Source organism: Pseudomonas sp. Irchel 3E19, assembly GCF_900187585.1.
Classification (GTDB): domain Bacteria; phylum Pseudomonadota; class Gammaproteobacteria; order Pseudomonadales; family Pseudomonadaceae; genus Aquipseudomonas; species Aquipseudomonas baetica.
Genome location: NZ_FYDT01000009.1, coordinates 114787 through 156364, shown reverse-complemented (window position 1 = coordinate 156364; position 41578 = coordinate 114787). Strand labels below are relative to the sequence as shown.

General features: G+C 60.0%; 36 protein-coding genes and 3 pseudogenes (1 of these 39 cut by a window edge). 22 read left to right on the top strand and 17 right to left on the bottom strand.

The window, feature by feature from the left end; all coding sequences use genetic code 11:
* Positions 1-395 precede the first annotated feature (395 nt).
* Complete coding sequence (locus CKW18_RS08580; RefSeq protein WP_095188432.1) at positions 396-1211, bottom strand: VanW family protein; 816 nt, start codon at positions 1209-1211, stop codon at positions 396-398.
* Between the two features lie 168 nt (positions 1212-1379).
* Here CKW18_RS08580 and CKW18_RS08575 point away from each other — a divergent pair.
* A pseudogene (locus CKW18_RS08575) lies at positions 1380-2196 on the top strand (glycosyltransferase family 2 protein).
* Positions 2197-2539: 343 nt separating this feature from the next.
* Here the strand turns inward: CKW18_RS08575 and CKW18_RS08570 are convergent.
* The 6 genes from CKW18_RS08570 to CKW18_RS08545 form a co-directional block, all read right to left on the bottom strand.
* Complete coding sequence (locus CKW18_RS08570; protein ID WP_095188431.1) at positions 2540-3124, bottom strand: hypothetical protein; 585 nt, start codon at positions 3122-3124, stop codon at positions 2540-2542.
* 85 nt (positions 3125-3209) lie between these two features.
* Entirely contained in the window at positions 3210-3392 is a 183-nt protein-coding gene (locus CKW18_RS30965; protein WP_095188430.1) for a hypothetical protein, read from the bottom strand.
* A 115-nt stretch (positions 3393-3507) separates the two neighbouring features.
* Positions 3508-4575 (bottom strand): lipocalin-like domain-containing protein, encoded by a 1068-nt coding sequence (locus tag CKW18_RS08560; protein ID WP_095188429.1) that lies wholly within the window; start codon positions 4573-4575, stop codon positions 3508-3510.
* Positions 4565-7036, bottom strand: coding sequence for an FtsX-like permease family protein (locus CKW18_RS08555; RefSeq protein ID WP_095188428.1), 2472 nt, complete (start codon positions 7034-7036; stop codon positions 4565-4567). The genes CKW18_RS08560 and CKW18_RS08555 overlap by 11 nt, the downstream gene beginning before the upstream one ends.
* Positions 7033-7686 carry an ABC transporter ATP-binding protein gene (locus tag CKW18_RS08550; RefSeq protein ID WP_095188427.1) on the bottom strand — a complete coding sequence of 218 codons (654 nt, stop codon included), beginning with the start codon at positions 7684-7686 and terminating at the stop codon, positions 7033-7035. The genes CKW18_RS08555 and CKW18_RS08550 overlap by 4 nt, the downstream gene beginning before the upstream one ends.
* 174 nt (positions 7687-7860) lie before the next feature.
* A complete protein-coding gene (locus CKW18_RS08545; protein ID WP_095188426.1) occupies positions 7861-9558 on the bottom strand; it encodes a sulfatase-like hydrolase/transferase in 1698 nt (565 codons plus the stop codon).
* Between the two features lie 389 nt (positions 9559-9947).
* Between CKW18_RS08545 and CKW18_RS08540 the strand changes: the two genes are divergently transcribed.
* From CKW18_RS08540 to CKW18_RS08465, 16 genes are all read left to right on the top strand, one after another.
* The gene (locus tag CKW18_RS08540) at positions 9948-11300 is read left to right on the top strand and encodes a UDP-glucose/GDP-mannose dehydrogenase family protein (protein ID WP_095188425.1); all 1353 of its coding nucleotides are present in this window, start codon (positions 9948-9950) and stop codon (positions 11298-11300) included.
* Positions 11297-12334 (top strand): NAD-dependent epimerase, encoded by a 1038-nt coding sequence (locus tag CKW18_RS08535; RefSeq protein WP_095188424.1) that lies wholly within the window; start codon positions 11297-11299, stop codon positions 12332-12334. The genes CKW18_RS08540 and CKW18_RS08535 overlap by 4 nt, the downstream gene beginning before the upstream one ends.
* Before the next feature lie 18 nt (positions 12335-12352).
* Positions 12353-13099 carry a sugar transferase gene (locus CKW18_RS08530; protein ID WP_095188423.1) on the top strand — a complete coding sequence of 249 codons (747 nt, stop codon included), beginning with the start codon at positions 12353-12355 and terminating at the stop codon, positions 13097-13099.
* Positions 13099-13746 (top strand): CpsD/CapB family tyrosine-protein kinase, encoded by a 648-nt coding sequence (locus tag CKW18_RS08525; protein WP_095188422.1) that lies wholly within the window; start codon positions 13099-13101, stop codon positions 13744-13746. The genes CKW18_RS08530 and CKW18_RS08525 overlap by 1 nt, the downstream gene beginning before the upstream one ends.
* Before the next feature lie 21 nt (positions 13747-13767).
* Positions 13768-14790: a polysaccharide biosynthesis/export family protein gene (locus CKW18_RS08520; RefSeq protein ID WP_095188421.1), complete on the top strand. Its 1023-nt coding sequence runs from the start codon at positions 13768-13770 to the stop codon at positions 14788-14790.
* 16 nt (positions 14791-14806) lie between these two features.
* Positions 14807-16399 carry a Wzz/FepE/Etk N-terminal domain-containing protein gene (locus CKW18_RS08515; protein ID WP_095188420.1) on the top strand — a complete coding sequence of 531 codons (1593 nt, stop codon included), beginning with the start codon at positions 14807-14809 and terminating at the stop codon, positions 16397-16399.
* Positions 16384-17487: a glycosyltransferase family 4 protein gene (locus CKW18_RS08510; protein ID WP_371857619.1), complete on the top strand. Its 1104-nt coding sequence runs from the start codon at positions 16384-16386 to the stop codon at positions 17485-17487. The genes CKW18_RS08515 and CKW18_RS08510 overlap by 16 nt, the downstream gene beginning before the upstream one ends.
* Positions 17484-18851: an O-antigen ligase gene (locus CKW18_RS08505; protein WP_095188418.1), complete on the top strand. Its 1368-nt coding sequence runs from the start codon at positions 17484-17486 to the stop codon at positions 18849-18851. The genes CKW18_RS08510 and CKW18_RS08505 overlap by 4 nt, the downstream gene beginning before the upstream one ends.
* Positions 18848-19816 carry a glycosyltransferase gene (locus CKW18_RS08500; RefSeq protein WP_095188417.1) on the top strand — a complete coding sequence of 323 codons (969 nt, stop codon included), beginning with the start codon at positions 18848-18850 and terminating at the stop codon, positions 19814-19816. Before CKW18_RS08505 ends, CKW18_RS08500 begins: the two co-directional genes overlap by 4 nt.
* Positions 19809-20945 (top strand): glycosyltransferase, encoded by a 1137-nt coding sequence (locus CKW18_RS08495; protein WP_095188416.1) that lies wholly within the window; start codon positions 19809-19811, stop codon positions 20943-20945. The genes CKW18_RS08500 and CKW18_RS08495 overlap by 8 nt, the downstream gene beginning before the upstream one ends.
* 15 nt (positions 20946-20960) lie before the next feature.
* Positions 20961-21962, top strand: coding sequence for a polysaccharide deacetylase family protein (locus CKW18_RS08490; RefSeq protein ID WP_095188415.1), 1002 nt, complete (start codon positions 20961-20963; stop codon positions 21960-21962).
* Positions 21959-23266 carry an oligosaccharide flippase family protein gene (locus CKW18_RS08485; protein WP_095188414.1) on the top strand — a complete coding sequence of 436 codons (1308 nt, stop codon included), beginning with the start codon at positions 21959-21961 and terminating at the stop codon, positions 23264-23266. Before CKW18_RS08490 ends, CKW18_RS08485 begins: the two co-directional genes overlap by 4 nt.
* Positions 23263-25182: a hypothetical protein gene (locus tag CKW18_RS08480; RefSeq protein WP_095188413.1), complete on the top strand. Its 1920-nt coding sequence runs from the start codon at positions 23263-23265 to the stop codon at positions 25180-25182. Before CKW18_RS08485 ends, CKW18_RS08480 begins: the two co-directional genes overlap by 4 nt.
* A 62-nt stretch (positions 25183-25244) precedes the next feature.
* On the top strand, positions 25245-25934 hold the full coding sequence (locus CKW18_RS08475; protein ID WP_095188412.1) for an N-acetyltransferase: 690 nt from the start codon (positions 25245-25247) through the stop codon (positions 25932-25934).
* Between the two features lie 4 nt (positions 25935-25938).
* Positions 25939-27129, top strand: a complete 1191-nt coding sequence (locus CKW18_RS08470; RefSeq protein ID WP_095188411.1) for a GNAT family N-acetyltransferase — start codon at positions 25939-25941, stop codon at positions 27127-27129.
* Entirely contained in the window at positions 27126-27818 is a 693-nt protein-coding gene (locus CKW18_RS08465; protein WP_095188410.1) for an N-acetyltransferase, read from the top strand. Before CKW18_RS08470 ends, CKW18_RS08465 begins: the two co-directional genes overlap by 4 nt.
* Before the next feature lie 137 nt (positions 27819-27955).
* Here CKW18_RS08465 and CKW18_RS08460 read toward each other — a convergent pair whose 3' ends face one another.
* Together CKW18_RS08460 and CKW18_RS08455 are read right to left on the bottom strand one after the other, a co-directional pair.
* Entirely contained in the window at positions 27956-28762 is an 807-nt protein-coding gene (locus CKW18_RS08460; RefSeq protein WP_095188409.1) for a bifunctional 2-polyprenyl-6-hydroxyphenol methylase/3-demethylubiquinol 3-O-methyltransferase UbiG, read from the bottom strand.
* 165 nt (positions 28763-28927) lie between these two features.
* Positions 28928-29833, bottom strand: a complete 906-nt coding sequence (locus CKW18_RS08455; RefSeq protein ID WP_095188408.1) for a LysR family transcriptional regulator — start codon at positions 29831-29833, stop codon at positions 28928-28930.
* 121 nt (positions 29834-29954) lie between these two features.
* On the opposite strand from CKW18_RS08455, the gene CKW18_RS08450 reads away from it, so the two are divergent.
* Positions 29955-30977 carry an alpha/beta hydrolase gene (locus tag CKW18_RS08450; protein WP_095188407.1) on the top strand — a complete coding sequence of 341 codons (1023 nt, stop codon included), beginning with the start codon at positions 29955-29957 and terminating at the stop codon, positions 30975-30977.
* Positions 30978-31085: 108 nt separating this feature from the next.
* Positions 31086-32513, top strand: coding sequence for a mechanosensitive ion channel family protein (locus CKW18_RS08445; protein WP_095188406.1), 1428 nt, complete (start codon positions 31086-31088; stop codon positions 32511-32513).
* Positions 32514-32732: 219 nt separating this feature from the next.
* On the opposite strand, the gene ycaC is transcribed toward CKW18_RS08445, so the two are convergent.
* From ycaC to CKW18_RS08420, 5 genes are all read right to left on the bottom strand, one after another.
* Entirely contained in the window at positions 32733-33356 is a 624-nt protein-coding gene (gene ycaC, locus CKW18_RS08440; RefSeq protein WP_095188405.1) for an isochorismate family cysteine hydrolase YcaC, read from the bottom strand.
* 69 nt (positions 33357-33425) lie between these two features.
* Complete coding sequence (locus CKW18_RS08435) at positions 33426-35264, bottom strand: amidohydrolase (protein WP_095188404.1); 1839 nt, start codon at positions 35262-35264, stop codon at positions 33426-33428.
* A gap of 30 nt (positions 35265-35294) precedes the next feature.
* On the bottom strand, positions 35295-35921 hold the full coding sequence (locus tag CKW18_RS08430; RefSeq protein WP_095188403.1) for an antibiotic biosynthesis monooxygenase: 627 nt from the start codon (positions 35919-35921) through the stop codon (positions 35295-35297).
* Positions 35914-36330, bottom strand: a complete 417-nt coding sequence (locus CKW18_RS08425) for a DoxX family protein (protein ID WP_095188402.1) — start codon at positions 36328-36330, stop codon at positions 35914-35916. The genes CKW18_RS08430 and CKW18_RS08425 overlap by 8 nt, the downstream gene beginning before the upstream one ends.
* Positions 36331-36537: 207 nt before the next feature.
* The gene (locus CKW18_RS08420) at positions 36538-37461 is read right to left on the bottom strand and encodes a LysR family transcriptional regulator (protein ID WP_095188401.1); all 924 of its coding nucleotides are present in this window, start codon (positions 37459-37461) and stop codon (positions 36538-36540) included.
* Positions 37462-37517: 56 nt separating this feature from the next.
* Between CKW18_RS08420 and CKW18_RS30960 the strand changes: the two are divergent.
* A pseudogene (locus tag CKW18_RS30960) lies at positions 37518-37745 on the top strand (helix-turn-helix domain-containing protein); the annotation flags it as partial.
* Here the strand turns inward: CKW18_RS30960 and CKW18_RS08410 are convergent.
* Positions 37743-37997, bottom strand: a pseudogene (locus CKW18_RS08410) (DJ-1/PfpI family protein); the annotation flags it as partial. The pseudogenes CKW18_RS30960 and CKW18_RS08410 sit on opposite strands and share 3 nt — an antisense overlap.
* A gap of 221 nt (positions 37998-38218) precedes the next feature.
* Between CKW18_RS08410 and CKW18_RS08405 the strand changes: the two are divergent.
* The gene (locus CKW18_RS08405) at positions 38219-38941 is read left to right on the top strand and encodes a pirin family protein (RefSeq protein ID WP_095188400.1); all 723 of its coding nucleotides are present in this window, start codon (positions 38219-38221) and stop codon (positions 38939-38941) included.
* Positions 38942-38992: 51 nt separating this feature from the next.
* Here CKW18_RS08405 and CKW18_RS08400 read toward each other — a convergent pair whose 3' ends face one another.
* Both CKW18_RS08400 and CKW18_RS08395 read right to left on the bottom strand, forming a co-directional pair.
* Positions 38993-39469 carry a hypothetical protein gene (locus CKW18_RS08400; RefSeq protein WP_256586910.1) on the bottom strand — a complete coding sequence of 159 codons (477 nt, stop codon included), beginning with the start codon at positions 39467-39469 and terminating at the stop codon, positions 38993-38995.
* 181 nt (positions 39470-39650) lie between these two features.
* Entirely contained in the window at positions 39651-40526 is an 876-nt protein-coding gene (locus CKW18_RS08395; protein WP_095188399.1) for a LysR family transcriptional regulator, read from the bottom strand.
* 109 nt (positions 40527-40635) lie between these two features.
* Between CKW18_RS08395 and CKW18_RS08390 the strand changes: the two genes are divergently transcribed.
* Positions 40636-41578: the 5' portion of a YbfB/YjiJ family MFS transporter gene (locus CKW18_RS08390; RefSeq protein ID WP_095188398.1), read on the top strand. The gene runs 248 nt beyond the window's last position; the window shows 943 of its 1191 coding nt (coding positions 1-943); it begins with the start codon at positions 40636-40638; the stop codon falls past the right edge of the window.

Below are 41578 nucleotides of genomic sequence, written 5' to 3'. Positions count from 1 at the left end.
CTGGTCGATCAGCTCTTTTGGAATGGACGGAAGGTCACGCTTGGCCTCACGGGCCGGTTTCTTTTTGGTTGGCATACATGCACCTCTGCAGCATGTTATGCCCGAACACAAAATTAATGACACTCCCTGGGGCGGGGATCTTGTTTTTGTGTGGTGCAAACCAAGTTGCCGACTCATGCAGGCTTCTTCAATAATTCCAACTTCTTGATTTTTCGTAAGAAAAATCGGGGATCTCTCAGGGACAGACCACGTTTTCTTTCTTCTGGAAGTGGTCTCCCCCCTGAATAACCTGCCCCCCCTTACTCGTTAAAATAGCTAACCCGCATAAAAATCCGCGAAATGTTGAAGAGCAACAGTTAAGTCGTAGAAGTTGAAAACCCGCATTTACGATGCATCTATTCAACCAGTTCCCCCGCCACCTCATACTTCACAACGACCCGATTCCGATACAACCTCTCCCTTTCCACCAACGCCCCCACCTGCCCCTTTTCCCTCACTTCGCGCCAGATTTCATTCTCGCGAAACACACGGCCCGCCTCCCGCACAAACCGATGCCCTTCCTGAAACACGTGATACCGAAACGCCCGCACCTGGTCACACAACAACTCGCCCTCTAATTGCGTCTCCCCCACCTTCAACTTCAACTGAAAGCTTCTATCCGTTGGGTTATGCAGCACCAGATCAACGTAGTTATAGAAAATCGCCGCCCCGGACCCGAAGGGCAGCACCCGCCCTTCATCCGGAAACGGGTCGAAGCTGTGGTTGGAGCGCTCGACCACCACCAGCGGTGAATGAATCGCCATCCAGTGAATGAGGTTGCTCAGTTGGCAGATGCCGCCACCCACCCCGGTGCGAGCTTCGCCGAACGACAGTTCCATGCCTTCAACGTAGCCGCGCTTCAACGTCGGACGACCAACGAGGCGGCAGAAGGAGAAGTGTTCGCCAGGGCCAATGACGACGCCGTCGATGGCGGCGACAGCGAGTTTCAGGTTGATGACTTTATTGTGTTGCAGGGCGAGGTCGGAGTCGCCGAGTTTGCGGATCAGTTTTGAGGTGTGTTTGAGGTAGCGGAAGGGCAGCCGTTCGGCCAAAGCAAATGGTCGTGTGTAGCGTTTGCCGGAGCAACGCCAGGCAATTTGGCGGAACAGTCTTTTTTGCCACACGCGCAGCCAATACAGGGCCGGGTGGTAGAGGGAAAGTGGTTTTTTCATCCGTGACGCACCGGCGCTGGCCGTGTCTTCCTTGAGACGTAAATGGGCGCGCAGTTTAGCGTGTAAGCCGTGCGAATCCGCAAATTAAGCTTCGCCTAAGGTTGCCTCGTTAGCATCCCGGGCCATGAAACCACTGTCGCCAATGAACCGCGGATGGGTCCTTATGATATGAAAGCGCTTGATTTACCAGCCAAACAACAGTCGAACTTCAGTCTGGTTTTGGTCAATTACAAAACCCCGGACATCACCAGAATGTGCCTGGAGTTGTTGCATAAGCACGTCAAGGAACAGCGCATTCCGGTGTGGGTGGTAGACAACGACTCTGCAGACGCAAGTCTGGATTACTTGCGTTCACTTGACTGGATCAATCTGATCGAGCGGCCTTCGCCTGGTAAAGAACCAGGCCACATTGCTCACGGTAAGGCACTGGATCTGGCGCTGGAAAAAGTTGACACCGATTATCTTTTCCTGCTGCACACCGACACCTTTGTCTACGACAACGAAGTGTTCGCGATGATGATGCGCGAGTGTACGAAAAGTGCGGATATGGCGGCGGTGGGTTGTGTCGAGCAAATCAATCGGGGGGGGGGTGCGCGATACCTGGCGTTTAACTTCGCGATTGTGCAAGCATTATATCCGACGTGCAAAAATCAGCCTGGGCTGGAAATCCAAAGAGCCGAAGCCCTATAAGGAAACTCACCTGAAAAGCTTTTGCACCTTGTGGAATGCGCGATTGATGAAGTCGCAGGGTCTGCACTTTTGCATGGATGATCGGGTGCCGGGTTATACCCTGCAGGATCGGATGGTGAACCTGGGCTACGGCATCAAGTGTCTGTCGCCGCGCAAGATTTTCCGCTATCTGGATCACATCCAGGCAGGAACCGTCGCGGCGGCGGGTACCTACGGGGAAAATCACCGGCGGACAAAAATGTATCAGGCCACGCTCAAGCGTTTCCAAGGGCAGCAGGCAAAGCCTCTGGTTTAAGCACCGAATTAATTGCAAGCAACAAAAAAGGGCGACTGAACAGTCGCCCTTTTTTGTTCTGGAAATTGTATACAATCACTCCGAAGAGGTGTTCGCCCAGTGTAATGGCCTGGCAATCCATGCACCGGTAAAGAGCCCTGACACTGGGCGAACGGGAAGGATTTTAATAGAAGTTGGCGGATATGTCGTCATTGACGTACATGAAATTTATGTACGAATGAGTTAATAGATATTTATCGACGAATCTGTTTAGAAACTATCCGTCACATCGAAGCGCACACTTTTAAATGATTGTTCTCATACAATAGCCTGTACAAGAACAATCATTCTGTAGAGTTAATGCTCAACTTTCGTGTTGAGTGGTCACTTTTAAGATATCGGTGTAAGTGACAACAACACTCTGTCCGACTTTGAGATCTTTGAGCTTGGCTTGGTTTTCAGGCGATTTGACGTCCAGGGTTTTCGACTGACCCGCCGGGTTTTTCAGGGTTACCTGATTTTTCTTTAAATCAATTTTGGTGATTTCCAACTGCACCCGGATCTGGCGATAAGCTTCGCCGCCGGGATTTTCGCTGCCGGGAGCGTTACGCAGTTCGCCGGAACGCTCGACGGTGCCAGGCAGACCTTTATCCACCTCGGTGTCGAGGTAGGCTGCGACGGATCGCTGGACTTGGATCTTTACCAGATCGCCGACCTTCAGATTGGCGAGATTTTTCGCTTTGTCGCTGAGTTGCACATGAACCTGACGACCCTCTGCGCCTTCGAGCACGACCTGATGATTGGCCGCGTCCACGGAAATCACTTTGGTGGTGACCTGATCGGTTTCGATGGCGGCGGACAGCGGTATATCGGCAGCAAACGCGCCAAGGCTGGTGGCGGACAGAAGGGCTGCAAGGGTGATCGACTTGGCCAGTGCATGGAGCTTCATAAGCGTACTTTCCCTGTAATGAGTGGTAGCACCCGGTGCCCAAACCGGCTCAGGCGCCGGGTGTGTCACTGAGCATAGACGCTGTTCAGGGTTTGGCCTTGGTGTGTGGCGCGGCCGTCTCTTGCGCTGTAGATTCGCCGCTCGCGGTACCTTTACTGGTGTTTTGTCGCTGCTTGGGATCAGTGGGCCGCAGTGCATCGTTGTCGCGCTCGGTTTCCCCCGCTGGTCGTGGTGCGTCGGGGTGCTCGTTTTCGCAGGTCGGTTTCATCGGGGTAGTCCTCAGGCTGCGGAGTCGTCCAGTTCGCGGACGACATTGATGGCGGGAGAGTCCTTTTGTAGAGGTTGAGAGATCAAATGGAGTTCAACTCAATCCATCCAGACCGTCAGTAACCGGTCATTTCCAGATAGCCCTGCCCACCATGACTGCCACTGATACGCACCGGGCCTTCCCAGTAGGGGATGCGCAGGTTCATCCAGGCATTGGCATTGAGTGCCGAGAGACTGATGTCGAGATGTTTATCGGGAATGCTGATCGACCAGCGCACCGGCATCGAGCGGCCGGCGACATTCGCGGTAGCTTGCGGGGTAAGTTTGATCTGATCGCTGCGCAGGGTCTGCGTCTGCCCGTCAGCGGCGATCCAGGTGCCGGTCAGATACGGCGCGCCGTCCTTCTGGCGCATGCGATAGAGCATGAGGTGTTCGCCGTCGTCCAGGTGTAAGGAGAACCAGTCCCAGCCGGTCTGGTTGGCGGTCAGCGGTTGGCTGCTCCACTCGCGGTCGAGCCAGGCCGGGCCGCTGACGGTGTAGGTCTGGCCATCGATCTGCAAGGTGCCGCTGGCCTGGAAAAACGGCTGGCTGTAGTAATACGACGCCTGCCCTTCCTCCGATTTCTGACTGAATCCTTTATCGCCCTGCAGCACCAGCGGACGGCTGGAGGTGAGGTGCAGTTGATAGGCGAAGGATTTATCGCGAGCACTCAGTTGCAGGTCAGTCAACGGATCCTGCGCCTGACTGGCGAACATCCAATCGTCGATCCACGCCTCGAACGGCGTCAGGCGCACACCGGCCTGACCGACGCCGCCACGGGCATAGCGTTCGGCGGCGTAATGCACCGAGCTTGAAGTCACCGCCGCGTGCCCCAACCAGATGGTTTGACTGCCCCACCCTGTTTGCTCCGGCACAGGTTTGAGGGCGCTGCGAAACAGCGTCCATTGCACGCCAAACCCATTGCCCTGCTGATCCTTGAGATTGGCGGTGACGTACCACCACTCGATGCGAAAACCGTCATGGGCGCCATGATCCGCCGGGAAGCTGAATACCCGCCCCGGCACCACCGGCGTAAAGGCCTGCGCCTGATCGCCCATCCCGGCAAAGCCCTTCTGCTCAGGCGCAGGCTGATCGCAGCCAGCGAGCAACAGCACAAGCATCAACACAACGACGTTAATCTTCATGAGCAAACGTCCTCAGCAGATCCGCCGGTTGCGTGCGATACAGCGAATACAGTGGCCACGCCGACGCCAGCAAGGTCGCCAGTAGCGCCAATCCCGTCAACTGCACCAATTGCCAAGGGAACACCCGCAACGGCAAACGCCAACCAAACGCCTGCACATTGATGACCGCATCCAGACACCATGCCAGCGCGATCCCCAACGGCAATGCCAACACCAGCGTCAGCACCGCCAGCAGCCAGGTCTGGCCGAGGTTGAGCAGCATCAACTGCCGCCGCGTCACGCCCAGCGCCCACAGCGGTGCGAGTTGGCCGAGACGGCTCTGGCTCTGAGTCAACAGGCTGATGAACAGCGCCACGCCGGCGACCGCCAGCGTCAGGCTGTTGAGCGCGGCGGTGGCGGCAAAGGTGCGCTCGAACACCTGAACCGACCAGCCCTTGAGCCGCGCCTGATCGACAATTCGGCTGTCCTCAAGCTGGAAGCGTGCCTGCAACGCGCTCACGAAGGCCGGAATGTTTTGCGCATCGATACGTAGATTGAAGCGGTTTGGCGTCAGTTGCGGCCAGCCGCGCAGCAGGTGATTGATGTTGACCAGCAAGTGCCCCTTGGGGTTGCCGTAATCGGCGTAGATGCCGACGACGCGCGGCGACCATGAGCCCGTCGGCGCGGGAATCGTCAGGTGATCGCCCGCCCTGACTTTCAGGCGCCGCGCGAGTTGTTCGCTGAGCATCACCGCGTCGTCCGCGGCCAGATTCGCCCACGGGTCATCACCCGTGGCGTCGAGTAAAGGCCAGTGCTGGCGGTAATAAATATGGTCGATCACGCCGTACACATCCGCCGGCCAGCCTTGCAGCGTCACCGACACCTGCCAGTTGGGCAGTATCGCAGTGACGAGCGGCTGCTGTTTGAGCCAGCTGTACATTTCCCGGGCCTGCGCCGGGTTGCTCGGGTTGATGTAGAGCTCGGCGCTCAGGCGTTGTTCGAGCCAGTCGTTGAAGGTCTGACGGAAACCGGCGGTCATGCTGCCGGCGCCGATGTTCGCCGCCATGGCCAGAAGCAACGCCATCAGCGCCAGGCTCAGTGCCGGCAGTTGCTGGCGGCAGTCGGCGAGAAACCACTGGCCGAGCACCGAACGACTGCGGCCGAGCAATGGATTGAGCATCGCGCTCAGTAGCACCGGCAAGGCCAACGCCGCGCCGAGCATCAGCCCCGCCATCAATACAAAACCGCTGGCCAGACTGTCGCCCCAGATCAACGCCACCAGCGCAATCGCGCCCAACCCTAAGGCCAGCCAACCCTGGCGCCGCAACCAATGCGCATATTGCTGATGCCAGGCTTGCGGATCGGCCACCGCCAACAACGGCAAACGCGCCGCCCGCAACAAGCTGTTGGCCCCGGCCAGCAAAGCGCCGAGCAGGCTCAAGCCGATACCGCTGAACCACCACCACGGACTCAGCCGCAGCTGCCCCGCCACTTCCGCACCGTACAAACCACGCAGGCTCGCGGCGACATCCGGCAGCAACACGCTGGCCAGCCAATACCCGCTGATCACACCGAACAGGCCGCCGATCAGCGCCAACACACCCAATTCAACAACCAGACAGCCGATCAGCATCCTCGCGCTGACCCCACAGGCGCGCAATGTGCGCAGCAAACCGCGCCGTTGCTCCAGCGCAAGGCCGATGGCGGCGTGGACGATAAACAAGCCGACCAGGAACGAGAGAAATCCCAACGCATCGAGATTCAGGTGAAAGCTCTCGGTCAGCCGCGCCAGATTGTTTTCCTCACCACTGCGCTGGAGTTGCAACAGGCCGTTGAACGAGGCCGGCAACTCGCCGTGAAAATCCTTGGGCAGCAACAGGCGTGACAGTTGTCCGGGTTGTTCAAGCAGGGATTGCGCGACGCCGATGTCCACCAGCAACACGCCGGGCGCCATGTCCTTGCGGGCCAGCAGCGGCGGCAATGTCTGGCCACTGAGCGTTTGCGGCGTGGCGCCTTCGCGCAGGTTCAGGGCCTGCAAGGTTTCCGGGGAAATCCAGGTGCTGCCCGGTGGCGTGAAGAACTCGACAATGCGTTCGATCGGCATCGCCTCCCCGGCCACCGCAGAATCCGCCGGCAGTGACACCGGCTCAATGCCCATCACCTGCAGACGCTGATTGTCGTGATCCTTGAGGTTCAAGCGGCCCTGCAACAGCGGTGACACCGGCCAGCCCTGACGCCGAAGATCGATGAACCATTGCTGCGCAAACGTCGCGCCGTTCGGTGTAGTGAGGCTGGCCTGCGGTTCGCCACCGATCAATTGACTGGCGCGGGCGTAGCTGTCGCCGGCCTGACTGTTCAGCGCCTCGACGCCGGTCAGCAGGCTGGTGGCCAGCCACAACCCGGTCAGCACACTGAAAAACTGCACCGGGTGCCGCCGCCAATGGCTGAGCAGTGCGCGCAGGGTTTGCCCAAAGACGATCACCTCAGCCGCCCGTTGGAGAGCACCACGCGCTGCGCCAGTCGCGCTGCGACCCGAGAACTGTGAGTAACCATCAACAAGGTGGTTGGCGTGTCGTCGAGCAGTTCAAGCAACAGACCCAACACTTCGTCACTGGTGGCTTCATCGAGGCTGCCGGTGGGTTCGTCAGCCAATAACAGTTTCGGCTGTGACGCCAGCGCCCGGCCCAACGCAACCCGCTGCTGCTGGCCGCCGGACAATTGCTCGGGGTAGCGCGTGAGCAAATCGCCCAGGCCCAAACGCTGCACCAGATGCGCCTGCCAGCGCGGCTCATGACGCCCGGCCAGTCGCGCCTGGAACGCCAGATTGTCTTCGACGCGCAAGCTGCCGATCAGGTTGAACTGCTGGAACACCAGACCGATTTCCGTGCGTCGCCAGTTGGCCAGTTGCGCTTCGCTCATGCTTTCGAGGCGATGTTCACCGCTACGAATGCTGCCGCTGTCGACCTTGTCGAGGCCGGCCACCAGGTGCAGCAGAGTACTTTTGCCACTGCCGGATTCGCCCATCAGCGCCAGACTACTGCCGGACTCCAGCGTCAGGTCGACACCTTGCAGCACCGGCAACGGGCCTTGGGGGGTGAGGTAACTTTTGCAGACGTTTTGGATCTGGAGCATGCCGCCACCTGGTGGGTCAGTGTGGGGCAAGGATAGCGGATGACGGTGACAGACCTGAATTCAGCGTTGAATTGGCCGGCCCCTTCGCGAGCAGGCTCGCTCCCACAGGTAGATCGCGTTCCAAATGTGGGAGCGAGCCTGCTCGCGAAAGCGTCACCCCGGACAAACCAAAACTCACTGTCCCGCCGCCACACGGGTCGGTGCCTGCACCGGCGTCACAATGCTGTCCAGATCAATATGCTTCCACTCAGGCTTGGCCCCCAACCGCGCATTGAAGCGATAGTTGAAGGTGAACTCATCCGCCGTCGTCACGCTCAGCGGTTTGCCGTACACCGCCTCGATCCCCGCCAGGTCGTACCCCATCAACTGCAACAGCGTCGGAAAGATGTTGTAGTGGCTGGAGCGATCCTTGTTCGCCGCCAGTTGCGCCGACCAGTCCAGCGTCTTCAGATTGCTGCCGGAAATCACCACCAGCGGCACCAGCCCCTCCTCCTCCACCGGATCACCGCCGCAGTGCGTGTTGAGCCCCGGATTCCCCCGTTCATGCAGATCCTGGCCGTGATCGGAGGTGTAAATCAGCAGTGCATTGTTCAGGTTGGCCTGAGCAAACACGCGCGCGAAAAACTCGCCGACGTTCCATAGCAGCGTGTTCTTGTAGGCATTGCGGTACAGCACCCAATCATCCGGCTGGCCGTTGAAACCGTTGCGCTCGCCAGTGTCGGCCACTTCGGTGAACTGGCCGCGCGGCAAGGTCGGGCGGTAGGCCATGAACGCATCCGGGTATTTGTCGTGCACCGGGAAATGCGCGCCCACCTTGTTGATCAGGATCAGCTCGGCTTTATCGTCGTTGAGCAACTCGATCAGCTTCGCAGCTGCAGCCATGTCGCGGTCGCGCACGCTGGTCTGGTCGAATTGCACGAACTCGTCGATGTCCTTTTTCTCGGTGTCGTTCATCAGGTTCTGCAGATTGCCGGCGGTGCGCTGGGCGTCGATATACACCGTGCGCAGCCCGGCCTTTTTCGCGTACTGCCAGATCGACGGCAGCGTGCTGTTGATGCGCATGTAGTCGGCGCGAGTGCCGCCGTAACGCAAGGTGATGTTGGTGTCGGCGCTGCAATTGGCGATGGACGCGGCGTAGCCGTAATTGAAGATGTCGACGCCTGCGTGCGGTTGCTTGAGGTTGCTGTGCACGCCGAACGGCGCGTTGATGTCCAGATAATTGCCGGAGATGCTTTCATCGATAATCAACACGATGTCGTGGCCGACCGCTTGCGAGGCGCGCGTCAGTGTGACCGGTTCACGCGGGCCGACGGTGTTGTGCAGCGCTTCATAGGCAAACAGGTTCAGATAGGCCAGCGGCGTGTACATGATCGGCAGGCCGCGGGCGCCCTCACCCGCACGCAAAAACAGCACGGCACTGAGCAGCAGCACACCACACAGTGGGGCCGCCACACGCAAAGCGTTGGGAATCGCCAGCCCGTGGCGGGGTTTCAGGCCGATGCCGAACAGCAACAGCAAACCGCTGAGCACGCCACGCAGGAGCGCGTCCCGGTACTGGTACGCCGCTTCCTGGATGAAACCGCCGGAGTAAACCAATGAAACGAAACCGCTGTAGGTCAGGTAATCCGCCGTGACCCGGGTATAGACATCGAAGAATACCGCCGAGACAAACATCGCCAATGCGAAAACGTGGCGAATGAGAGCCTGTTTTATATACGCCGTTAGATATAACGCCAAAGTAAGCGCCAAAAACATCGCACCAAAAAGAAGTACAGAAAAACTGAGGCCGATAGCATTTAACCGATCAAAGTAATATTCGGAATAAATCAACAAATAAACAATTAAGAACATTTCTTTGGCATATCTGAACATGGCGATACCGATCGGGCAAAACGGCAGGAAGTCAAAGGTTTGTCAGTCAGAACCTGACACTAGCACCCGGCCATCAAAGCGCAAGAATTGACTGTTTTTTATAGAAAGCGTCAAAAAAACGGTGACTCAAATCTGACACAGCTCAGACGCTACAAGCCTTTAAATTAGCGGCTTACGACCGTTTATCGCTTAATTGAAATCTGAACAAATCTGCACAAAAGCAACAAATTCAATCGCAGCAATGACTTGATGGCCAATCGCCAAAATTTGCTTAAGTGTTATACAGATGCAACATGTCATTTTGCTGACACGCTTTTCAAAGGCTGCGCTATACCCCTTTTACAGTCTTCTTCCGAACTTCTTCTTTTCGCTCTATCGAGGGTGCGCAGATGGACGTGAGCGTATTTGGCACGGGCTATGTTGGATTAATACAAGCCGCCGCACTTGCAGATGTCGGTCATCGGGTTTTATGCGTCGATATTGACCCGAACAAGATTAAACAACTGCAACAAGCGGTGCCGCCAATTAGCGAGCCAGGTTTATCCAGCACACTTGAGGAAAACATCAAGGCCGGACGTCTGCTATTCAGCACCCAGGCCAGCGACGCGGTCGAGCATGCCGAGCTGATTTTCATCGCGGTCGGCACGCCGGCCGATGAGGACGGTTCCGCCGACCTCAGTCACGTGCTCAACGTCGCCCGGCAAATCGCTTCGCACATGGAGGCCGATCGCACGCTGATCATCAAGTCCACGGTGCCGGTCGGCACGGCGGATCAGGTGCTCGCCACCGCCAACAGCGAACTGCTGCGTCGCGGCAAATCCGCACTGACCGTGCGCGTGGTCTCCAACCCTGAATTTCTCAAGGAAGGCAGCGCCCTCGCCGATTGCATGCGCCCGGACCGGATCATCGTCGGCACCCGCGACGACGAAGCCCGCGAGCAAATGAGCGAGCTGTACGCGCCGTTCTGCCGCAACCGCGAAAAACTGATGTTCATGGACAACCGCAGCGCCGAGCTGACCAAGTACGCCGCCAACGCGATGCTCGCCACCCGCATCAGCTTCATGAACGAACTGGCCAACCTCACCGAACTGCTTGGCGCCGACATTGAAGCGGTGCGCAAAGGCATCGGCTCCGACCCGCGCATCGGTTACCACTTCATCTATCCGGGCTGCGGCTTCGGTGGCTCATGCTTTCCCAAAGACCTGCGCGCCCTGCTGCACACCGCCGAACACAATGGCATGCCGTTGAAACTGCTGCGCAGCGTCACCGACGTCAACGACCTGCAACGGCATATCCTCTTCAGCAAACTGAAAGCGCAATTCCCCCAGGGCCTGGCCGGCAAATCCATCGCCATCTGGGGCCTGGCGTTCAAACCGAACACCGATGACATGCGTGAAGCGCCCAGCCGCTATCTGATGGACGCGCTCTGGGCCGAAGGCGCCAGCGTGCAGGCCTACGATCCGGAAGCCATGTCCGAATGCCGGCGCCTCTACGGTTACCGCAACGACCTGCACCTGTGCGCCACCCGCGACGACACCCTGGAAGATGCCGACGCCCTGGTGATCTGCACCGAGTGGAAAAACTTCCGCGTGGTGGATTTCGAACTGCTCGCCGAAAAGCTGCGTTCGAAGGTGATCATCGACGGCCGCAACCTGTACAACCCGGAACAAGTAGCGGCCGCCGGCCTGCATTACAGCGGCATCGGCCTGCGCCACATCGCCCCCGAAGGCGCACGGCCATGAAGATTCTGGTCACCGGCGCGGCCGGCTTCATTGGTGCCCATTGCGTACTGCGACTGATGCGCGACGGTCACACGGTGGTCGGTCTGGATAATTTCAACGCCTACTACGATCCGCAGCTCAAGCACGACCGCGTGCAATGGGTGCGTGAGCAGGTCGGCGATTTCCAGCTCGCCACGGTTGACCTGGCCGATGCGTCGGCCATCGACGCGCTGTTTGTCCGTGAACAACCCCAAGTGGTGATTCACCTCGCCGCACAGGCCGGCGTGCGCTACTCGCTGGAAAATCCACGGGCGTATCTGGACAGCAACCTCAATGGTTTTCTGAATATTCTGGAGAGCTGCCGGCATCACCCGGTCGAGCACTTGATCTACGCCTCCTCCAGCTCGGTTTATGGCGCCAACCAGCACACGCCGTATTCGGTGAAGGACGGCGTCAACCACCCGCTGTCGCTGTACGCCGCGACCAAAAAAGCCAACGAGCTGATGGCCCACAGTTATAGCCACCTGTTCGGCATTCCCTGCACCGGCCTGCGCTTTTTCACCGTGTACGGACCGTGGGGGCGGCCGGACATGTCGCCGATCCAGTTCGCCCGGGCGATCACCGAGGGCGAGCCGCTGAAGCTATTCAACTACGGCGAGCACCAACGCGATTTCACCTACATCGACGACATCATCGAGAGCATCGCCCGTCTCATTGATCAGCCACCGCTGCCCCAGCCCGAATGGGATCGCGAGCAGCCCGACCCGGCCAGCAGCATGGCGCCTTGGCGGCTGTTCAACATCGGCGGGCAACACCCGGTGGCACTGAAAACCTACCTGGCCCTGATGGAAAAACACCTCGGCCAGAAAGCCATTGTCGAGCTGCTGCCGCTGCAACCGGGCGATGTGCTCAACACCTGCGCCGAGGCCAGCGATCTGGCCCAGGCCACCGGGTTCCAGCCCCGGATAGAGCTGGATGAAGGATTGGGGCGTTTCATCGCCTGGCTCCGCGACTACTACCCCACTGCCTATCGCCCACGCGCCGCTCGCGGCTGAACATCAGCGGAGGATTCCATGACTGGACATGAACAAGGTGTGCCGATTCAACAGATGCGCCGCGACAAGCGCATTGACCCCGAGCACCGTATGCGCCTCGATGCGGCGATTCATCGCCAGGGCCGCGGCTGGTTCACCGGCCGCGACGGCGGACGCCCATGGCAACTGTCGCGCACCAATCGGGTGGTGGCCTGCCTCGGCGCCCTGACCATTTTGCTGCTGATTTCGCCGCTGTTGATTGGCTTGGCCCTGATCATCAAATTCACCAGCAAGGGTCCGGTGATGTTTGTGCAAAAGCGCACCGGCTACCGCGGCCGCAAGTTCGGCATGTACAAATTTCGCACCATGGTCGCCAACGCCGAAGAATTGAAAGAGTCGCTGCGCCACCTCAACAAGCACGGGGCCGACGCCATCGACTTCAAGATTGACAAGGACCCACGCATCACCCGCATCGGCGGTTTTCTGCGGCGCACCAGCCTCGACGAACTGCCCAACCTGATCAACGTGGTGACCGGTGACATGCGCCTGGTCGGCCCCCGCCCGACCTCGTTCAACGCTTACCGCTACAAGGACAATCACCTCGCGCGTCTGGCCATTTATCCCGGCATGACCGGTCTGTGGCAGATCTCCGGGCGCAGCAACATCGACTTCGACCAGCGCGTTGAGTTGGACCTCAGCTATATCGCCGAGCAGAGCCTTTTGCTTGATCTGAAGATCCTGTTGAAAACCCCTTTCAAAGTATTCAGCGGCCACGGAGCAAGCTAATGGACGGTTCAACCAACAAAAGCCTGAGCATCGCCAACCCCAGCGAATCGAACCTGACCTCGACCGTGCTGGATCTTGATCTGCGGATCCTGTTTCTGACCGCCGCCAACCCCGGCGCTGGCACCACCACCAGCGCTTTGGCGCTGGCCAGCCAACTGGCACAGATGAGCAGCGGCCAGGTGCTGCTGGTCGATGCCAGCCAGTCGGTGAGCAATCTCACCCAGCAGTTGAACCTGAGCAAGGAGCGCGGCCTGCGCGACTTGCTGTTCAACCCCGACAAACCGCCGCTGTTGCAGGACTGCGTGGTGCAGGTCTCGAGCCTGCCCTTCCACGTGCTGCCCAACGGCCGGCCGATTCGCACCCTGGAGCACCTGACCGCCGAGCGTCTGAGCCCGTTGCTCGACCAGTTGGGCAGCCAGTACCGCTTCGTGGTCATCGACGGCGACGCGGTGTATTCCGCCGCTGACACGCTGGTGATCAGCACGCAGGTCGATGGCGTGGTGTTCGTGGTTCGCGCCGAAGACACCCGCTGGGAAGTCGCCCAGGCTGCCGTGCAACGGCTGACCCAGGCTGGGGCGAAAGTGGTCGGTAGCGTGTTCAACCGGCGCAAGTACTACATGCCTAAATGGCTTTACAAAAACCTGTAAGCGAACGCAAAGGATGACGCCATGAACGCCAAGATTCTTGTGCTGCTGATGCTGCCACTTGCGGGCTGCTCCAGCAATACCGATACCCGCAACATGCCGGTGAATATCCTCACCGCCGCACCGGCCAACGCCCAGGCAACCGATATGCCGAGGGTCGAGCAGACCCTGCGCCCGAAAGACGTGCTGGATGTGATTTTCCACATCAGCACCAGCGGCTCGGACGCTTACCGCGTCCAGTCGGGTGACCAGATCGGCCTGAACTTCACCGCCGCCAGCCAGCTCAACGGCACGCAACTGGTGCTGCCCGACGGCACCATCGAACTGCCGGGCGCCAACACCTCGGTGAAAATCGCCGGGCTGACCAGCGAGCAGGCGCGCCAGGAAATCCAGCGCGTTTATCAACGCAAACAACTGTTCCAGCCCAACCGCAATCAGCTGAGCGTGCAAGTCCTCAGCCCGTTGAGCAACGAACAGAACCTCAAAAGTGCCCTCAACCACCCCGCCACCGGCATGAGCCGCGAGATCACCGTGGGGACTGACGGCTACGCGAGCTTCCCGGAAATCGGTGCCGTGCCAATGCAAGGCATGACCGTCAATCAACTGGAAGCCTTCCTCAACAAAAAATACGCGCAATTGCCAGGGCGGATGAGCGTCGATGTGCTGCTCAAATCCACGGCTGGCAACGAGATCTACGTCTTGGGCGAAGTGGCCCAGCCTGGCTCCTACCCGATCCGCCGTCCGGTCTCGGTGCTTGAAGCCCTGACCCTCGCCCGAGGCACCAACGTCAAGGCGCGCCTCGATTCGGTGGTGATCATGCGGCGCAATGGCAATCAGGTGCAGGCGATGAATTACGACGTCGAGAAAGCGTTGTCAGGCGAGGCTCCGCAGATCGCCTACCTGCAACCGGACGACATGCTCTACGTGCCAAAAACCAAGCTTGCCAGCGCCGGCGAACTCGCCCGCCAACTGGCCGACGTGGTGCTGTTCCAGGGCGTGGGGTTCAGCTTCGGCTACCGCGTCGACAACAAAGGCAGTGACAACTGACTCTCAGGTGAACGACATGAACCCAAAAGAAAATTACCTGCACGAGTTCTTCAGGATTTTCTTCGCCAACAAACAACTGGTGAAGCGTGTCTTCCTGATCTTTGCAGTGATCGCGCTGGTGCTGCCGCTGTTGCTCAAGCAGAGCTTCGATATCACCGCGCAGGTGATCGTGCAGTCGAAAAAACTCTCCCAGGGCGATGCGACCACCTCGCTGACCCAGGACAACGCCACGTTCATTCCGCCGTCGCTGGCGGACATGGAAACCGAAAGCAATATCCTGCGTTCGCCGGCGCTGATTCGTCAGACCATCAGCGAGCTGCGCGACAACGGCGAGTACACCCCAGCGCCAGGCATGTTCAGCAAGCTGCTCGGTGAACCGTTCAAACGCTACGTCAGCTCGCCGTTGCGCGAATACGTGGTCAACCCGCTGCGCAGCACGCTGGGCCTGGAAACCGATCCCGTGCGCGACACGGTACTCGACGGCTTGACGCAAGAAGCCATCGACAATCTGAAGATCGAAACCCTGCCGGGTTCCAATGTCATTTCGATTGTCTACAGCTTCCCGGATCCAGCCCAGGGCACAACGTTTGTCGCAGCCTTGCTGCAAAACTATCTGGTCAGCCGTCAGGCGCTGCAATCGATCGAACTGCCGCACTCGTTTTATGAAACCAAAAAGCATCAATACCAGGTGCGCCTCGACGGACTGGAAGGTGCTCGGCTGAGTTTGCTTGAAGGTGTCGGTTCGTCCGATCCGAAGGAGGAAATCACCTTCCGCCTCAATGCAATCAACACCGAAGAGCAGGCACTCAATCTGTACCGCGACCGCTTGCTGCAAAGCCAGCGCTGGCTCGATTACCTGAAAACCAGTCTGGCCGCTGCCAACACCAACAAACTCAACGACTACACCTTCCCGTTCACCTTCACCACCACGGTGGACAACATCGCGTTCGAAGACCGCGAGATCAGACAGATGGGCGAGGCGCTGACCACTCAGGTCAGCCGCTACATGAATGATCTGGCGGTGTTCCAGCCCGGTAGCGAGCCGATGTTGCTGACCCGCGAGCAAATTGCCCGCACTCGCCAGCAGTTCCTGAAAGTGGTCAACAACCGCATCCAGGAACGCACGATCGACCTGTCGGTGGTCAGTCAGGTGATCGAGCAGAAAACCGCGCGCATTGCCGAGTTCAAGAATCGAATCCATCAATTGCAGCAAACCCAAAGCAAACTGCGCCAGATGGACACCGAGATCGGCGCGTTGCACGCCGCGTTCTCGACCTACGCGCAGCGCTTTGCCGAAAGCAGCACCACGCGCTCGCTGGACAACGACCTGTCCAACGCCCGGGTGTTGAGCCCGCCGTTCGAGCCGACTGAAGCAGCGTTCCCCAAACCCATGTTGATCATTCCGTTCGGCATGCTCACCGGCCTGCTGTTGGCGATCGCGTTCGTCTATGTGCGGGAGTTCTTTGATCATCGCTTCAAACATCCGGCGCAAATCAGCCATGAACTGGGGCTGCCGGTGCTGTTGGTGATCAACGAGCAAGACGCGCTGCCGGGCAATCCGCACAGAAACTGGTCGGTGCCAGGCTTTGTGCACTGGGTGCGCAATTGAACCTGTCGACCCCGCCGAACGCCGCCCTGCCGATCATTCATTTGCTCAGCAGCGGTGGCTTCTATGGCGCCGAGCGCATGTTGCTCGATCATTGCCTGGCGACGCCGGGACAGCATCAAGTGCTGTTCCTCGACGCGCCGCCGGAACTGATCGCGCGCTTTCGTGAGGCCGGGGTCGACGCGCAGGGTTGCACTGGCCTGGGCACCTTGCTGCGGCACTTGCGTCAACGCCGCAGCGAACGGCCGCTGATCAATACGCACAATTTCAAGGGGCTGCTATTCGGTTGGCTCGGCGCGACGCTGTTGCGCCTGCCGCTGGTCATCACCCAACACGGTTTCACCCCGCGCAGCCGCAAACAAAAGTTCTACACCTGGCTGAGCCTGCAACTGTGCCGCACCGCATCGGTTGATCGGGTGGTGTGCGTGGCTGAAAGCATCGCGGCCATTCATCGTCAGGCCAGCGTACGGGCCGACAAGCTGCAAGTGATTCCCAACGGTTTGCCGGCTCACGCCGAGATGATTCCCAATGCTGATCGCCAGCGCTGGCTCGCCGGTTACGTCGGACGCCTGAGCAGCGAGAAAGGCCCGGATCTGTTTCTCGACGCGCTGATTGCGCTGTGCCTGCAACACCCGCAACTGGACGCGGTGATGCTCGGCGATGGCCCGGAACGCGAGGTGTTGCAGGCGCGCATTGATGCCGCCGGTTTGCAGCAGCGCATTCGTTTGCCGGGTTACCAGACCGACATGCGCCGCTGGTGGCAGCAACTCGATGCGCTGGTGATCAGCTCGCGCACCGAGGGCACGCCGATGATTTTGCTCGAAGCAATGCAGGCCGGGGTGCCCGTGGTGGCCTTCGCGGTCGGCGGGATTCCCGATGTGCTGGAAGACCGGCATAACGGCCTGCTCGCCGCGCCCACCGACAGCGCCGCGCTCGCCCGCCAGCTCGACACGTTGCTGATGCAACCGGGCCTGGCCCGGCAACTGCGCGACAACGCGAAACGCACGCAACAGGATCGCTACGACCTCAAGGCCTTGGCCGAACACTGGTCGCAGCTGTACATCCGCACCGCACGGGAGGCACGCGCATGATTTTCCCGCTCTCGATCGTCAGCCTGCTGGCACTGGTCTGCATGGCTTTGCTGGTCAGTCCTTATCCGTATCTGGCGCCGGGGGCAGTGCTGGGGCTGCTGGGTTTCACGGTGCTGTACCGCAAACCGTCCTGGGGCTTGCTTGGCATTGCCGCGCTGGTGCCCTTTGAAGGGTTCTTCAAGGACAGCATGTTTTCCGGGAGCAAATTCCTCGGTGCTTCGCTGGCGCTGATCCTGATGCTGCAACTGGCATTGCACCAGATTCCATCGCAGCGCTTGCGCAGCAATCTGTGGCGCTACCTGATCGGTTTCATGGCGCTGTACATGCTGAGCCTGCTCGCCACCGACAACCTGGGCATGTCTCAGAGTCATCTGCGTGAACTGAGCGTGGGCCTGATTCTGTTCGTGATCACTTTGTTGATCGGCCGCGAGCTGAACCTCGATCTGTTCGCCCGGCTGGTCACGCTCAGCGTCAGCGCCACCTGCGCCATGGCGATGTTTTCCAGCAGATTCCAGGACAAGGGCCGCGCCGCCGGCCTGCTCGATGACCCGAATGCCTTTGCTCTGCTGATCGCCTTCGCCGTGCCGCTGGGCCTGCTGCTGGTAATTCGCAGCCCGAACCTTTTGCAGCGTTTGTTCTGGGCTGGCTGCTGCCTTTTGCTGCTCGGCGGCATGACCAAGACAGAATCGCGCTCGGGCCTGGTGGTACTGGCCTTGAGTCTGGCGATCGGTGTCTGGCATTACCGCCAGCACCTCACCCGCATCCGTCCCCGGCATTTCGGCTTTGCCATGCTCGGCGCCGCCATCGTGCTGCCATTGGCGATTTATGCGATGCCTGCCGGTTATCTGGCACGCATCCAGTCGCTGAGTATCTTGAGCGCCGGGGCCAAGGCTCAGGACGAATCACTCGGCCGTCGCGCCTCCTACATTGTCGTCGGCAGCCAGATCATCCGCGAACATCCACTGCTCGGCTCCGGCCCCGGGACCTTCCCGCTGCACTACGCGACCACCGGTTACGCCAAGGCATTCTCGGCCAACCGCAAGATCGGCGATCTGTATCGCCGGGCGCACAACACTTACCTGGAGATTTTCAGCGAATTGGGGATTCCCGCCGGCCTGCTGTTTGTCGGCATGCTCGTGCAGGGTTTCTACAACCTGATCCGCGCACGACGCGCGTGGCTGCAACGGCGCGAGTGGCAGCACGCGGACGTGGTGACTCATCTTGGAATGAGTTTTCTGTCATTGACGTTGTTTCTGATGTTTCTCAGCGCGCCGAACCTGAAATACCTGTGGATCATGCTTGCCCTGACCTGGGTGCTGCGCCTGAAAGCCGAGCAAGCACCGCTGACGGAGGCCAGGGCATGAGCCGGATCAGCATCGTCATTCCGATGTACAACGAGGCACGGCACATCGGCCGCACCCTCCTGGCCGCTCGCAAAGCCGCGAACGCCGCTGACATCGACTGTGAACTGATTGTCGTCGACAACGGCTCCATTGATGACGGGCCACAGATCGCCCGCGCATTCGGCGCACAGGTTCTGGTGCTGCCCGGCCTGCTGATCGGCGCCTTGCGCAATCGTGGCGCAACGGTTGCCAGTGGTGATTGGCTGGCGTTCATCGATGCCGACATTGAAATGCCCGAAGACTGGCTGAGCCAATTGTTAACTCTCGAAGCGCAGAATCAGGGCGACATTTTTGGCCTGGACCTGCACACCCCCGCCGCCGCGCCGTGGTACGCGACCGCCTGGCAACGGCGCATGCTGCGGCCATCAGCGCACGCCAGCCGCACCGTGGACTGGCTGCCCAGCGCCAACCTGCTGATGCGCAAACGCTGGTTCGACGTCGTCGGCGGTTTCAACGAAACCCTGCGCACCGGTGAGGACAAGGAATACACCCTGCGCCTGAGCAAACAGGGCGCACGGCTGCTGTCGATCAATACCAGCATCGCCCTGCATTGGGGCTACGAAATGAATTGGCGCGAGTGGATGGGCAAGGAACTGTGGCGTCAGGGCAGTCACCTGCAGTTGCTGCGCACCCATGGCATGAGCCTGCGCCTGCTGCGTTTTCCGCTGCTGTCGCTGCTGGTCTGGGTGACGGATTTTCTCCTGATCGTTGCCTTGCTCGCCGGCCTCGCGCAGCTCGCGGTGATCCTGCTGGTGCTGACCCTGCTGCCGAGTCTGGTGCTCAGCGTGCGGCAGAGTATCAAGCACCACAACGTTCGCCTCACCTTGCAACTGTGGGGTCTGCACTGGTTACGCCTGCACCTGCCCAGCGCGGCACTTGTTCTCAGTCTGTGTCATTGGAACGCCAGGAGGCCTGCCCGTGGCTGAATTCATTTTCTGGATGTGCCTGCTGCTGCCGGTGTACGCCTACGTCGGTTATCCGCTGCTGCTGACCTTGCTGGCGCCGCTGTTCCCGGCCTGGCGCCATACGCCAGCGCCGCCGCTGAACATCAGCATCGTGATTGCCGCGCATAACGAGGCGCGGCACATCGAGCACAAGTTGCGCACGCTGCTGGCTCAGGATTATCAGCCGGCGACGCTGCAGATCATTCTCGCCAGCGACGGCTCGATGGATGACACCGTGGCCTGCGCGCGCAAAGTGGTTGATCCGCGCATCACCGTGCTCGACCTGCCCCGCCAGGGCAAAGCCGCTACGCTGAATGCCGGCGCAGCGCTGAGTACCGGCGATATTCTGGTGTTCACCGATGCCGACAACCAATGGTCACGCGACACCCTCGGCCACTTGCTCGCGCCGCTGAGCGATCCGCAGGTCGGCGCCTGTGCAGGGCACATGGTAATCCCGGTCACAGGCGGGGGCCTGAGCGTCGGTGACAGCCTGTACCGACACTACGAAGGCTGGCTGCGCCGCGTGGAGAATCGCACCGGTTGCATGGTTTCCGCCGATGGCGCCCTGCTCGCTCTGCGCCGCGAGCTGTTCCAGAACGTGCCGGCGGAGGTCAACGACGATTTCTTTATCAGCACCTGCGCGCCGGTGGCACGCAAACGCATCGTCTACGTGCCCGAAGCGCAAGTGATCGACCATGGCGTCGATGAGGCGGGCAAGCAATTTCGCCGGCGTCAGCGTGTCACCGTTGGCGGCTTGCAAAGCCTGGCGCAACGCAGTGAGCTGCTCAATCCGTTCAAGCACGGCCTGTATTCGATCGCCTTGATCAGCCACAAATTGGTCCGCCGACTGGCGCCGGTGTTGTTGCTGCCGTTGCTGCTGAGCAACTTCTGGCTGTGGCAAGAACACGGCTTTTATCGCTTGAGCCTGATCGCGCAGTTGATCGGCTACACGATCGCCATCGCCGGCCTGCTCGATTCGCAACACCGTTTGCCCAAACCATTCCGTCTGGCGGCGTTTTTGCTGGTCACCCTGGCGGGCATGAGCCTCGGCCTGTGGCAGTTTCTGCGCGGCCAGCGGTATGCCCAGTGGAATCCGGAACAGAACCGATAAAAAAGGACTGAGGCCATGGCGATCAAACAACTTCTAAAACGCACCAGTGGCTGGCTCTATCTCAACTCGTCCGTGGGCCGCAATCAGTTGCACGGCGCCGGGGTGATCCTGATGCTGCATCGGGTGCTGGCCAACGACCGCGCCGCCGATCTGCCGCACCGCAATGAACTGTGCGTCGGGCCCCAGGCCTTCGAGCATTTGCTGGTGTGGCTGCGCAAGCATTTCGATTGCGTGCCGCTGATGGAAATCCTTCAGCCAAATTCGCTGCGCACCGAGCGCCCGCAAGTGGCACTGACCTTCGATGACGGCTGGCGCGACAACGCCGTCAACGCCTTCGCGCTGCTGCAAAAACATCAGGTGCCGGCGAGTATTTTTCTCTCCACCGATTTCATTGGCAGTCGTCAACGATTCTGGTGGGAAAGCCTCGGCGAAACGCTTTGGGGCAGCCATGGCGACAAGGCGCGGATGCATTTGATCGAATACCTTCGTTCGATCGGTAAGCCATTGCCGGTGCTGGTCGATGACATCGATGTGCAGCGGCGCAGTCTGGCCCTTTTGCATTATCTGCAAAGTTTGAAAGATCTCGACCCGCAGGTGCTGGAACGGCTCACCGACGAGTGCCCGCAGGATTCTCTGCCGCAGGCCCTGGACTGGCATCAGGTGCGCGCAATGGAAGCTTCGGGGCTGGTGCGGTTCGGCCCGCACGGCGCCAGCCACGCGATTCTTACAGGCCTTGATAGTGCGCGCCTGACCCAGGAAATCAGCCGCAGTCGCGACGCCTTGAACAACGGCTGCAATCGGCCGTTACCGGTGTATTGCTACCCCAACGGGGATAACGATGAGCGCGTGCGCGAGCAGGTCGCCAATCACGATTATCCGTTTGCCCTCGGCACCGCTACCGGTCTCTATCGTGGGGCCGGCGACCCTTTGAACCTGCCGCGCTTCGGTGTCAGTCAACGCACCGCACGCAATCCCGAACTGCTGTCGTTACGCATCTTTCGCGGGGCACGCACATGAGCCGAGGCAACTACCTCAAGCATCTGGCCCTGAGTATGGGCACCAAGCTGGCGATGATCGCCTTGCGCCTGCTGCGCAACGTGTTGCTCGCGCGGATTCTGGGCCCCAGTGAACGCGGTTTGTTTGCCTTGCTCAGCACCCTGCCGGACTTGATCAGCGCCGCCACCAGTGGCGGGCTGAATTCCGCGGTCGGCTATCAAGCGGCCAAGCAGCGGCCGATGGGTTTGCTACTCGCTCAGGTGCTGGTGTTCGGCTGTCTGCTGGCGGGGCTGCTGACCTTGCTGGTGGTTGCGTGGGTGCGTGAGTTCGGCGGCGAACTGGATATAACGATGCAACTCGGTCTGCTGGCCTGGCTGTTGCTGTTGGCGGTGCCGCTGACCGTACTCAAAAGCGGCCTGCTGACATTGCACAACGCCTCTGGCGGCGTGGTCGCGTTCAACGTGCTGCGCCTGATCGAATCGCTGGCGCCGCTGCTGCTGTTTCTTGCGCTGTTCTGGATGTGGAAAAGTGCTGCGCTGGAAGCGGCGCTGATCAGTTGGCTGGCCGGGATCAGTCTGGTGGTGCTGGTGGGATGGATGTGGCTCAAGTGCGCGCAACCGATGCAGCTGCAATGGGACCGCGCCAGCCAGAACGAACTGCTGCGCTTCAGTGCGCGCAGCCATCCGGATCTGCTATTCCAGCAAGTGATTCTGCGCTCGGATTATCTATTCATCGGCGCCCTGCTCGGCAGCACCGCGCTGGGTCACTACGCAATGGCCAGCGCCGCCGCCGAACTGCTGCTGATCGTCCCCGAAGCGGTGACCACGCCGCTGATGAAACGCCTGCTGCAACAGGACAAAGGCATGGACAAAGTCACCCCGCTGGCGCTGCGCCTGACTGCCACAGTGATGTTGGGCGCCTGCTTCACGATGGCGGTGATCGGAGAATGGCTGATCGTCACCCTGTTCGGCGTTGCCTACCAGCCGGCCTATCCGGCGCTGCTCGCATTGCTGCCAGGCCTGCTGGGCCTGTGCTACGCGAGCATTCTGCGTCTGGACTTGATTGGCAAAGACCGCCCCGGCACGGTGTCGTTACTGATGGGCATCGGCGCCATGCTCAACCTGGCGCTGAATCTGCTGTTGATTCCTGCCTACGGGATTGTCGGTGCAGCGGCGGCTTCATCGATTGCCTACCTGGCCGTCACTGTGGCGATGCTGGTGCTTTATTGCCGCTTGAGTGGCGTGCCGTTCTGGCAAACCTTGATCATCCTGCCCAGCGACATCACCCCGATGTGGCTGATGTTGCAACGCCGGAAGGCAGCATGAAACGCCTGGCCCTGCTGCTCGGTCTCGGCCTGTCGCTGGACGCCTACGCGGCGTCGATGCGCTGGGGCGATATCCGCGACGGCAGCTTGTATCTGCAGGCCGATCGCGCGGACACCGTGACCGTCAGCTGGGTGCCGGCGTGGCAGGCAGAGGCCAACGAAGAGCATCTGTATCTACTCGACGGTCAGGGCATGTTGCAGGGCGAACGGTTGATCAAGGCCAATGAAACCCGGGGCAGCCAGAGCTGGCCGCTGGCACCTGGCGCGGCGAGTTATCAACTGGAGATTCCCGGCTACAGTTTCCGCGGTTACCGGATCGAACATGACGAAAAAACCGTGGCGCTGTTTGCCCCGGCCAAGGTGCATTTCAGCGCGGAAGTGCGGAACGGCACTGAGCTGTATTTCAGAGTCGCACCCGGCGAACACGCGGTGCTGGCCGGCAAGTTCCATGGTGGCGTCAGCGGTTTGCAGGCACAGCGGGTTGGCGATGGACAGCAACTGTCATTGGCACTGAAACCCTATCGTGCCTATTGGCAGTTCGATCAAGTCGCGCTGCCCGTCAGCGAACAACCGCAGGTCTGGCGCCTGCTTCTGCAAGGCAGGGGCAAAGCAGCATTCTGGCTCGACGGCACGGCGAATCTGTTTGCGCAGAATCCGCAGCAGCTCAAACCCTTGCAGTCAGAACCCGGGCAGACGCGTCTGACCCTGCACGACAAAGTCCTCGGACGCACGCCGGATCTGGGAATCGCACTGCCTTACCTCGTACCGCCGCCGTCCAGTCACGCCCTGCTCGATGCCTTGAAACCCAGCGCTGCGAGCTATTACAGCTTCGTTGATGTCACCTCGAAGAATCCGCATTTCGAAGACGCTTTTCGTCAGCTTTATCAAAATCGCTTCGGCATCCGCCAGGACATCACCCTGCTCGCCGGCACCGGGCGTCAGGCCGATCTGCGCGCCGATGTACAAAGCAACAGCGGCCTCGACGCCTGGCTCGCCGGCACCCGCGCTCTGGGTGGCAAAGGCACGCATTACATCGGTTTCGCCGACGAGCCTAACCTCAACTATTCAAGCTACGAACAATACCGGGCGATCTTCAACAGCATGGCGCGGCAGGTGCGCAGCGACCCGGCCAACGCCAAGGCCGGGGTGCGCATTGCCATGCCGGCCAGTTCACGCTTGGTCAACGGGCCGTTCACCGAAAACGCGGCGGACAAGCGCGGCATCGACTGGGCGCGGCGTCTGCTCAGTGAATCCGCCGATCAGGTCGATGCCTTGGCCTGGCATGAATGGATGATTCGCGACCTGCTCGCGACCCGGGTCTACCGCGACAGCGTGCGCCGCGCAGCAGACCTGGTGGGACTGGACGCCAAAGGGCAACCACGCAAAGCGTTGCTGCTGGATCAGACCAATCTGTCCAGTGGCTCAGCCCTGAGCCCCTACGACCAGGAAACCCATTACACCTCGCTGTGGTGGGCCTCGGTGGTGATCAACGCTTCTCAGGATGGGCTGCTGAGCATGCTCAACTGGTTTCAGGCAGCCGATGAACCGCCCTACGGCAAAGGCATGGTGCGGGTGCTGGACAATGGTCGTTTTGAATTGAAACCGGTGGGCCTTGCCCAGCAATTCATCGCGCGGCATTGGTTGCCGCAAGTGCTGCAACTGGATAACGACGCTTTTGAGGTGGATGTTCTGGCGATGGCCGGCGACGAGCAGCGCGCACTGCTCGGGGTGAACAAAGGCACACGCCTGCAACGCGTTGATCTGAGCGGCGCCTGGTGCCCGCTGAACCAAAGCGCCCTGCGTTTCTTCGGCGCCGACAATCGCAGCCGCGACATACCGTTTGCCTGCGAAAACGGGCGCGTGCGTTTCGAATTGCCGGGGCAAACCCTGTTTGCCCTGAGCTGGAGCGCTTCATGAGCCGCCCTTCTGTCCTGCGAGCGTCATGCCGCGCGTGGCTACCTTCATCGGGAGAAGAGACCATGGATCTTTTGCAAAAACTCAGCGCACATATCCGTCGTAACGGCCTGCGAGCGACCTTGACCAAGATCCGTAGAAAGTACATTTTCGCCCATCAGCAATTGCTGTGGATGGAGCGTGATCTGGTCAGCCCCGTGCCGCCGCACAACCTCAAACCCTACCCACCGCTGCGCGTAATGAAGATCACCGCAGACAACGCCAGTGCCTTCACCCGTTACTTCGGCGACCGTGTGGGCGTCATGGCTGAGCTGGCCAATGAAGGTCGCACTGGGCTTATGCATGTCGACGAGCATGGCGATGCCGTGGCGTTTATCTGGGGCACGCCGCACGATTATTTCGATCGGCATTACTACGGTTGCCGGTTCCCGGTGAAACCCGGCGAGCTCTTCGAATTCGGTGGCGAAATGACCCGCGCCTACTGGGGCACCGAATTGTCAGTCGATGTGCAAGTGCGCCTGTGGAAAGCCATGGCCGAGGAAGGCTGCAGCAAAGTGGTCGATGTCTGTGAGTCGACAAACATCCCGGCACTCAAGCTGCACGTGCGCATGGGCTATACCGAACAACAGCGGATCATGAATATCTACACGCTGTTCGGTCGCTGGCGCTTCTACCGCGAATCCCGCTACAGCGGCTCGCGCCTGGAAGAACTGCGCAAACCTTCCCGTCCACCTGTCACAGCAACGGCGGCCTGAACCTATGGTGATGCGATTCGAATGGCGCACGTCCCTGTGCGCTGCCGATTTCCCGGCAGCGGCCTACGAGGCACTGCGTCTGCGTGTGGCCGACCACACGCCGTTCAACAACCTTGGCTGGTTGTGCGCGGCAGAACAGGCCTTGGGCGAAGATCAGCGCCTGCACATTCTGCTCGGCTGGGAAGCAGAGCAATTGCATCTGTGCCTGCCACTGGTGGCCAGCCGCGAACGCTTCGCTGGCGTGCCGTTTCGTGTTTTGCATCACTTGGGTTATCCGCTGGCCGATCGCCTGGCCCTGCTGTCGTTGCTCGGCAGCGAAGACATGCACAAAGCACTGGTGCTGATCCGTGAGCGTCTGCCCCATGCGCTGCTGCAACTCAATGAACTGTCGGAACCTGCCGGTGAAGAAAGTGCGCTCACCGAATGGATGGCGCACAGTTCCACTGCTGAACGACGCCTGAGTTGCCGGGTGCCGGTGCATCTGATCAGCGACGCCGATCATCGCGAGGTTTCCGGCGACCCGCGCTACAAGCTGCGTCGGGCGCGCAAACGGATTGCTGCATGCGGCGCGCAAGTGCGGCGAATCACCCCCGATGCGCTGTCGATGCCTACGATTTTAGAAGCGCTGCAGGAAGTCGAGTCGGTCAGTTGGAAAGGTGACGAGGGCGTCGGGATTTTCGCCACCGAACGCAGTCGTCAGTGGATGGAAAGCGCCTTTACCGCCCTCGCCGACCGAGGCCTGGTGCGGGTCGTGACGCTGGAGCTGGACGGCCGCTGCATCAGCTATCGCCTAGGCCTGCTCGAACAGGGCCGGCTCTACGATTACAACCTGGCGTTTTTGCCACAGTACGCCGACCTCGGCAGCGGCCGGGTGTTGCTGGAGGAATGGATTCGCTGGGGGCTGGATGAGCACTGGCGCTGGATCGATGCGTCGCGGGTCAGCCTGGACAACTCCAGCCATCAACTGCACGAACGCATGACCGGACAACTGGAGCACTGGCGCTGGAGTTTCTACTCGTGGCGCCCGAGCGGCTTGCTGCTGGGCCTGGGGCTACGCCTTTGGCACTACGTCAAACCGTCCCTGCAAAAATGGCGCGCAGGGCGTGCCGGCAACTCGACAGCGACGAACACATCCGAAATTCAACCGGCAACACCATCCAACACACCTGGGCTAGCGCCTCGGAGGGCATCATGAAAGTCATCGAAAAAGTGCTTCTGCGCATCAGAGAAAGAGGCCTGCGCCGCACCCTTGGCGCGCTGGGCAAACGTTACGTATTCGCTCACCGTGAATTGCTGTGGATGGAGCGCGATCTGGTCACACCGATTGCCCCGAACAAACTGCGCCCTTGTGAAGGCTTGCGCAGAGTCGACATCACCGAGGAGAACGCCAAGGCATTCAGCAAGTACTTTGGTGACCGCGTGCAGACCATGGCCGAGTTGGCCGCTGAAGGGCATACGGGGCACATGCACCTGGACCAGGACGGTCACACCGTCGGGTTCGTCTGGGCCAGCACTCGCGACTATTACGACCGCCACTTCTACCGCTGCACGTTCCCGGTCAAGCCCGGTGAATACTTTCAGTTCGGTGCCGAGATCACCCGGCAGTATTTCGGCAGTAGCTTGACCGTCGATGCACAGACCGCACTTTGGCAAGTCATGGCTACCCGAGGTTTCGAAAAAGTGGTGGATATCTGCGACGGCGCCAATGTACAGGCCCTGAAGATGCATATGCGTCTGGGCTATCAGGAACAGGGGCGTATCACCCACGTCTACGATCTGTTCGGACACTGGCGTTTCTTCCGCGAGACACGCTACAGCGGCTCAAGACTGGAGGCTTTGCGCAAGCCGGAAAGACCGGTGGTGACGGCAGCGGCGCAGGCTTGATTCACATTTGAAATGTTGTGGCGTTAATGATGCAGCCTTCGCGAGCAAGCCCGCTCCCACACTGGATTTGTGTACGACGCAGATCCAATGTGGGAGCGGGCTTGCTAGCGAAGAGGCCGGTTGTCGCGATCAAGAATTCAGGACTTGGTGGCAACCAGGGTAAAGCACATGGGTATCTGCGCCTCCTGATTCACGTAACGGTCATACACCTCTTCGCGATTCGAATGTGCATATTCCTTGAAATGCGCAATATTCAGCCCTGCTCCGATGCCGCCGCTGAAGATCGCTCCCAGGGTATGCACGAACCAATAAGACTTCGCCGCCTGCTGTTCAATCTTGCCGACATAAACAATTGGTTCTTCCTGCACAAACGGCTCGGTGCGGAAATACGAGCTGGCGATGCGGTAAGGATCTTCGCCGTCAGGGTCGACCATCTCCAGAAACGGATGGGTTTCGTAGATCACCAGTTTGCCGCCCGGTTTCAGCGTCGACGCTACATGGCGGAAAAATTCGCCAATGTCCGGCATCCAGTTCAGAACGCCAATGGTGATCAACGCTACATCGAAGCGCTTGTGCAACGAGGCCGGCAGGTGATGGATATCGCTTTCGATGAATTCGGCGTTGTGCGCTGAGCAACTGTTCAGCTCGCGCGCCTGGTCGAGAAACGCGCTCGACTGATCAACACCCACCACCTTCCGCGCACCGAGAGCGAACAGCGAAAGACTCTCGCGACCGTTGTTGCAGCCCAGTTGAATCACGTCTTTGCCGTCAACGCCGACCTCTTCCAGCAACCCGCGCAGAGTGTCGTCGAGGCAGGAGAAATCCGCATGTGCGACGTCGTTCAGCAGCGCCTGCCAGTCAGGCGAATCCTGATGATGGCGGGCGGAATCGTTCCACGCCTGACGATTGCTTTCGATGGCGTTTTTATTGTTGGGCACTTCCATGGCGCACTCCGGACGATGCTCTTGATTGAGCGGTCGGAGTCTAGATCAGCCCGCCCCTCCAGATTGTTGCAATCTTGTAAGCCCCCCGTAGGAACTGCCGCAGGCTGCGATCTTTTGATGTCGTTTTATAAACCAAAGCCAAAAGATCGCAGCCTGCGGCAGCTCCTACAGGGAGTTTGTGGTTGCGTTCTGGTTAAGGCGCTCGCGCAAAAACTCGATCAACGCCTGCACCGGTCGCGAGGCCTGGCGATGTTGCGGATACACCGCCGACAGCGTCAGCGGTTCCGGACGCATGTCATCAAGCACCCGCACCAGTCGTCCATCCTTCAGCGCGGCGCCGACAATGAACGTCGGCAGATAAGTAATCCCCATCCCCTGCACCGCCGCATCGCGCAGCAAATCACCGTTGTTGACGCGCATGCGTCCACTGACATTAACCAGCAATGGCTTGCCCTGCCCTGCGTTGAACCGCCATTGCACTGAACGCCCATGTCCGTAAGGCAGGCAGTCATGACCGAGCAAATCTTCGGGTTTGAGCGGTGTGCCGCGTTCGGCCAGATAAGCCGGGCTGACGCAGTAAACCCGTTCGATGGAGGCAATACGGCGGGCGATCAAGGTCGAGTCTTCCAGCACGCCAATGCGCAGCGCCAGGTCATAGCCCTCACCGAGCAGATCCACCGGGCGGTCGCTCAAGTCGACCTCCACCGTGACCTCGCGATAGCGCTGCAAGAACATCGGCAACAGACAACCGAGGTGCGCCACGGCAAACGACAGCGGCGCACTCAGGCGAATCGTCCCGCGTGGCTCGGCGGTTTGCCCGGCGATGCCCTGCTCGACCTGCTCCACTTCGCCGAGCAGACGCAGCGCTGATTCGTAATAGCTCTGGCCCAGCGGGGTGACGTCCAGGCGCCGGGTCGAGCGATTCAACAAGCGCACGCCGAGGCGCTCTTCCAATTGCATCAAGCGACGGCTGACGAACTGCTTGGACAGGCCCAATTGATCGGCCGCTGCGGTGAAGCTGCCGGAGTCCATGACCTGGCAAAAAATACGCATGTCTTCGAACGGATTCATTGTCACTCTCTGGTGGACAGTTAAACGCTTTATAGCCGCTTTTTCACTTTTCGGCATCCCACTAATCTGTGCTCACGGTTTGAAAACACCACCACTCAATTAATCGAAAATGGAATTGCACATGAACATCGTCAAACAAACCCTGACCGCTTCCCTCCTCGCTTTGTCCATCGGCAACGCTTTCGCCGCCGGCAGCCCGGGTGTCGAACACAACACCCAGGCCTTCCTCGAAGCCCTCGCCGCTGGCGGTGGCAAGCCGCTGGAACAACTGAGCCCGAAAGACGCCCGTGCGGTGCTGACCGGTGCGCAGGCTTCGGTGAAGGTTGATCTGTCCGGTGTGGAAGTCAGCGACAAGGCGATCAAGGTCGATGGCCAGACGATCAACCTGAAAGTGGTGCGTCCGGCCCAGGTCAAAGGTGAGTTGCCGGTGTTCATGTTCTTCCACGGTGGCGGCTGGGTGTTGGGGGATTACCCGACGCACCAGCGCCTGATCCGTGATTTGGTGGTGGGTTCTGGCGCGGTCGCGGTGTACGTCGATTACACGCCGTCGCCAGAGGCACAGTACCCGACCGCGATCAACCAGGCTTACGCCACCACGAAATGGGTGGCCGAGCATGGCAAGGACATCGGTGTCGACGGTAAACGGCTGGCGGTGGCCGGCAACAGCGTCGGCGGCAACATGGCGGCAGTTGTGGCACTGATGGCCAAAGAACAGAAAACCCCGGCGCTGCGCTTCCAGTTGCTGATGTGGCCGGTGACCAACGCGCAGTTTGACGATGGCTCGTACCAGCAGTTTTCCGAGGGCCATTTCCTCACCAAAGGCATGATGAAATGGTTCTGGGACAACTACACCACCAAGCCGACCGAACGTGCGCAGATCCACGCCTCGCCACTGAACGCCAGCGCCGAACAGCTCAAGGGTTTGCCCGCCGCGCTGGTGCAGACGGCCGAGTTCGATGTGCTGCGCGATGAAGGCGAAGGTTATGCACGGCATCTCGATGCGGCAGGTGTGCCGGTGACTGCGGTGCGCTACAACGGGATGATCCACGACTTTGGCCTGCTCAATCCGCTGAGCCAGATTCCCGAAGTGAAAGCGGCGGTGCGCCAGGCAGCGGCTGAGCTGAAAACCCATTTGCAGCCTTAACGGCAGAAGATCGCAGCCTTCGGCAGCGCCTACATTGGAATGCATTTCCCTGTAGGAGCTGCCGCAGGCTGCGATCTTTTTATTGGCAGACACTGCGGAGCTCCGGCCATGACCCTTTTCTATACTCACCTGCTGTCCTGGAGCGCCGCCCTGCTGCTGCTCGATGCGGTGCTCTGGCACTTCTCGCCCTTCACCCATCGCGCCCCGAGAGTCGGTGTGCGGCTGATGCTGTTTCTGGCGTTCAGCGCGCTGGTGATCAACGCCGGTGTCAGCCCGTTGCAGGCGCCGCAGTTTGCCGATGACCAGGTCGCGCAATTGGGCGCAACCGCGCTGGGCATTCTCTGGTGGCTTTACGCGGCACGTGTGCTCACCGAAGTGATCGGTCTGATCCTGATGCGCCGCATCGGCCACAGCGGTCGCTTGCTGCAAGACGTGATCGGTGCGCTGGTGTTTCTGGTGGCCATCGTTGCCGCCGCCGGTTACGTACTGGAGCTGCCGGTCAAAGGCTTGCTGGCGACGTCCGGTGTGTTCGCGATCGTCGTCGGTCTGGCGCTGCAAAGTACCTTGGCCGATGTGTTTTCCGGGATCGTGCTCAATACCACCAAGCCGTATCAGGTGGACGACTTTGTGGTGATCGACGGCGTCGAGGGCAAAGTGCTCGACATCGACTGGCGCGCTACGCACCTGCTGACCAGCGCCGGCACCCTGGCCGTGGTGCCCAACTCGGTGGCAGCCAAGGCCAAGATCGTCAACCTCAGCCGGCCGAACAACATGCACGGCGTGTCGATCAGAATCAAAGTGCCCAATCACATCCGCCCTCGCCGGGTGCTCGACGCCCTCGACCGTACGCTGCAAGGCAGTAGCAGCCTGCTGCTGAGTCCGGCGCCAAAAGTGGTGTTGAAAGAGGCCGGCGAAGAAATGTCCGAATACGTCGCCAGCGGTTTTATCGCCGAACTGGGCAAGAAAAGCGAAGTGCGCAATCAGCTGTTCGACCTCGCACACCGCCACTTGGAAGCCGCCGGGATTTCGCGGCATCCGAACGGCGTGATAGAACCTTCGACCCGCGCGCGCGCATTGCTCGATGAAGTGAAAATCTTCCGCTCGCTGAGCGCCGAAGAGCGTGATCGTCTCGCCGAGTCGATGGTCGCGCAGCAGTACAGCGCGGGCCAGGTGGTACTGGATCTGGATGAAGTGCCGGACAGTCTGTTCGTGATTGCCACCGGGGTGGTTAGCGCCACGGTGCCGGATGGCGCCGGCCAGACCGAGGCCGGGCGCATGGGGCCGAGCGAGGTCATGGGCGAGCAAAGCATTCTGGCGGATACGCCTTCGCAGGCTACGTTTACGGCGCTGACGTCTTCGATCATCTACCGTCTCGACAAGACCCTCACGCGCGAATGCATGGAGCAGCGCGCTGAGGTTGGTCGGGCGTTGAACAAGTTGCAGGCGGTGCGGCAGCAGAACAGTCGCCTCGCGTTGATGGTTAAACCGGTGGCGGTGAGGAAAGGTGGGTTTCTGGGGTGGTTGCAGAAGCGATGATGTGTGTAGTTCGCAATGGTTTTTCCAGCTGAAGATCTTACCCCCTCACCCCAGCCCTCTCCCCCAAGGGGGCGAGGGGGAAAGGGAGCCGATCTTCGAGCTTTTCAAGGCCCGAGTTCGACCTGATATTTCAGGTCGGAGTAACTCGCACAAACATCTCGGTCAGTCCCCTCTCCCTCCGGGAGAGGGTTAGGGTGAGGGGCTTTTCAGCTCCACCGATTACTGGGCCGTGAACTTGGTATAGCTGTTGATCAGGTTGCGGTAGTTCGGCAGGCGTTCCGAGAGCAGATGCGCCAGGCCTTCCATGTCGTTGCGCCAGTCACCCTGCAGCTCGCAAGCGACAGAGAACCAGTTCATCAGTTGTGCACCGGCCGCCGACATCCGCGCCCAAGCCGCTTGCTGCACGGTGGTGTTGAAGGTGCCGGAAGAATCGGTCACCACGAACACTTCGAAACCTTCAGCGATGGCCGACAGGGTCGGGAATGCCACGCACACGTCAGTCACCACACCGGCGATGATCAGTTGCTTGCGGCCGGTAGCCTTGATGGCTTTGACGAAGTCTTCGTTGTCCCAGGCGTTGATCTGGCCTGGGCGCTGAATGAACGGTGCGTCCGGGAACTGCTCAAGCAGCTCAGGTACGATCGGGCCATTCGGGCCGGCGTCGAAACTGGTGGTGAGGATGGTTGGCAGTTTGAAGAACTTGGCGATGTCGCCCAGGGCCAGCACGTTGTTCTTGAATTCGTTTGGCGAGAAATCCTGCACCAGCGAGATCAGACCAGTCTGGTGATCGACCAGCAGCACAACCGCATCATCTTTGTTCAGACGCTTGTATGGAACGCTCATGGGAAACTCCTCGGTGGATGGTTGTTGCGTGAGGCGCCGACCGTCGGGGTCGGCGCATTGTTGTAAGGATCAGAACGCGAAGCAGGAACAGCCGAACGCGCCCCAGAAACCGGCGAAATCACTGACCGGGGCATTCGACAAACGGGCCTTTTCATGGCTGTGCGAGTGCACGGCGCACGCGCCGACGCACTGATGTACCTGAGCCTGCATCGGCGCGTTCTGGCGCCAGTGGCCCGGGACTTTGGCCACCGGCGACCAGTCCGGCAGCACCGGCACGCTGGCAGGTCCCAGGTCCTGGAAGTCACCGGCGGCGTAAACGATCTTGCCGCCGACCACGGTCAGTACCGACTCGATCCACTTGATGGCTTCTTCTTCGACATGGAAGAAGTCCGCGCTCAGTGCTGCCAGATCCGCCAGTTGCCCGACCTTGATCTGGCCTTTCTTGCCCTGCTCCGACGAGAACCAGGCGCTGCCGTGGGTGAACAATTCCAGCGCGGTGGTGCGTGGCAAACCTTCTTCGTACAGCGCCAGACCGCCGACGGTTCGGCCGCTGACCATCCAGTACAGCGACGTCCACGGGTTGTAGCTGGAAACCCGCGTGGCGTCGGTGCCGGCGCCGACCGGCACACCTTCGGCGAGCATGCGTTTGATCGGCGGCGTGGCTTCGGCGGCTTTCGCGCCGTAACGGTCAACGAAGTACTCGCCCTGGAACGCCATGCGATCCTGAATCGCGATGCCGCCGCCCAGCGCTTTCACCCGCTCGATGTTTTGTGGGGTGATGGTTTCGGCATGGTCGAAGAACCATGGCAAGCCGTTGAACGGAATGTCACGGTTGACCTTCTCGAACACGTCGAGCATGCGGCTGATCGATTCGTTATAAGTCGCGTGCAGACGGAACGGCCAGCGCTGCTCGACCAGGTGGCGCACCACCGGCTCCAGCTCCTGCTCCATGGTTTGCGGCAGGTCCGGGCGCGGTTCGAGGAAGTCTTCGAAGTCCGCCGCCGAGAACACCAGCATCTCGCCAGCGCCGTTGTGGCGCAGGAAGTCGTCGCCCTGATGCAACTTGACGCTGCCGGTCCAGTTCTGGAAATCGGTCAGCTCTTCTTTCGGCTTCTGGGTGAACAGGTTGTAGGCGATGCGCACGGTCAACTGGTCATCTTTGGCCAATTGCTCGATCACTTGGTAATCGTCCGGGTAGTTCTGGAAACCACCGCCGGCGTCGATCGCACTGGTCAGGCCGAGGCGATTGAGTTCGCGCATGAACTGGCGGGTCGAATTGACCTGATACTCCAGCGGCAGCTTCGGCCCCTTGGCCAGCGTCGAGTAGAGAATCATCGCGTTGGGTTTGGCCACCAGCATGCCGGTCGGGTTGCCGTTGGCATCGCGCACGATCTCGCCACCCGGCGGGTTTGGCGTATCGCGGGTGTAACCGGCCACGCGCAATGCGGCGCGGTTGAGCAACGCACGGTCATACAAGTGCAGGACGAATACCGGCGTGTCCGGCGCCGCCTGGTTGAGTTCTTCGAGGGTCGGCATGCGTTTTTCGGCGAACTGGAATTCGTTCCAGCCGCCGACCACGCGCACCCATTGCGGCGTCGGTGTGCGGTCGGCCTGCTCCTTGAGCATGCGCAGTGCATCGGCCAGCGAGGGTACGCCTTCCCAGCGCAGTTCGAGGTTGTAGTTCAAACCGCCACGGATCAGGTGCAAGTGCGAGTCGTTGAGACCGGGGATGACGCAGCGGCCGTGCAGGTCGACCACTTGCGTAGCCGGGCCGCGCAGGGTCATGGCTTGAGTGTCGTTGCCGACAACCACAAAGCGGCCGTCCTTGATCGCCACGGCACTGGCCAGCGGTTTGCTGCGGTCTACGGTATGAAATTGGCCATTGAACAGAATCAGATCGGCGTTCATCGCAGTTCCTTCGACAAAAAATGAATGGGTTCAGCGTGACGGGTGTTCTGTGGGTTCGACGTGGGTATGCGCCTGACCGGCTTCCAGCCACGGCGCGAACAGACGGGTCACGCGGGGCATGAATACGTACACCACCGACAGCACGATGGTCAGGGTGATCAGGAACGTGGCAACCACGTAGTTGGAAAGCAGCGGATGCAGCTTGAGCAGCGGCCCCCAGATCAGCGGCACCAACAGGGTGTGCGGAAAGATCACCAGCAAGGTGATCACCGCCTGCTTCCAGCGCGGTGGCGGTGAGGCGGCGTCGGCCAGCGGTGCAAACCAGAATTCGTTGACCGGGGCGACCTCGGTCTGGTCGCCATCGGCGAGCATCGGCGCAGCTTCTTCGACCAGTGCCTGACGCTCTGACGACTCCAGCCACTGTTGCATCGCCTCGGTCGAGCGAAAGCGCAGCACGCAGGTGTAAGTGTCGAGGCCAGCACGCTTACCGCGCACCACGTCTACCCCCAAATGCCCTTCGCGTTCCCCCGCCACCCGCACGATATTGCGTAGCCAGGCTTCATAGGCAGTTTCAAAACCGGTCTTGACCCGGTGCTTGACGATCAGCGTGACGGTCTCATCGGCCCCCGGTGCTTGTTGACTAAGGACTTCAGGCATAACGCAGTACTCCGGGCAAACGAACGTTGAGCGCCAGCCGTCCTGGCCCGGCGATAAACACAGTGGCAAACAGGATCAACAGCAACCAGCCGAACTGCCCTTCAGCCACACTCCATTGCGGATGCACGACCAACAGCGCCACCAGCAGCACAAAGAGAATAGGCAAGCAGGCCAATCGCGCCAGCACCCCGGCGACGATCAGCAGCGGACAGAGGACTTCGGCGAAGATCGCCAGACATAAGGTCAGGTGAGCACCGAGGTGGAACGGGTCTTCGATCAGTTGCAGTTGGGCGGTAAAGTCCAGCAGCTTGGGCAAGCCGTGTATCCACAGCAGGAACAGGCCGCCGCTGACCCGAAGAAACAGTAAACCGGCGTCGTGCGCCCGTTCATCGCTTTGTGTCGCGTTCATGACCCAACCCTTTAAATGTCATTGGCCTGAATAATGCCAATGCGGGGCGGGGAGAAATTGGATGGGTGTGCTCTCTTTCTTTCAGTCACCTAAAACCAATGTGGGAGCGAGCCTGCTCGCGATAGCGGTGTGTCATTCAACCTTGATGTCGACTGACCGGGCGCCATCGCGAGCAGGCTCGCTCCCACAGGGGATTTACGTTTTTCTTCAGGCTGGCGGGATATCCAGCGATGCCGACATGAACTGACTGATCCGCGAGCGCAGCCATTTTTCTGCCGGATCGTTGTCGTGTACCCCGCTCCAGGCCATCGACAGTTGCGCCGCTTCGATCGGGAACGGTGGGTCTTCGGCGCGCAGGGCACAGCCTTCAACCAGCGCACACGCGGCATAGTCCGGCACGGTGGCAATCATTTCCGTACCGGCGAGCAAAGCGCGCAAGCCGCTGAACTGCGGCACGCCGAGCACCACACGACGGCAGCGGCCGAGTTTGGCCAGATCAAGATCGATGTTGCCGCTCAAATCACCGGAGAACGACACCATCGCGTGCGGACGCTCGCAGTATTCGTCCAGCGTCAGCGGCCCCGGACGGTCGTCGCCGCGCAGCACCTTGCAGGGAATGTCGCGCAGCTTTTTGCGTTTGGCATTGGCCGGCAAGTCGGTGGTGTAACTGACGCCGACCGAGATTTCCCCGGAGGCCAGCAACGCCGGCATCAGCAAATAGTTGGCACGGCGCACCACCACCACAATCCCCGGCGCCTCTTCCTGAAGCTTTCGCAGCAGCGGCGGAAACAGACCGAACTCGGCATCATCAGACAGACCAATGCGGAACACGTCGCAACTGCTCGCCGGTTCGAATTCCTTGGCCCGGCTGACCGCCCCGGAAATGACATCCATTGCCGGTTGCAGCTCTTTAAGGATGGCCAGGGCGCGGGCGGTCGGTTCCATGCCGCGACCGTTGCGCAACAGCAACGGATCATCGAACAGATCGCGCAATCGGCCGAGCGCCGCGCTCACGGCCGGCTGGCCCATGAACAGTTTTTCAGCGACGCGGGTCAGGTTTTTTTCGAACATCAGCGCTTCGAAAATCACCAGCAGGTTCATGTCGACGCGACGCAGATCGTTACGGTTCATGGGCACGAGTTCCTTGCTTGGAAGTCTTGTTCAGTCAGGTGCGCGAGCACCGTACTTTACGCGATCAACGGTACTTTGGCCGCGCCAAGCAGTTGATCCAGCTCACGCACTTGAGCCTGACGCAGATCAGCCTGGAATGCGGTTTCTGTGATCAGGCGCACTTCTGTCATATCTTCACCCGCAGCGAAGGGATCAGCCCGTTCGCCTGGCGCTGTCGTGAGGTGCCGGAGATGAAACTCAAAAGGTCACAAACGTCGGCATTGCCTCTGGGCATGCGCCTGTCTTTCGTTGCACGCACCGGGGCCACCCGGCACCAGCAACTGGTCATAACGCTGCGCGTTGTCATCGATAAGCTGATCGGCGTGCACCAGCACGCCATTGGAGGCGCGTAACGGGCCGCGCTCGGTCCCCAGAGTGATCAACTGATAATGGCGTTCTGGTTTCAAATAACGATTGGCGACCGAGAACACTTCCATCGGCCCGGCCATATCGAGCAGCAGAAAATCGGGAAACAACACCATTGCCACGGTTTTCATGGGTCAACATCACTGATCAAAAAAAGAATAAACGTAAAGCACTGGCTGAGCATTATGGCCAAGTACGCGCTCACCGCCGGAAAAGATTGCGTGAACTGCCATGCAAAACTGTCAACCTGATGGAGACAGTATTTCAACTTTCACCTACTTATTGCATCGAATGGTTAACAGTAACCTTCTCCTCACTCGGACGAATTCACGTCCCGCAAGGAGATTTCATCATGCTGACCCTTCGCAAAGCCTCCGATCGTGGCCTCGCCAATCATGGCTGGTTGAAGTCGTTCCACACCTTTTCCTTTGCCAGCTACCGCAACCCGCGGGAACAGGGTTTTTCTGACCTGCTGGTGATCAACGATGACCGCGTTGCCGCCGGCAAAGGCTTCGGCCAACACCCGCATCGCGACATGGAGATCTTTTCCTACGTGCTGGAAGGTGCGCTGGAACATAAAGACACTTTGGGCACCGGTTCGGTAATCCGCCCCGGCGACGTGCAACTGATGAGCGCCGGCAGCGGTGTGGCGCACAGCGAGTTCAACCATTCGGCCACCAAGCCTGTGCACTTCCTGCAAATCTGGATTGTGCCAGACGTTGGCGGCGCCAAACCGCGCTACCAGCAGGAGCATTTCAGCGCGCAGAAAAAACGCGGTCGCCTGCAATTGATCATCTCGCCGGACGGCAGCGATGGTTCGCTGACTGTGCGTCAGGATGCACGAGTCTACGCCGGGCTGTTCGACGGCAAGGAAAGCGCCACCCTGGAACTGCAGGCCAATCGCTACGCCTACGTCCATGTGGCTCGCGGCAGCGTCGAGCTGAACGGCCAGCTGTTGCAGGAAGGTGACGGCGTGCGGGTTCGCGAGGAACAACTGCTGACCCTGAATAATGGCGTGGATGCCGAGGTCTTGGTGTTTGACTTGCGGCCACAGGAATTGCCGCAGATGCCATGAAGTAATGTCTTCATTGCCCACAAAAACGGCCTTCAAATGAAGGCCGTTTTTTTAATGTGGCGTGCCCGGTAATGGCGACACGGCGGGTATAGGCGGATGGGTGTCCTTGCCTGCTTGAACCGCCGACAAAGTCGTTTGAATCGCTACGTAGACATTGGCTTGATTGGCGTAGTAAGTCGCCACGACGATGCCGACGATTCCAAGGAAATACACAGCGGTTGAGGCCCAATAATTCGCCTTGATGGTCGAGGCCTGTCTGACCGCCTCTTTTGACTCCAGAGCGATTTGCTGCACATTTGCGGAAATGGAGTTGTAGCGGTCTAGCAGGGCCTTGTCTCGTTCGGTCTGAACATCCAGAAATCTCTCGATTTTCGCCGACACATATTCGACCCGGGCATCCATCCTTGCCTCAATGGTCTCGATCCTGGCGTTGAATTCGTCACGGCTGATAGCGTTCATGGCTTGAGTGCTCTGCCCTCTGCTCAATGTGTCGGTGCTTTGATATTGCTCGAATTCCCTGGCTTTCAAGCCGATCCCCTTCCTTGGGTTACCGATACCTTCCCTGACGCATCACTCACAACCCGACTTCTGACGCTGTGTGCTGCCTCAACAATAGGGCTGGCGTCCCAAGCCCGCAAGCCGGCAGATTCTGCTATGGGTGTAGGCTGTTTCGTCAGAAGATGTAGCTTCTCCAAAGCGCTTTAAGCACTCACTCATTCTCCAGCGCAAACGCCTCGACTATCTGCTCAATCACTGCACGAACCCGCGCGGTATGGCGCAAGTCCGCGTGGGTCACCAGCCATACCTCATACGGTTGCGGGCGATTCCGCTCCGGCCAAAGCCTGACCAGGCCATCGCGCTCGCCCATGTACACCGGGATTTCTCCTACGCCCAGGCCAGCCGCAATCGAGCGACGCACCAACAGGCTGGAACTGAGGCTGGCAACAATCCGCCCGCGATGCACCGGTTCGCTAACCAGCGTCATGTCCTTGTGCCCCTTTAAATACGGGTGATAAACCACCAGGTCATGCCCCTCGAACGCTGCACCCTGCTGAGGAATGCCCTTGGCGTCGATATACGCCTGTGAAGCGAACAATCCCACCGGCCAGCGGGCAATTCGCCGCGCGATCAGATCGGGATTGTCAGGCCGGGTGTTGCGCACGGCGATGTCCGCCTCGCGCTTGGCCAGGCTGAGGATCTGCGTGGAGGCATCCAGTTGCACGCGCACGTCAGGGTGCTGCTCGTGCAGGCGTGCGATGGCCGGGATCAGGAAGTCGATGGCCAGCGAATCGGTGGTGCTGACGCGCACGTTACCGGTCAGACGATCGTCCAGCCCCTGAATCTGCCGCTCTAGTTCAAGCGCCGAGTGCTCCATTTTTTCGACGCTTCTGAGTGCCGCTTCGCCGACTGGCGTCAACGCGTAACCGTCGCCAGTGCGCAAAAACAACGTCGCGCTCAGGGACTTCTCCAGCGCCGTGATCCGCCGCCCGACAGTGGCCTGATCCACGCCCAGCACCCGCGCGGCGCCGCGTAACGTCGACTCCCTGCATACCGCGAGAAATACCCGGGCATCGTCCCAATTCATGTTTTCTCCTACTGATGCAAATATGCATCGCCATGATGCCAAATCGCTGCATTAGTGCAGCAACAATAGCCGATATGCTGAGCGCCATAAACCTCTCAGGATCGCTCCCATGCGTACATCATCCTCAGCGTTACCGATCTTCGCGGGACTCTGCGCCAGTCTGGTCAGCATCGGCCTGGCGCGATTCGCCTACACCCCGCTGATTCCCTCGCTGATTCAGGCGCAGTGGTTTTCTGCCAACGATGTGGTCTACCTCGGCGCAGCCAATCTGGTCGGCTACCTGATCGGCGCTCTGCTCGGCAGGCCGATAGCGCGACAACTCGGCAATAAAACCGCCCTGCGATTGATGATGCTGCTGGTCACCGTCGCGTTTTTTGCCTGTGCGTTTCCGTTGTCGGTGAGCTGGTTCTTCAGTTGGCGGTTGCTGTCGGGGATTACCGGTGGCGCGATCATGGTGCTGGTGGCTGCGACCGTGTTGCCGCATGTGCCGGCGTCCCGCAAAGGGTTGGCCAGTGGTGCAATTTTTCTCGGCATCGGCCTGGGAATTGCCGGTTCCGGCACCCTTGTGCCGCCGCTGCTGAGCCTGGGCCTGCAAGCCACTTGGCTGGGACTGGGTGGTTTGTCGTTGTTGCTGACCGCCATGAGCTGGTTTGGCTGGCCCGCAGATTTACCGCACCCGACTGCAACTCACAAGGTTGCGGCGGTTGAGCCAACACCTCCCGCCGTCTATTTGCTGTTCGGCCAATATGCGTTCATGGCCGCGGGGCTGGTGCCGGCCATGGTGTTCCTGGTGGATTACGTGGCTCGCGGTCTCGGTGCCGGGGCGCACATCGGCGCAATGGTATGGGTCATGTATGGCCTGGGCGCGATTGTCGGGCCGGTGAGTTATGGCTTTCTGGCGGATCGGTTTGGCGCGCGGACAGGCATTCGCCTGGTATTGGTCGTACAGGCGATTGCGCTGGGACTGCTGGCGATTTCCCACTCTTTAATGGCGCTGGCCGCACTGGCGGTAATCATCGGTTCATTCCCGCCCGGCATCGTGCCATTGGCCT

Excerpts from the sequence above, each read along its gene's own strand:
- CKW18_RS08520 (WP_095188421.1), top strand. The coding sequence starts at position 13,768 with ATGAACGCCAAGATTCTTGTGCTGCTGATGCTGCCACTTGCGGGCTGC.
- CKW18_RS08515 (WP_095188420.1), top strand. The coding sequence starts at position 14,807 with ATGAACCCAAAAGAAAATTACCTGCACGAGTTCTTCAGGATTTTCTTC.
- CKW18_RS08470 (WP_095188411.1), top strand. The coding sequence starts at position 25,939 with ATGGTGATGCGATTCGAATGGCGCACGTCCCTGTGCGCTGCCGATTTC.
- CKW18_RS08560 (WP_095188429.1), bottom strand. The coding sequence starts at position 4,575 with ATGAAGATTAACGTCGTTGTGTTGATGCTTGTGCTGTTGCTCGCTGGC.
- CKW18_RS08430 (WP_095188403.1), bottom strand. The coding sequence starts at position 35,921 with ATGCCTGAAGTCCTTAGTCAACAAGCACCGGGGGCCGATGAGACCGTC.
- CKW18_RS08435 (WP_095188404.1), bottom strand. The coding sequence starts at position 35,264 with ATGAACGCCGATCTGATTCTGTTCAATGGCCAATTTCATACCGTAGAC.
- CKW18_RS08425 (WP_095188402.1), bottom strand. The coding sequence starts at position 36,330 with ATGAACGCGACACAAAGCGATGAACGGGCGCACGACGCCGGTTTACTG.
- CKW18_RS08450 (WP_095188407.1), top strand. The coding sequence starts at position 29,955 with ATGAACATCGTCAAACAAACCCTGACCGCTTCCCTCCTCGCTTTGTCC.
- CKW18_RS08475 (WP_095188412.1), top strand. The coding sequence starts at position 25,245 with ATGGATCTTTTGCAAAAACTCAGCGCACATATCCGTCGTAACGGCCTG.
- CKW18_RS08395 (WP_095188399.1), bottom strand. The coding sequence starts at position 40,526 with ATGAATTGGGACGATGCCCGGGTATTTCTCGCGGTATGCAGGGAGTCG.
- CKW18_RS08550 (WP_095188427.1), bottom strand. The coding sequence starts at position 7,686 with ATGCTCCAGATCCAAAACGTCTGCAAAAGTTACCTCACCCCCCAAGGC.
- CKW18_RS08535 (WP_095188424.1), top strand. The coding sequence starts at position 11,297 with ATGAAGATTCTGGTCACCGGCGCGGCCGGCTTCATTGGTGCCCATTGC.
- CKW18_RS08540 (WP_095188425.1), top strand. The coding sequence starts at position 9,948 with ATGGACGTGAGCGTATTTGGCACGGGCTATGTTGGATTAATACAAGCC.
- CKW18_RS08500 (WP_095188417.1), top strand. The coding sequence starts at position 18,848 with ATGAGCCGGATCAGCATCGTCATTCCGATGTACAACGAGGCACGGCAC.
- CKW18_RS08525 (WP_095188422.1), top strand. The coding sequence starts at position 13,099 with ATGGACGGTTCAACCAACAAAAGCCTGAGCATCGCCAACCCCAGCGAA.
- CKW18_RS08485 (WP_095188414.1), top strand. The coding sequence starts at position 21,959 with ATGAGCCGAGGCAACTACCTCAAGCATCTGGCCCTGAGTATGGGCACC.
- CKW18_RS08480 (WP_095188413.1), top strand. The coding sequence starts at position 23,263 with ATGAAACGCCTGGCCCTGCTGCTCGGTCTCGGCCTGTCGCTGGACGCC.
- CKW18_RS08420 (WP_095188401.1), bottom strand. The coding sequence starts at position 37,461 with ATGAACCGTAACGATCTGCGTCGCGTCGACATGAACCTGCTGGTGATT.
- CKW18_RS08460 (WP_095188409.1), bottom strand. The coding sequence starts at position 28,762 with ATGGAAGTGCCCAACAATAAAAACGCCATCGAAAGCAATCGTCAGGCG.
- CKW18_RS08465 (WP_095188410.1), top strand. The coding sequence starts at position 27,126 with ATGAAAGTCATCGAAAAAGTGCTTCTGCGCATCAGAGAAAGAGGCCTG.
- CKW18_RS08505 (WP_095188418.1), top strand. The coding sequence starts at position 17,484 with ATGATTTTCCCGCTCTCGATCGTCAGCCTGCTGGCACTGGTCTGCATG.
- CKW18_RS08545 (WP_095188426.1), bottom strand. The coding sequence starts at position 9,558 with ATGTTCAGATATGCCAAAGAAATGTTCTTAATTGTTTATTTGTTGATT.
- CKW18_RS08445 (WP_095188406.1), top strand. The coding sequence starts at position 31,086 with ATGACCCTTTTCTATACTCACCTGCTGTCCTGGAGCGCCGCCCTGCTG.
- CKW18_RS30965 (WP_095188430.1), bottom strand. The coding sequence starts at position 3,392 with ATGAAACCGACCTGCGAAAACGAGCACCCCGACGCACCACGACCAGCG.
- CKW18_RS08405 (WP_095188400.1), top strand. The coding sequence starts at position 38,219 with ATGCTGACCCTTCGCAAAGCCTCCGATCGTGGCCTCGCCAATCATGGC.
- CKW18_RS08570 (WP_095188431.1), bottom strand. The coding sequence starts at position 3,124 with ATGAAGCTCCATGCACTGGCCAAGTCGATCACCCTTGCAGCCCTTCTG.
- CKW18_RS08490 (WP_095188415.1), top strand. The coding sequence starts at position 20,961 with ATGGCGATCAAACAACTTCTAAAACGCACCAGTGGCTGGCTCTATCTC.
- CKW18_RS08580 (WP_095188432.1), bottom strand. The coding sequence starts at position 1,211 with ATGAAAAAACCACTTTCCCTCTACCACCCGGCCCTGTATTGGCTGCGC.
- CKW18_RS08530 (WP_095188423.1), top strand. The coding sequence starts at position 12,353 with ATGACTGGACATGAACAAGGTGTGCCGATTCAACAGATGCGCCGCGAC.
- ycaC (WP_095188405.1), bottom strand. The coding sequence starts at position 33,356 with ATGAGCGTTCCATACAAGCGTCTGAACAAAGATGATGCGGTTGTGCTG.
- CKW18_RS08455 (WP_095188408.1), bottom strand. The coding sequence starts at position 29,833 with ATGAATCCGTTCGAAGACATGCGTATTTTTTGCCAGGTCATGGACTCC.